Raw genomic sequence first — 57671 nt, 5'->3', positions numbered from 1 at the left:
GCCCGTGGTCACGCCACCAGACGTCGAGAAGGTGGCCGGTGTGGCTTCGCCCCCGCACCTGTGATCGCTTGTGAAATCCAAGATCGATCCATAGCTTGTCGATCCCGTAGTCTTGGCGGCACTTGACGCTGATGCCGGCCAGATCGTGATGCTTCGCCGAGAGGTGCTCCACGAACATGGTGGCGATCCCGCCGCGGCGGTGCTCCGTGCTCACGCACAGATAGGCGAGGCGGACTCGCTGGTAGGCGACTCCGTAGAGCGCGAACCCGATCACTCTGCCGTCTTGTTTGGCCACCAGCAGGTGCCCATCCCCGGCCGCTTGCTCATAGGCCCCACGCATCTGCATTCCGAGTCGAGCCTTGAACTGACAACCGAGCTCGAACGCCTGCGCGACCGCGTCGTTGTCGTCAGGTCGCACCGTCTCTAGCTGGACAGGTCTGGGCGAGGTCGAAGTCGACATGCACGCAGTGTGCCGGTCCGGTCGCTCCGACGACATCATCCGCGTGTCCCAAAGATCGACACGCAACTGGTTTGCGCGACATAGGCACAGCTGGAACAAGGCGGGTCGGGAGGCTTGCGACCGCTCCTCGCGTTGCGCATCCGGTCGCAGGGTTCACCCCGATGCAGCAGGAGGCGTACGAGTGGTGCCTGGGCACCGGTGTCCGTCTCGTTGGCGCCTCCGCGGACGGGGGAGGACACGCGTCCTGGCCGAGGCCATCGGCGCCTTGATGGCCGCGGGTAAGCGTGTGCTGCTGGGATCCGCTACCAATATCGCGGTCGACAATGCGCTGCTCGGTGTCGTGGGTGGCCGTCCTCAGCGGGGAATCTGCTCCGGGTCGGTCCGCCGCACCATCCAGTGCTAAAGCATCCCGAGGCTTGCCTACCGCACCCTGGTGCGGAAGGATCTAGCAGGTCTCAAACGGCGGCGACAGGTCATCGAGGACCAGCTGCTATGGATGCGCAAGGCGGGCGACGAACTTGTCCGCCCGAGAAACCGGGTTGGTGACTTTGACAAGCAGCGCCGCCCATCGCCACCGGCCGATGGGCGGCTTCGCCCTGCCCATCGAGCCGACCATTGTGGTCCAGACTGACGGTGGAGATCCTGCCAGCGTCACCGGTCTACCGGCCGTACATCGCGCCTTCGTCTCCACCGATACCTGGTGTGCAGAATTCGCCGTGTGCGGAGGCTCTTTTACGTACTACGCCTCGCTCCTCATCGGCACCGATAAACCGAGCTGCAAACGAAGTACTGCCCCACGGGGATCCACTGGCCCTGCGCGGCCGAGTACCATGAGCGCGTAGCCTAACACTCCAGGATGGAGTCTCAAATGTCCGGTTCGCTGGCTGACGGCTCGTTCATAGCAATTGTCTATACTGACGATCGATTTGACGGCGAGAAAGGCCTGTTCAGTGCAGCTAAGTCAGCAGCGACCAAGATCGGCACGGTGAACGCCGATCAGCTGGCTACCAATCTTGAAGCAATATGTGGACGGCTGGCCGGCGTGTTTCAGGCGGCGCGGCGCGCGACTGGCGGGTTCGAGCTGGACAGCTTCGAGGTGATGCTAGAGTTTACCGCGAAAGGCGAGGTCCGTCTCATCGGTTCCGCGTCGACTGAGATCAAAGGCGGTGTCAAGGTAGTATTTCGCCCGTCCGGAGTAGAACTGTCGTGAATCGCGCTCTGGTAGTCGGTTGCTCGGATTATGAAGATCCCGACATCGCGCCGTTGCGCTATGCGGATCGCGACGCGGCCCGCGTCGCGGAGGTGCTGCGCGAAACCTGCGGCGTCGATAGCGATTCGTTGGTCGTGTTACACGATGGCCTACCAGACCGGCGGATGCACCCCACCCGAACCAATCTGCTTCGCCATCTGACCCGACTAACTCATTCCGGCGGCGATGGTGTTCTGTTCTTCTACTTCAGCGGGCATGGCTTCCAGGCCCAGGACAACACCCACTACCTGTTGCCAATCGACTGCGTGCGGGACGCTATCGAGGAAACCGCCTTGCGTTTCGACTTGATCGTCCGGTACCTCGGTGCAGCTTCCGCTCCGCACCTCGTGCTGCTACTTGACGCTTGCCGTAACGTAGTGGACGGTGGTAAGGCGCTGCCGGAGTTGAGCAATGTGGACGTCGACGCTTTGTGCCCGCCCGGCGTGGTCACGTTCTGCTCGTGCCAGCCTGGGGCAGTGTCCTACGAAGCCGAGGCCATCAAGTCGGGTGTGTTTACTCAAGCGCTCTGTGAGGCATTCAGCGACCAATGCCGATGCAGGACGGTCTATGAACTGGACACCTACTTGGCTCGCCGGGTTCCTGAGATCGCCACAGGAGAAGGCAAGCCTCGACAGGTGCCGCATTCCCGGGTGGAACCCCTTGGCGTCCAGCAACTGGAGATGGTATCTGAGCAAAAGCGTAACGAGTGGCGTGCAGCCACGCCGATCGGTGCCGAACAACGTCGCCGCCGGGTGCCGCAGACGTTCAACAGCGGCACCGACCCATTGATTGCTATCGACTTCGGAACTAGCTATGCAATCGCATCGTACTGCCGGGAAGACGGGGTGGTCGAGCTGATTCCCGGCACGGATGGCCGCCCGCTCGTGCCGTCGGTACTACATTTCCTGCCGGGACTGGACTACCTCGTGGGTGCAGCGGCGGTGGAAGCCGACCACTATCGGCCGGCCGCCACCATCCGGCATGTCAAGCGGGATCTCGGCGCCACGGTCAGCTATGAGATCGACGGCCGCAGCATCGCGCCAGAGTTGGCCGCGAGCTTGATCATCCGGTCGATCCGGCGCAACGCTGAGGAGGCGCTGGGTACTCCAGTCCGACGGTGCTTGGCTGCGCGTCCAGCAAACTTCACACGGCGGCAGACCGCGGCACTCGAGCGGGCTTTCGCGCTGGCTGACCTCGACGTGCTTCGTATGGTCGGCGAGCCGAATATTGCCTCGGTGCTCAACGCGTCTCACACGAGCGAGACGGCTTACTGGGAGGAGCAGAATTTCCTCGTCGTCGATTTGGGCGGCGGTACGTTCGACGTCGCCCTAGTGGAGGGTGGCGAGGGCGTGGCTGAAATCAAGGCTGCGGCCGGCAGTAACGTCGTCGGTGGGCTTGACTTCGATTTGGCAGTCGTGCGGTACGCCGAAGGGCAGCTGCGCGAGCGGCATGGCTGGACGGGCGAACTACCGTTCTCGCTTCGCAGCGCACTACGGCGGGAGGCGGAACGCGCCAAGCGCGATCTCGGCCGACGCGAGTCCACCTCCCTGCTCTTGCCGGATCTTGATTATGGCGACCGGGGACTCCAAGATGTCAGCATCGAACTGGACCGCGACACCTTTCGGAGGATCACCGACGAGCTGAACGAGGTGGTCCGGGAGACCCTGGTCAAACCCTTCGCAAATCAGCTCTATGGTGTGCCGATCGAAAACTGGCTGCGTGCGGGGGGAAAGGTGGTACTAGCCGGACAGGGTGGCAAGATCTTTACGGTACGAGAGCAGATTGATCAGGCACTTCCCGGCGCTCCGGTGCTTTCTGAGTTTCAGGAAACGGCGGTCATTCATGGTCTGGGTCGCTACACCGGGGTTCTAACCGGACGAGTCAAAGACGTCTTGCTTCTGGACGCCCTAGGATTCGGGGTTGGATTCCGGTGCAAGTCGATCCACCCGGGAACCGGAGCCCGGGATCCTGGCCACTGCCGCCTCTCACATGAATTCACGGATAACACCGAGGTGTACCCGCTGATCGATCCGGCAACTACGATCCCGACCAAGCGTTCTGAGACTATACAGCTCGTCGGTCGTGCCGGCACTCCCCACATTCTCGAGTTAGTTGAGCTGCCAACGGCTGGCGGTGACGTCTTTGGTCGAGCCGAAATACGCGCTACGGGCCGGGAGGTACTCGTGACCGCAGACGTAGACGCCAACCACCTCGTCCTCGTGTCGGTAAGGGACATGATGACGGGCGAGACGGTCGAGTACCAGCTCACTCATTTCGAGCAGAGCCCGTCCTACCGCTCCGCGGAGCGTCGCCAGCGACTGCTTACCGTCGAACATTGGTGAGGATGGATCACCCGACTGCACCCTTGCTCAGCCCGCGCTACGAGTGCAATCCGGAGGTAGCGATGGGCTGCCCGGCACCCGCGCTTTCACATGCACCTCACCCCGACGGGATCGTCCTGGATCAACCAGATCGAACGCTGGTTCGGCTACATCACCGAACAAGAGATCCGCCACGGTGCTCACAAAAGCGTCCAGTCCCTGGAGGCCGACATCCGGCGTGGATCGCGGACTGGAACAGCAACCCACGTCCGTTCATCTGGACCAAGACCGCCGAGGAGATCCTCCAATCACTCGCCCGCTTTTGTAGGCGAATCCCGGCGCAGAATACTGGAAGGCGGTCAACCGTTCCCACGCCCGCATCCGCGCCATGGGCGAACGCGCCGTCGCCACCCTCAAGACCTGGAAGGTCCTGGTCAAGCTGCGCTGCTGCCCACGCCGCGCCACCGCGATCGTGCAGGCCATCCTCGTCCTGCGCAGCGCCGAAGCACACCGACTCACAGACGCTTCTATATGCGTGGTGATCGAGTCCGGGATTCGTAATCCGCTAGGTTCGGTGCTGGCCGTGACGGTGTGACCCCACAGCAATCTGACCATCGACGAATGTGTCGTGTAGTCGACCTGTCCACCGTCGCGGCCGGCGCCGGCCGCCACCCTCGCTGGCCTGATCAGAAGCATGTCCGCAGCTCGCGCTCGCGTGACTCATCACAGATCTGCCGTCGGGTGGACCTTCCCGGGCCGACGCCATCGACCGGCATCGCCCCGCAGGAAGGAACACCCTGTCATGCACATCGACGCTGGCCAGCCCAGTTCGGCTCGGCGGTCATGACGTCGCTGGCCTGCTCAGCAGGGCTGGAGCCCGAGATCCGCAACGCTTGCCGGACACCGGTGGCATCCTCCACCTCAGTGCCGTCGTCGACATCCCCGATGCTAAGAATCGACTCACACTGACCACCTTTCACAAGGCCAAGGGCCGTGAGTTCGATGTCGTCGTCCTGCCCGGCCTTGTCGAGTCCGTGACCCCCTACCGGCGTTGGAACAGGACCCGTAACCGGCTCGACGAGCCCGCGCCCGCCGCCCTACGGGAGGAGCGCCGAACCTTCTACGTCGCCCTTACCAGGGCCCGCCACGACGTGTACCTCATCGCCGGCCCGGGCTTCGTCAACGACTACGGCTACTGGAACCCCACCGGTGTCAGCCGGTTCTCCACTGAGTTGCTCCCTGTAGCCGCCGCCACTGATTGGCAGGCGGAGAGCTAGCCAGTCTTCAAGGATCTTGGGTGTCGGATGACGTAGCGCATGCGTCGTCGTCACGAGTTGTCTGCGCGCCTCGCATCGATCTGCGCGGAGGCCAGCACTCGCAAGGCGAGTTCGTCGAGGGGTAGGGCGCAAACTTCGTCGGCCGTGAGTGTCCAGTTCTGCACGGTGGACGAGGCTCCTGGATCTGAGTCAGCCGATGGCAGCGTTGCCCAGCTGCTCGATGGCGGTTTGTGCCCATGCCTGGGCTCCCTCACCCGCACCGGTGGCCAGGCCGGTGGCGATAGGAGCGAGCAGTCCTTTGAGCGCGGCGACGCCGCGCCGCAGCCGGCTCGGGTCCGGCGTCTCCTGGGTGACCTCAGTGAGGACCTCGTCGGCGGCAGCCTCCGCGTCCTGCAGGTCCTGCTCCGACAGCCCAACCGCCGACAACCCTTGTCGGGTGCTGACCACGGCCTGGGCCAGGGCCTCGAAGCCAGGGGTGATCTGCTCGTTGCGCTTCTGCTGCTGGTTGACGGTGCCGGTGTTGTTCCATGCCAGCTGAGCACCTGCGGCCCCGCCGTGGATCACCGGCCCGTTGTAGGTGATCGTCGTCGGCCCAGTCGGCCGCTCCACCCCGCGCAGGCCCGTCGGTGCATCGGCGACCGTCGTCACCTGAATGGGATGCTTGTCGAACTCGCGCTGCATCTCGCGCATCATCCGGGCGATCCCCTGCTTGTTGATGGTCACCTTCGCCAAGGTCCTCTCCTCTGACCTACCGTCCGGTCCAGCCTACGGAGGGGGTCCGACGCACCCGCACCTTCCCGGCCGCCATCCCTACCTCGAATCCACATCCTCAGACGCCCCTCTGACGTGCTGGCCGTTCAGCCACCGGCGGTGACGTGCTCGCACACCCGGCGGGGCCGGTAGCCGCCCGGCACGTCGGCGCCGATGGTGTCCCAAAACGCCGACGAGTCGTCGATGTGCCCGCCGAGCGTGTGCCAGGCGTAGCCGGGGTTCTCCCTACGCAGCGCCGCGAGGCCGGCGGCGGCCAGGCCGCGGCGGCGGTAGCCCGGCAGGGTGTGCGGCTGCTCGACCCAGCCGATCCGGCACCGATGACATATCTGGTAGTCGACCTCGAACACGAACTCGTCCCGTACGGAAGCGTCATCGGGGTCGTGGGCGCGTAGGTTCGCCGCGCGCATCCGCCAGCCGATCCGCTCGTTCGAGACGGTGTCCTGCCACGGCGTGGCCAACCGGGGCACTATTGGCCAGCCGGACCGGCGCGGCCACCGGCCCCCGGTCAACCGCAGGAGCAGCTCGCGCCACGGCTCACGCCCGGACACCCGGCCGAGCATCGCCGTGCTGGCGACCAAATCCCGGATCTCGGCATCACGCGAGCCGGTGTCGGTCATCGGCGACTCAGTCCTCGCCGGCGTCGGCCTGCGCCTGCCCGGCCTGCTCGACCAGCGCGTTGGTCAGGTCCCGCAGCCCGGCCACGACGTTCCAGTCCGGCCGGACCGCCGGGTCCAGGCCGCGGGCCTTGGCGTCCTCCCAGATCCGGTCGACGTAGTCGTACAGCGCCTGCCGGGCCTGGACCTGCGCTGCCCGGCCAGCGGCGTCAAGCGCGGCCAGGCCTGCCGCGTCGCGTTCGGCAAAGGCGTCGATCAGCTCGATCGCCATGCCCTGGTGGTCCAGTTCGTCGTCCACATCGACCATGCCGGTAACCCTAGGGCATCGGATCATCACACGCGTGTGCACGATTGTGAACCGCGACGGCCGGTAGCCGTCGGTGTCGAGCTGGGCGACTGGCATTAGCGCCGCGATCCGGACTCCCCTACCGTAACCGCGGCGGGTGTTCGAGTTGGCACATCGGTTCGAAGACAGGCACGCGTCAACAGTCCAGCTCGCGTTGGATTCGTCGGGTGTTGTACCCAGCCGTCGATGTAGGCGAAGATCGCGTTCTCGGCCTCGTCGCGGGTCCGCGCTGTGAATGCTTGCTCAGCGCCTATGAAGGTTCGAATCCCTCCACCCGCACCAATCAGCCGTTGAAGGTGTTGTGCTGGACGTTGTGGTCGCCGATCTGCAGACCCCGGACGCTCTCCAGCCGGACGTCGCGTGTGGCCGGGTTCGGTGATCGGCCGGCCCGCCGGTTCAGCAGGGTGTAGAGGACCTCGGCCGAGGCACGGGCCGCGAACCGCTTGTAGCGGTCGTCCTTGGCCGGGTCGGCGTGATCCATGACGCCCTTGACCACCAGCCAGTCCGGTACACCCTGGGTCTCGGCCACGGTGGCGATGGTCGCGGCCTCCATGTCCAGGCCGGTGACGGTGCGTACGCCCATCGCCGACAGCCGCGCCCAGGCCTCGCCATCCTTGGCCACGTAGCTCCCACTGGCCATGGGCGCCACCGCCACCGCGAGCGGCAGCTTCGCGGGCCCGTGCACATCGTCGTAGCGGGCGCGCTCGATGAACGTGCGGCCCTCCTCGGTCAGCACCCACTCCACCCCGGGCCGGACGATGTGCCCCCGGGCCTCGATCGCTTCCGGCCGTTGCGGCCACGTGCCCGGTGGGAAGTAGCGTTCGAACGCCGGGTGCTTCACCGGGTCCTGATCGAGGAGCAGCCGTTCCAGCAGCCAGAGGGCGGCCTCCTCCTCGGTTGCGGGGCCGTAGCTGGGCAGCCCGCTCGGAGGATTCAGCTCCTGCGCGGCGCGGATCCACTTCTGGTCGAGCTGGTACTGCCGGTGGTCGCCGACGAAGCCGTCCCTGGTCTGCTTGCCCTCGTCGTACTCGTACGTCATCTCGGCCACCACCACATCGCCCAGCGCGACCTGGCCCGGATTGCCCGCGCACACGCCGGGCATGGCCAGGCAGCCCGGACGCAGCCGGTCAACCAGCGCGGTGGCCGCGACCCCGGTCGGGCGGCCGCTCATCCGGACCGGCCGGGCGAGCACCACCGACAACCGCCGGCCATCGGAGCATCGGTACTCGCCCCGCAGGTACGGATGCGGGTCGTTCTCATCGCAGAGTGTCCAGTCCTCGATGCCGGCCTTGGCGGCCTCGTGCTCCAGCGGGATCGCCGCGATGATCAGAACGTCGATCGGGTCCATGTCATCTCCATCGTCACCACTCGATTCCGCGTCGCCAGACCTCGGCGTCGTGGTCATGCTTGCGGCTCTCCCGCTCGTACGTTTCGGCCAGTTGCCGGAGGATCCGCTGCGATCGAGGCCATCCCTCCGCCTGACGTTCGTACTCCCGATAACGCTCGACCAGCGTCCGTTCCTGAGCGCCGCCGTCCCGCAGACCACGCCACGTCACCCCGCGCCGCTGGTAGAGGCCGCTCCAGAGGGCACTGTCCATCGCGTCACTGTCGGCGTCCTCCAGCACCTCGCGTACGGCCAGAGGTGGCACCGAGCCGTCCTCGTCCGGCTCGGCGAAAGCGAGGACGGCGCCGATCTTCCCGTCGGCGCGGCGCAGCCGGCCGGAGGCCGACAACCGTCGTCTTGCCTCCTCGACCCAGGCCGCGAGGGCCTTGGCGTCGATGGTCCCGTCCGGGCCGGTGCCCGGGCAGCGGCGCCAGGAGCGCAGGACCTGGGAGATGGCGCGGATCCTGGCGACTTGGTCCGGGTCGTCGACGGTCTCGTCGGAGCCCTCGGCGGGGAAGGCGGTCTCGATGAGCTCGGCGAAGAAGGCCGGGTCCTCGGCGAGGCGGGCATGGATCGTCGGCGTACGGGCGTCGTAGCGCAGGAGCGGGACGAGGTTCAGCTCGATCTCGGTCACCCGATGCGGCCCGAGCGCGTCCCGGTGACGTTCGAGCAGTTCGACGACGATCTGCAGGTCGTATCCGGAAAGCCGGCGGTCCTCCTCCGCCGACCGGACGAATCCCTCGCAGGCGGTGGCCGCCTCGACGGCGACCTCGGGCGTGTCGACCTGTTCGGCGTACATCGCGATCAGATCCAGGGCCGCCGCGAACCGGCCCACGCTGATCAGGCCGGCCGCCGCCTTCGCGACACCGGTGAACTCCGGGCCGAGGCCGTTGACCCCGAACTCGCGCCAGTAGACGGCGGCCGCCTCGGGACCGGGATCGGTGTTCTCCGGATCGCGCCGCGCCAGCAGCAGCCTCGCCCGCGCAGTCGGATCCGAGGTGCGGTCGAGGTAGTCGGCGCCGCGCCGGATCCGCAGCGCGAAGTACTCGAACGCGATGTCCGGCCGGCTCGTCGGGCGGTCCTCGGACAGCCAGGTCAGCAGCACGTCGTCGTGCTCGGTGGACGGCGACTGGGCGAGGGCGGCCCCGATCAGGTCGCCGTTCCCGGTCCGGTCGGCCAGCGCCACCAGCGCGTCGAGACCGCCGGAGGCCAGGATCCGCGCCACCGCCTCGGCCCGCAGCCGGGACAGCTCGGTGAAGTACTCCGCGCTGGACCGTCTCCTCGTGACGCCCTCCGGCTGGGGCCACCGGTCGCCGAAAAGCCAGAACGTCTGGTCGGCCGGTTGGGAGGGCGCGAGCGCGTCGGCGGCCCGCCGGAACGGCGCGAGTTCGTCGGCCGACATCGCCCACGGCGCGTCGCCGACGTCGGTGTGCAGGGCGATCAGTTCGCGGAGCGCCTCGGACAGACGCCGCCGCATCTCCTCGTCGTCGACCGAATCGGACAGGGACATCAGCCGCTCCACGAAGCCGGAGCGCTGGTCGTCGGGCAGGTTGTCGGACAGCGGGATGAGGGCGAGGAAGCGTTCCGGATCGTCGTCGAGGTCGTCCAGGGCCAGGCCGGCGACGTCCCGGAAGGCGGCGTAGGTCTCGGCCGGCGGCGGCGCCCCCGGTATCGGCCAGTCCCGTAGGAGCGGCGTCGGGTGGAGCGTACCGATGGTTCCGTGCCGGGCCGACCGGAGCAGGTCGAGCAGCAACGTCCGGGCGACCTCGGGCTGGTCGCGGAGCATCCGCTTCAGGGCGCGCAGCCGCACCGGCCGGGGTGCGTTGGTCTGGGGCCGTGTGACCTCGAAGATCTCGGCGAGCGAGGCGCCCGGCCGGTCCGGCTGATCGCTGCCCGGATCGGCTGCGGCCATCCGGGCCAGAGCCTCGACCGCACCGCCGAAATGCTCGGTTGACCAGGCGAGGAGCTCCAGGGCCGCCCGGGAGGAAGGGCGGCCGGTCCGCACGGCGTCGAGGAACGCGGTGGGGGATGCCTCGGCCAGATACGTCAGCACGTCCGCGAGGGAGACGTTCGCCTGGCTCATAACCTCGCGCACCACCCGGTGCACGAGGTCGGCCGAACCACCGCGGACCGCGAGGACGACCAGCGACTCCGCGATGCCGCGCCGGATCGCCACCGACCCGCCATGCGTGGTGAGGACGCGGACCGCCAGGCCGGCGAATGCCGCCCGGTCCTCCTCGGTGAAGCTGGGCGCCAGCAGGACGATGGTGTCCTCGGGCGCCTGCACGTACCACCGCTGACCCAGGTGCCCGAGCATCGCCGTGTCCGGGTCCGCGGCCGCCTGAGCGCAGATCTCGGCCATCTCGGCGTTATCCACCCCGGTGAACTCACTGACGATCGCCCGATCGCCGTCGTGATCGCCGTGCCAGCCGCCCAGCAGCGCCAGCCGCCGGAGGCGGACATCGGCAGACCGGGCCCAGGGCGGGATCGCGAGCGAGCGGTGTTTGGCCAGGGCCCGCCACAGCTGGCCCAGCCCACGCCGGGCCAGGACGCCGAGGGACCGGGCCCGGTCCGGCTCGATCGGGACGGACAGGTGCCTCGCGACCTCCTCCTCGTCGAGCGCGAGCACCTCTACGGCCGGGTTCGGCACGAGCTTGCCGTACACCAGGATGGTGTGCGGGCGCCGGAGTGGGATCTCGTTCAGCGGCAGGCTGGTCGGCACGGCCAGGATCCGCGGCTCCTGCGCCGCCAGGTGGGCGCGGAGGGGCGCCTGATCGTCGATCAGCAGCGTGCGATCACCCAGCGGCGTGCCGTTCAGGGCCGCCGAGATGAACGCCTTCAGCTCCAGCGCGCCCAGCTCGCCCCCGACCTCGACGACGGCCGGGCCGGTGTCGAGCGCGGCGCGCAGGGCGGCGGCCTGCTCCTGGCGCCCGGCCAGCACGATCTCCGCGCCGAGGGGAGGGTCGGTGAACGGCAACCATGTGTCGTTCCACCACTCCGTCAGCGACACGCCGGGCGTGGCAAGCCCGTAGTAGTGGTTGTGCTGAGTGTTGCCGTCGCCGACCTGTACGCCGGAGCTGTTGCTGATCATCGGATCCGATTGTCCCAGGCGCGGGTTGGCGTGGCCGCGGCGGAATTCCCCGGGGGTGATGATCGGGGGATGAAGGCCATCATCTACACCTCGGGTGGCCGGCATCCACGCCACGGCCGGCGTATAGCCGCAGCACCCCACCGGAGATCCCCAGAAAGGGATCAGTCGCAGCAGCGGCGCTCTCTGACAGAACGGTGCTGAGCTGGGCTGTCAGGCCCGGCGGTCCGTCCGGTTGGGGGTCCTCATCAAGCAGGACCCCTGCCCGCACGTCGGGCGGGACAGCCAGCACGAGACGGGAAACACCAGCAGACCGGCACCCAGTTGGGTGCCGGTGACAGGCATGACCTACACCCATCGAAAAGACTCCACAGCGGCGCAGGGGCAACGGGGCGGGCAGCGGCCAGCAGCACACGGACGCCTACACCCCTGCCGGGGCGAGCTGGCTCCCACAGGCTGCTCCGCAACGGCAAGCCAATGCACTGGTCAGAACCGGAAGCCGAAGAGGCCGCCGTCGTCGTATCGGTCGGTGAGTCGCTGGGACAGTAGGAACTTGTCGGCATCGAAGCCCCGGCGGCGGGCTTTGTCGAGATCGTCTGAGTTCAGGCTGACGATGTACTGGAGACCTTCGCGGCCTGTGACCTCTGCGGCCAGTGACAGGGCCGCAGCTAGTTGGCGGTCGTCGACGCCGTCGAAGAGGTGGCTGTCGTGGACGAGGATGCCGGGGGCGCGGTTTGCCCGGGTTGCGAGGACGTTGAGGGTGAGGTCGAAGCAGAAGATGACCATGCTGCTGATGCCGGCGCTGTTGTCGCTGTCGATGTGCGGGTCGATGCGCAGGCTCTTGTCGCCGGCCTCGAACTTGAGGTGGGCGGTGCGGCCGGGGCCATAAAGGCGTCGGGCGAACTCGGAGAACATCACTGTTGCCTCATCGATGAAACCCCGCCGGTCCTCGATGTCGCGGTCCATCTCCTGCTGCAGCGTCAGGCGCGCCTGGGTGATTTCTCGTTTTGTCGCTTCGAGGGCCTGGGCGGCCTCGTAGCGGTGGCGCAGGGCGGACAGGAGCGCCTGCTGCTGCGCGAGGACCTGTTGGAGTGTGGTCAACGCTTCTAGTGCGCCACCTTCCTGCAGGGTACGGAACGTGGCAGCAAGTTGGTCGCCTAGCTGTTGACGGTCAGACTCGCTCTGAGCGAGGCGTTGTCGGATAGCTGCGGCTTCCTCGTCGAGGTAGCGGCGCCGGTTCCGCACGACGGACTCGTGGAAGGCTTGGACCTCGTCGAACCGTCGCCGCACCTGGTCATTGAGTAACACGCCGAGCTCGGCATACACCGGCTCCAGGTAGCTGACGTCGGGGTCGATCGTCTCCTGCAGCGCGTGTTCCAGGTCTTGGAGATTGCGCCGATCCACGACGTCGCGAGCGCGTAGCTGTCGTATCTGCTGGTCAAGCCTGTCTGCCTGCTCGCGGAGATGCTCGTACTGCGGAACGACGCGGAACTCGGAGACCTGGCGTTCCAGGTCGCGGACCCGCCGCTCAGCTAGAGCGATTTCGCTGCGCAGGTCGGCGACCTTGCCGATGATTCGGCCCAGCAGCGGGTCCTGGGCGGCCTTCTGCATCTGGGTCCGTGCGGTGTCTCGCGCTTTGAGCAGCCGGTAGCGGTCGGCGAGATGCCAGTCGAGGCCGAAGAGGTAGGCGAGGTTAGTGGTCGCGTCGGCGTCGGACTGCCGTCCGTGACTACGCACCGCCGTGTTGTAGCCGTTGGAGCTGGCCCGACGGATGAGGAAGGACACCAGGCTTCGGCCGCTGATCCCGGCGTGCTCGTCGGGCAGGCTGAAGAGGTCGCGTTCGATGAGGCGCTGCCACTCCGCGAGGCGGAGGTGACCGGTGTTCAGTTCGAGTTGGCCGCGGTCGGTGGCTGGCGGCAGCGGGTCGAGGTGTACCCAGCCGGGGCGCGATCCAGTGCGTTTGACCTGCAGCGGTGTGGTGAGCTGCGGCCAGTCGAGCGACAGGGTGAACTCGATGCCGCGTAGCTCCGGACGTGCGGCGAGGGTGGAACTGTCTGCCCGTTCCCCGAGGAGGAAGTGCAGTAGTTCGATCATGCTGGACTTGCCGGCACCGTTGCGGCTGTCGGTATCCCGCGAGCCGGGGGTGATGTCGGCGACGAGGATGTTGAGCCCAGGATGGAAGGTCAGCGTCCGGAACCGAGGGTCATCGGCTCCGAGCTGACGCAACATCCGCCTGCCTCCTCGTGAGCAGTTCCCGCTCCAGCTCCAGCGTTCCCAGTGCGAACAGGACATCCAGGGATAGGACGAACCACCAGAACGGTACGGGCGCGTGGTGCCCGTTGGCGGTCCGCCACTCCCGCAGCCTCGTCCACGTCTGGCTGATCGTCATCGGTTGGTCGAGGATCCGCAAGATCTGCGCCCCGACGACCAACAGCGCCCGCTGCGGTGCGATGCCCTTCGTCGGCGCGATCATCAGGCCGTTCCCTGTAGGGCCGGCGTCCGCCAGTTGGTGGGCGGCTCTTCGAAGATGTCGCAGGTCTCGAAGAAGTACGCCAGGACCACCACCACGGCCCGCTCGTGATCGCGTCGGCCGCGTGCGTTGCCGGCGACGTACTCCTGCAGCTTCCACAACACGTCCCCCGGGTCGTCGTAGTCGGCCTTGACCTGCTGGTAGTAGGCGTTGAAGCCCTGCGCGACCTCGTCGCGCTCGGTGACGTCCTGGCGCTGCTGGTAGTACTCGTCCACCAACGGGGTGTACCGCATGGCCGAGATGATCTCGTCACGGTCCTCGACGGCAAGGCGGTTGTAGGCGAGCTTTTCAGGCGGAACCTCACGGGCGGGTGCCTGGGACGTCGCCTGACGCCGCTGCGCGACCAGGTGCCTGAGGAGGGGATCCAGGTCCTCCAGCCCGATCCGGTACACACGCTCCGACACCGGAATCTCACAGCCAAGCAGTTCCTGAACCTCGTCGCGCTCCAGCCGGCACAGCTCCCGGTGCAGGTGCTGCGGGCCCCGCTGCTCGAACCGCAGGCTCGGGTGCGCGGTGCGTGCCTCGCTCAAGAGGATGGACAGCTCCGGGTGGACGCCGCGCAGGTCGTTGTGCACGAACACAAAGGTGTCGAAGTGGTCTCCCCGCTTCGCGATCGCCTTTTTGAGATCATCGGAGAACTTTGTCCGGACGGCCTTCACGTCCGGCACTTCGGGCGCGTAGCACGCGTAGAGCTTGCCGTCATGCAGGCTCAACCCGTCCGCTCCGATGTCGCCGAGGTTGCCGTGGGTCCTGACGTCGATGAAGTCGGCATAGCGGGCGCACATCAGGTTCTGGAAGAACCGTTCGAACGCATTGCCGAAGCGTTCTTCGAGGAGCCGGCGGAGCATGGCTCGGACGAAACTCTGCTCCTCGAAGCTGAGCACCAGCCCTCCGTTACCTATGTGGATGTACTGCCGTACCCAAGGTAACCAGTCAGCAGCGGACGAGAAAGGTACCAATGACCGAGGGAGCACCGGCCGACCGTTCCCCCCGCCCCTGCGTGTGGCCGAAGCGCCAGGTCCTCGAAACTGACGACGTCGAAGAAAGACTTGTCCACAGCGCTGGCCGTCCACGGCCCCACCGATACTGCTCGTCGTAGTCAGTGATAACTCAACCTGCGGTCGCGGCAGCGGTGTGCATGTGCCAGGGTCCGGACGGATCGGCGAGCGTGTCGAGGATGACTTGGCACCAGGTGTGTGCCGCGCCGACCACAAGGTAGCCGTGCCGGGGACAAAGCCCGGTACGGCGGGCGGCGTGGCCGTGCCCCAGCCCTCGTTGCGTAGGTTGCCGAGGCCAAGCGATACCGGACAGCCCACCGAGGATGCGCTTGACGGCCTGGCTCCCGTCTGGGCCCGGTGCAGCGGTCTGTGGGTGCAGTCCCAGCTCGCGTTGTGCTCTGTCGATGAGCTGTGGCAGCTTGGCCGTCTTGTCCTCGAACGGCACGCCAGTTCTTCCAGCACCGTCTTCGCCGTTGCCTCGATCAACTCTTTCGCGGAGCCGTTGGCCCGCGCCGGGTCGGTCGGAAGTGCCCTGTTGATCCGTTCGAACGAGTCCAGGATCATCGCCGGGTCCCGCAGGGCGGTCAGCGACCGCGGGAGCGGAGGTAGGCCCGATCGCCGGCACCGTCGGGTGGAGCCCTGGATTCGCTGATCGAGGGCTCGCCGTCATTCACCGGCGGGCGAGAATTAAGTCCGCCAGAAGCGGCAAAACACGCCAGGTCGACGTCTGGACGGCGGGACCGACCTTTACTACGCCGGCATCCCGACCGGTCGCCACCGGGTGAACAGCCGCTCGCCCGGCTCGTGGTGGATCACCACTGGCACGCTGATCCGGTCCAGGTCGATGCCCTCGCCGACGGGCAGCACGGTGAAGCCCTGCCGCGTGTAGTAGTCCTCGAGGCCGGATGCGGCCGGGAACTGACCGTAGGTCAGCAGCCAGCCCAGCTGAAAGTAGACCCGCACCGCGCGGCGCAGCAGAGTCTCACCGAGGCCCTGGCCGCGGGCGTGTTCAGCGACGGCCAACCCTTGGATCTTCGCGGTCTTCGTGGCGGCGACCAGGGCGAGGGGCAGCGGTACGCCGGCGGTGTGGGCCTCGGACAGGACGTTGCCCGGCGGGACTGCCTGCAGCACGCCCTGCAACCGCCCGTCGCTTCCTTCGGCGACCAACACCAGCACCAGCCCGGACATGGCCTCGTCGGGTCGGCCGGCGGCTGCGGCCTCGGCGATTGGGCGCAGCATCTCCGAGGTGCCCTGGCGCAGGCCGATCAGCAGCGTCGAGGCGACCGTGCCGGCGTCGATGCCCTGCTCGACGGCCGGGTCGAGGCCCATGCCGTCGACCAACACGAGCAGTTCCGCCACGCCGGCCGAATCACCGGGCGCTGCTAACCGGATGCGGGTCCCGCCCGGTCCGGACCAACCACGCAGCAGCCGGTCGGCGGTCACCGGCGGCACCCGCGCTGCCTTCTTTCTCGTCATCCGGCCTCGGCCTCCTCAGCCAGCGCAACGGTGCTCTTCTGGTCGACTGGAGCGCTGCGGTCTGCGGCTTCGCCCACGAGGCGTGCCCATGAGGCGGGTGGGTCGTCAGGCAGCGACGGCAGCCGCTCGTCACCGGTGAGCAGAGCGCCCAGCGAGGGGTAGCGGTCCGGCAGGGCGTCGAGGTCTCGCAGTTTCCCCGCAGCGGTGATGAGGTCCAGAGTTGTGTGGGCGAGGCCGAGAGCGCCGTAGTCCAGGGCCGCACGGAACTCGGTAATCCAGGGGTCGAACGTCGCGGTGTGTTGCGGCTGGGCCAGGTACGCGATGACGAACGGACCTCGGACCACCCCGACAGCGCCCTGCAGTAGCTGCTCGCGGCCGCCGTCGAGGTGGATGACCAGCGGGGCGCTGCCCTTTTGGTGGTCTTGGGGGGCCACGCGCAGCAGTTCGGGGTGCTGGACCACCGTCGGGTCGACCAGGCGATTGAACGTCGCCGCCCACAGCACGCTGTGGCCGTTGGTCGTCCAGTCCGGTCGGACGACGGCGGGACCTCGTACCCCCAGGTTGGCGTGGCGGATCTCGCCCCGGGTTACCTCCGCGTACGCGGCCATCATCTCGACGTCGAACCCGAGGTGGCCGAGGCCGGCGGCGATCTGGTAGCAGACCGGCAGGCAGCTGTTGGGTCTGCCGCCGCTCATCTCCTGATGTACGACCGCGAGCGCGGCGAACAGCGGCACCACCTCGACCGGGCACTTGACCAGGGCAGCTGCCATTCCGGTGCTCTCGAAGCGAGGCAGGCGCGGGTCGTCTGGGTCTGGCTTTTCTCGGCGAGGCAGGGCAGTCAGCCGCGACGGTGGGATGGGACGCCGGACGGGCTCGCGCCGCTGACGTCTGGTGCTTCGACCGACCACGTGGCACTTCCTCCCCAGGCGGCACCTACGACCTGTCACCGTACCGTCGCAATGCGATGATGGCGAGGAGCTCTCGCCGGCCGCTCCAGCATGTGCCGACCGTCCCAACATCGGATCGCTGCTGGAGTTTCTCGCCGGTCGCGAGGTCAGCGACTAATCCACCGGTGTAGCCCGCGCCGGCAGCGTCGCGCTGGAACATGCGCAAGCGGCTCAACGAGCCAGTGGTGAAGCCCTCCGGAAGCTGGGTGGCCGGTTGCGGCGGGTTCTGTTTTCGGGCAGGGTCGCGGTGTGACTGCACGGCTACTGGTTGATGGCAGTGGGGCCGTCGGCAACCGTATGCCTTTAAGTAGCGGGAGTTTTGTCGGATTCGGTTGGCAGTTGCGATGAGCTCGCCCGTTGGGCGGGACGCTGGTGAAGAGTTGCGGCGTCTCGGTAACTGCCTGCGGGCCCTGAGGGGTCTGGAGCCGGTTGGCCACGGTGCGCCCGGGTGCGGAGGTCTACGCCGGCAACAGCAGACATGTTCGGGAGACCAGGTGTGCGGTGATGTTCGTGGGTCCGTCCGGTGGACGGTCATGGCGGTGTTCGTGGTCGCGGTGTTGGCGGCTGCGGCGTGTTCCGGGTCCTCGGCGGGTAATGGGGAGGCGACCGGTTCGACGTCGTTGGTGTTGAGTAAGGACGGCATCGGGTTGGCGAAGTTTGGTGACTCGATCGAGTCGGTCTCTGGCCGGGTCCGTGCCAGGTGGGGTCCGCCCGAGCTGCGGGAGGCGGGGTGCGACAGCCATGTGGTGTCGAAGTTCCTGAACTGGGACGGGGTGTTTCTGGTCTTCAGCGCGGACGGGTTGAGGGGTTATTTGATCGGGCCGAGGCCGGCCGACCCGATCACTCCGGTGGGGAAAGATGTGCAGGGGGCGGCGACCGTCGAGGGTCTGCGGTTGGGTGACAGTGTTGGGAAGGCACGGCAGGCCTACGGGGCGCGGTTCATGTTGGAGGAAAACAGTCTCGGGCCGGAGTTCTACATTGCGGAGGAACGGGATGGCTGGCCTGTGCTGATGGGCTTCACGACGGGGCTGACCGATGCCGATACGATCACGCAGGTCGGGGCCGGGGACATCTGCGCGGTAAGGTGAGCCAGCTACTCGCCGCGGCCTGATGGGTAGTCATGTTCCGACCCGGCCGGTGGGTTGGTCCGCCTCCTCGACGTGATGAGGTGAGCGGCGGTGAGCACAATTTCGATCAGTAGGCCGCCGGCGAACCCGAGGCCCGCGCCGAGGGCGAGCAGGAGTGGATCCCGGCCGCGTTGCCGTTCGACGTCGACCATGTCGATGGAGACCGCCGGTACGGGGAGAACGCTGTCCCAGGTTCCGCGGATCTGGGTGGTGTTCACCGCGTACCGGGTGGTGGTGCCCTCCGTTTCGCCTGGACGGCTCACGCCTCCAGTCGCGAGGCGTTCGACGGTGTAGGAGCCGGAGTTGACTAGCACGAGGCCCTCGGCCGTTTCGGTCGAGCCGTCCGACCCATTGATGTCGATCCGTTTGGTTCGCAGGAACTGGTATTGGCCTGAACGGGTCAGGCTGCCGTTGCTGAGGGTCAGGGTGATCGACGACGGCGGCGAGTTCATCTGCGGGACGAGTTCGAGGTAGCCGTCCTCGCTGGTGACCGTGCGCCAGCCGCTGGCCTGGATCGATTCCCCGTTGGCGGCCTGCGCCTTAGCCTCCAGAATCTCCGCTTTGTCTCCGTCGTTCGAGCGGAGGGCCACGCTGGATTCGCCGCCCCATCCGGAGACCGCGAACTGGATGGTCGTGAACAGATCGTTGATCTCGAACTTCATCGAATCGATCGTGGCCCCCAGGGTCAGCTCGTAGGCAGGGCTGTCGGCGTTGTCCCGAAGCGGTGGGGCCTGGTAGCTGATCCGGTTGTATCCGAACGCGCTCGCAGTACCCGCCAGCACGAGCAAGACCACCAGGGCCACCATCTGCCGCTTCGCGACGGGCCGGTCCTGGTCGTCGACGTCGCGCAGCTTGCGGACCGCGGCCGGGCCGGGCAGCCGACCAGCCGGCTGCCCGGGCGACCCGGGTGCTCCGGGGTCGGAGGATGTTCCGCCCGTACCATCGCCGGCGTTCTCGCTCGCACCCGCCGGGGCGGCGTTCGGCAAGACGCTCTGGACCATGCCGTACCCGCGGCGACTGACGACATAGCCGACGAGCGCTCCCGCAGCCAAACCCAGTCTGAAGCCGCGAGAAGCGTTGCTCCGCACCACTCGCGCTGCCTCCCGATACCTGCGGCACCCTTAAACCGCTAACAGCCCATATTGCGGTCGGACGATCCCCGCCGACGCAGGCAGTGCGGCCCGAGCAGACCCGGTGGCCGATGCGGCGAGCGGTCGACCTCCGGAAGGTACCCAGAGTATCGGCCACGGGCTCGCACCCGCTCGGCACGGGCCTCGCCTGTGTTTCGAGACCAGTGTCGATTGCGAGGCAGGTCACCACTGGTGACCAGATTCGGTGGTACCGCAGGTGCGGCAGCTCGTGAACGATGACGCAGTCCTGAACGTCCTCGGCCTCACTGGCGAGATCCTCAGCTAAGGTCACGACACCATCGGGCGCGTACGAGCCTTAATGGTGCGTATCCACTTGAGCTGGTCAGCGGAGCTGGCCATCGACAACGAAATCCTGCCCCCGCCCGTCCGTCTGACCGAGATGCTCGCGCTGCTTCGAAAATGCCAGTTCCGACACGCAGGCGGCCCGAACTCCCACCGCCAAACCCACCATGAAGGCGAGGTCGCTGCTCAAGAGGCAGGTAGCGCCTCACAGTTTCGCCGCCCTCTGACCGGCTTCGGCGGGTGCTCCTACTCCGGGGGTCGGGGTCCGTACTTTTGCTCCAGCGCGGCCTTGTCAGCGCCGGTGGGATTGATGGTGCGGTCGATGCCTCGTTGCTTGGCCTCGACCTCGTTGGCTCCGATACGGATCACGCCCAGCGGGTGCAGCGTGCTGAGCCAGAGCAGACGGACCGCTTCCTCGATCACCGGCTCCATGTCGCTACCCGCCTTGACGGTGATCGTCACGCCCGCCACCGCGGAGGCGCTGATGTTGTTCTGATAGGTGACCTTGACCTCGACCACCTCTGGCCGTTGCGCCAATGTTTCCTGAATCTGCGCGGCCACGGCGTTGGAGTCCTCGCGCTCCTCGGGGGAGTCGTTGACGTTGCAGCCGGAGCTTGTAGCCACCACGGTCAGCACGGCCACGATGGCCACGATGATCCGCCTCACCGGTCGCGGTGCTGCCTGCCGCACTCGTACTCTCCTCGTCACCCGACGCTTCACAGGACCCTGTGCATGTCGTAGACCTTGGATTCCACACTTTCGCCGTTCAGGAACGCCCCCGCGCTGTCCCGGTATGCCTGGACAGAGGGGTCCGTGCTGCGGTCGAGGGCCTCGGCGGCCGGCAGGTACGCCGACCCGGTGCCGTGGTTCATTCCTACCGAGCCGTATTGGCCCTCGAACGTGACCGTTGTCCGGTTGGGCCGGTCGGCGTTGTCGGTAGCGTCGAGGTGCGGAACTATGTCGTTCGCGTTCTCTAGTGCTGTGACCACAAACGTTGGCCGGGGCGGCGTGTGTGTCGTCTGGCATGGTTAGCTCGATGGGTTGATGCGGAGGTGTGGATGATTCAGCGGACGATGGCCGAGCGGCTGCTGCTGGTTAGCCGTGTGGGTCGGTGGTTCCACCTGCGAGAGCCCGTTTTCGTTGAGGTTGGGCAGTCCTATTGGATTGACCCCGTGGGTGAGCGGTTATGTGTGGATCGAGGCGACGGTCGGGTTACCTGGCATGCTGGCTGGACGTGCCGGTAGGGGCCGAGCAGGGCCTGTTTCAGGCTGCCCGGTAGGCGGTCTGGCCCCAGCGTCGTTGGCGTTCGCTGCGGACGCGTGCGCGTTCGCGGCGTTGAGCGGCGAGGACGTCCGGGTGGCGGGCGTTCGCGTTGCGCCACCGCAGGTAGGCATGTAGGTGCCGGCCGAGAGCGACGTGGTTGGGGTGGTCGGAGCCGGCGATGACGAAGGTGCGTAACGGCCCGAAGTGGGCCTCGATGGGATTGGCCCAGGAGGCGTAGGTCGGGGTGAAGCACAGTTCGACCTTGTTCCGGGCCGCCCAGGCCCTGATCACTGGGCCTTTGTGCGCGGACAGGTTGTCCAGGATGATGTAAATCGGTGCCCCGTCCGGTCGTGCGGCGCGGATCGACTTGAGCGCGGTCAGGGTGTTCGTCGCGGACTTGCGGTGGCGGATGACACCCCAGAGGGTGTCGTCGCCGACGGAGTAGCAGCCGTGAAACTGCCGGACTCCGTGCAGCTTGTGGTAGTTCGCCGGCAGTCGGTGCGGCCGGCCTTTCGGGTGCCATCCGCTTCCGGTCTGCGGACGGACCGCGAGTGGTCCGAACTCATCGAACGCGAACACCCGGTCCGGGAACTGGGTGGTGACGTGCTCGATACGGGTCAGCTTTGTCTCTCGTTGCGGGTCGTTGGACTCCTTCCACGTCTTTGTCCGCTGGAACGTAATCTCGTGTTTGCGCAGGTACTGCCGCAGACGTTCACGGCCCACCATGACGATGCGGTCCGGGTTGCCGGCGAGGTACTCGGCGAGTTTGCGGATGCTCCACCTGGTGAACGGTTGCCCGAGCTTCATCGGGCGGGTGTTGGCCGTCGCGACGATGAAGGTCTCATCGTCAGGACTGATCTGGCGGGGACGGCCACCCGCCCACTGAGGGTCCAGGCTGGGCATCCCCTGCTCGTTGAACCGGTGGATCACCTGCCGCACGGAGTCCTCGTCGGCCTGCACGAGGCGGGCGATCGCCGGCACGGTGTTCCCTCCGGCCGAGGCGAGCACAACCATCGCCCGCCGCAGCCGGACAACCGAGCCGGTACCGCGACGCACCAGGCGTTGCAGCTTCTGGCCTTCTTGATCACTTAATCGGCGTACTCGAACGGGTTCTGCCACCCACACAGCCTCGACCCCATCGAGCCTCACCCCATGGACCAGGGTTCGGCGTGTCACCGGACCCGGCCAACGTTCGTGGTCACAGCACTAGCGACAGGACCTGCACACCTGGCGGTATCTCGGTGTTCCCGATCGGGGAACCGGCGGTGACGACATGGGTGACGTTGTATGGGAAGCCGCCGGTCGCGGTGTCGTGGGCGGCCTGGGCGGCTACCATCCCGCCCTGGCTGTGCCCGACCAGCATGACCGGGTCGGTGGCTTTCGCCCCGGCCATGTCCAGCGCCGTGGCGATCGCGTCCTGCCGGGAAGTCGTGTCTCCGCCGAGGACGCGCACGTTCGTGCCCATGTCGTTGAGGAACGGGCTCCCCGCATCCCACGGCATGTTCATCGCTTTGGTCCCGGGGATGTCCACGACATACGCCTTACTGCCGTCCGGGTTCGTGATCACACGGACGTCGATCTGGTCCGGCTGGCCCGTATTCGACTCCCGGTTGCGGTAGTCCAGACCGTTGATCAGGTCACCGAAGCCCTCCGGCGGGAAGCGCATCGAGTCGTGTGAGGTATCAGTGTTGTCTCCCGGGCCCCTGAGGTCGGGTTTCGTGACCTCGAAGGTGCCGTCGTCGTAGAACTCACCGATCAAGTTCGCCGCGCCCGGGACGTCTCCGACCATTGGTGTGCCGGGCAGGCTGCTGATCAGCCCTGGCCCCATGCCGACGAGGGTGTCGATGAGGCCGGGATGGTCGGTGATCAGTTGCTGCCAGTCGACGTCGTCGCCGAACAGGGCACCGGCGGCTCCGAGGGTAGATACGAGCGGCAGTGTCATCAGCGGGTTCGCGAGCGCGCCGTGTAGGCCGATGCCGAGTCCGAAGCCCAGGCTCCAGCGCAGGGAGTCGATCGTCCGGGCCTGCGCCTCGTCGACCGCCTGGTAGGAGGCGACGACGGTCCGCAGCGCGATCGCCCGGTGGCCGAAGTCGAGGGACAGGGCGGTCAGCCCGTCCGGGCCGTCCAACGCGCGGAGCAGGCCGGCCTCGATCTTCGCGAAGCCGTCGGGGTTCAGGACCGCCGAGGCCAGCAGGTCCGGGTCGACCAGCATCCCGTGCCCCTGCGCGCTGATCGCCGCGAGATCACCGGCCAGGTCGTCGCTGTGCTGGGCGAGCACGCCGATGTCGGCGTAGCGGGCGTTCGTCCCGCCGGCGCCGCCGCTGACCTGAAGCTGCGGGTCACTCACCTGTGTCCTCCAGTATCCGCGCCAGATACGGGGCCAACCACACCCCGATGTCCTCCCGACGGGCCGGCTCCAGCACCACCGTCCGCTGTCCCGAGGCGTCCGGGTCCGGTCGCAGGCCGACCCAGCCGTCGTCGGTGGCCAGCCACACCACCTGGCCCAACCCCACCCCGTCACCGACCCGGCCGGTCACCACCGCCCGCAGCACCCCGGTGGTAGAGCTGTTCACCCGCTCGGCCAGCCGCGTCTGGGCTACGGTCAGGCCGAGTGCCGACACCACATGCTGCCGCCCCGCCGACCCGGCCAACTCCCCCGCCGGGCCGTACTCGGCCAACGCCGCCAGCGGCAACCGCCCCGCCAGACCCCGATCGGTACCGCTACCGCCGAGGGCCTGGTCGAGCAGCGCCGACTGCGGGCCGGCGAGTTCGGCTGCCGCCGGCACCGCACGGACCAGCTCCGCACCTAGGGTCACCGACTCGAACATCGACAACTCCACACCACCCTCACCCAGGGCGATCAGGCTGCTGCCCGCGTTGCCGGCGACCGCGAGCACCGCTCGTGTCCCCCGGTCCCCGACGGACACCTCCAGCTGCACGATCGCCCGGGCGGCGGCGAGGGTAGCCAGGTTCGCCGCCACCGGTACGACCGGCCGGTACCCGGTCGGGTTGTCGGGGTCGGCCGTCACCACGCCCCGGTCGGCCAGCCCGGAGGCGGTTGCCGGCAGCGGTTCCGGTGGTGGGTCGGCGGGTTCGAACCCGGGTGGTGGGCGCAGCCCGGTGGCGTGTGCGAGCAAGGCCCATTCCGGGGCGGACAGCAGCAGCCGGTGTGCCGGCAGCACGGCGGGTGCGGCGTCCATCAGAGTCCCTTGCCGCGCATGAACTCGCCGACCTCGAGCCACTTCCGGTCTCCGGAGGCGGGCAGGTTCCCGGGCTGGAACGGCCAGGCGGCCCACGGCGCCTCGACGGCGGCCTTCAGCAGCGGTCCGCCCGCCAGCGGCGCATACTCCCGCAGCCGCTGGGCTGCGGTTTCGAACCAGCCGGTGACCTGGTCCTCGATCCGGGCGATCAGCGCGAGCAGTTCCCGGATCTCCTGGGCGTGGGCGACCATCGTGTCGGCGACCCGGTCCAGGTCGTCCGCGACCCGATCCGCCCGGGCCCGATCCTGCGTGATCCGGTTCCGGTAGGACTGCGCCGACACCGAAACCCACTGTGCCGTCTGGCCGCGCCGCTCGTGATCAGCGGCCTGCTCCCGAACCTCACCAGCCCGGGTCCGTAGCCGGCTGGCGAGCCGGTCCAGCTCGTCCGGATCCCCGTACATCCCCAACACCCGCTGCCCCCTCAGCCATCGCCGCCATCCCCAGGCGAGCTCGGTGTACGCACAGAGCCCACAAGCCATCGCTGTCCGTCCAAGCGGAAGTCACAGGGTGCCCCATTGTGTTCACTGCCCGCAACCCCGAACCCAAGGGTGACGCATCGACGCCAGCGACACTCGGGGCCCTGGCGGCTAGCGAGATAGGAATAGCGGATAGCGGTTGACGACGGTGCGAGGAGACTGCGCGCTGCGGTGTCACGGGGTCGACGCCTGGTATTAACCAACTGGGATGTGCCGCAGCCAGCCGCGTCTGTCTATATCTGGTGTAGGCACCGATGTCTGCTGATCTGGATGGAGTCGCGATGAGTCGTACCCTCCGCTGGGCCGCTGGCCTGCTCGCCACCGGCACCCTGGCCGTGCTCGGCCTGGCCAGCCCGGCCCAGGCCGCGACCGTCTCCCAACCACTACGCACAATGATCGCGAACCTGCCCGTCGCGACCGAGATCCGGACCGGCTACAACCGCGACCTGTTCCCCCACTGGACCGACGCCGACAGCGACGGTTGCAACAGCCGCTACGAAGTCCTCATCGCCGAAGCCGTCACCCGCCCGACCATCGGCTCCGGCTGCACCCTCTCCGGCGGCCGGTGGTACTCGTACTACGACGGCGCCCACTGGACCGCACCGGCAGACGTCGACATCGACCACGTCGTCGCCCTCGCCGAGGCATGGGACTCCGGCGCCCGCACCTGGACCACCACCCGCCGCCAGTCCTACGCCAACGACCTCACCGACACCCGATCCCTGGCCGCCGTCACCGACAACGTCAACCAGAGCAAAGGCGACCAAGACCCGACCAGCTGGATGCCGCCCCTGGAACGCTGCCGCTACATCGCCGAATGGACCGCAGTCAAAACCCGATGGCGGCTCACCGTCGACACCGCCGAGAAGAACGCCCTGACCAGCTACGCCAACTCGTGCTCCAACGTCACCGTCACCGTCACCCACGCCTTCTGACGACACCCTCGCAGGCAACCCACCGGCGGACAGGCCGTCAGGGATAGGCCGCTCCGAGCACGTCCACGACAACACCCGGGCATCACCACCGAGGTTCTCTCTCCCCCCTGACTGGCGCCGACCAATCGCAGGCCCGGCGCCTGCGGGCGCCTGACCACATGACAGCGAGGCATCGGTAACCCGAGCACACGGAGCGGGGGCGGTAGGGTTCCGGCCAGCGGCGGGCCGCAGTCATCTCCGCAAACGCCGGTCCGCCGCCTCTTCACGCCATGTCCGCGTACATAGGTAGGTCCGCGGTTACGTACAAAGATCCACGTGACGACGGTGCCCAGGATGGACGGCCGAGTTCATCTTCGTCACCCAGGCGGAATACTCTGTCCTGCTACGCTCGGTTACCCCCTGCAGGCGCATGCGCGCCCGGACGGCGGCATGAGCGGATGTTCGGACCTTGCTCGGCATGATCGACAGGACTCCACGCCATGGAGGTTATTGGGCTCGCCCGGCCGTGCCACCCTCTACGTGTGAAGGCCAACTTGGAAAGAATTCCAGGCGACCACGACTGGGTTGCCCGGGCGATCCTGGCACGGGCACCGCAGCGCGTCGATCAGAGCTTCCTCGACTCCCTTGATCCCTCCGCCTCGCTCGCCCTTGGACGCCTCGGCGTCCGCCTCTCCACTATTGCGTTAAGGGAAAACTCTATCGATGTGGTACGCCGTTCCTTGCTGGCGACGGGACTCGCCCGATGCCTACAACACGATGACGACCGAGACGTGATGGTGGGTCTGGCGTTGCCGTGGACAGTGACGCAGCAGTTAGGAGCATCTCCGGAGACGGTGTTCGCGATAGTCGCGGATGGCCTTCCGGATGGCCCGACCTCCACGCTGTTGAAGGATTTTGGTGCCCGGAAGGATATTACATTGGCCGCCTTTGGTTGGGAGGCGGTGACCACCGCCGACGGACCGGACTTTCGTCCACTGTACTGATCGCATGCCGCATCCCGGGCGCACTACCATCGGCATGATCGAGCGCACTCAACTCGGCATGACCGGACGTTGCGGCACCGGGTAACCGGTCACGGTCCGTAGGGCACGGTCCCCGGCAGATTCGGATGTAGGCGGAGGTGCAAGCGGGCCACGGAGTTTCGAGCTCGGGGCACGTGATCGCGTCCGAACGGAGCAAGTGCGTAGGTCGTTTCCCGTGCAACACCGGCAGCGACATATGAATGACCGTCGCGACAGCCGTAGCCATCAGTTCCCACCGAGGTCCCCGGTCAGATGCCGCCACGATGCGTTGACGCGATGGAGAAGACCTGCCCGCTGGAGCAACGATGCGCCGCCAGCGACAGTGCCGAGGCCGGTGCCCACAACGGCAACAGTCAAGACGAGGCTGGCGTTGCGCGGAACTTCTGTGTGTCGCGACAGGGCCAGCAACCCTCCGACCACAGTAACCACACCTAATGCGATGGCGCCAACCCCTTCTGCGAGGTCGGTCCGTTTCAGGATCGCCACCGCTGCCCCGATCCCTGCCACGCCGGCCATAATGGCTGCCCAACCGTCGAGATGATGGCCATGCAGCAGCGCCCACACGCCGCCGCCGACGCTCACCAGGCCCACGGTGCTCCAGGTGATACCGGCATACTCGCGCAACGGTATCGCCACCGTCGTGATGGTCGGTACGTGCTGGTCAAGGTCGGAATCGTCCAGCACTAGGACGACCCCATTGGTGATCACAATCAACGCGAACAGCACGTCGGCGCCATGCAGCAGGCCAGCAATAGCCCCTCCAAGGCCGATCACACCGATGCCGACGATTTGAGTGCCCCTCATGGTTCCGCGGCCTCGAAGGATGCGCAGCCCCGCCAACATCAGCAATAGCCCGAAGAAGCTGATGTAGCAACTGAACGCAATGCTTCCCCACGTTGGCTGTAGCGTGGCCAGCGCTCCGGCCACGACTGCGGTACCGAGCCCGAGCGACGCCGCTGCGGTCAGTATCTGTACCGCAACGTCCACGGCAGAGGCCAGCAGAATCGCGCCAGCCATGAACCCGACGGAGGTCAGGATCGCGACGCCTGCCCACGCACCCGAAAGGATTAGCGTTAGCAGCACGCTGGTGGCTGCCAAGCACAGCAAGATCGGAATGCTGTAGAGGACCACCGGGGCCCGCGGCGGCAGCCCGCGCAGCCAGTTGGTCACCATCACCACCGCAGTCCCGGCGGCTGTAATGGCCAGCACACGGGGACCGAGGTCGCTGGCCTGGTTGATGCCCACACCGACCGTTACGCCGAGCAGCGCAGACGCGGCCTGTCCCCGCCAGCCGAGTCGGCCTCGGTGGTGGACCTCGGCAGTCTTGTCACCCATGAGAGACCCTCGCGCCACGGGGGGACTCGGATTCCACGCCGGGCGTCGCTGTGTGCCGATGCGGTCAACGAAATGCACGCCCATCGGCAGAAGCAGAAGCCGAGAAAGCCTCTGTGGATGGATGATCGTCACAGCGTTACTGCCCGGAGTCGTCGGCCAGTCTCGTGGACGTCATACAGCCGGTCAGCGGAAGGCCGGCTGACCCCGCTGCGGCTTTGTGCCTCAGCCGTACCTGTCTCTGCGCCGGAGCCACACCGACACGCCACGCCGGGAGGACCCGCGCACCGGGGCTCGGCAACGCGGGCGGCCGACGCCGCACGACGTCCCCTGATGCCGATCTTCCTCGACCGGGTCGCCGTCGCCGCTTCAGCGTCGGTGACATGAAACGAGACACCAACTCGCTGGCCTTGTGGGGTCGCCGAACGCGCGGCCCCGAATGGGGCCCTTATGTCTCGCATCGACAGGGACCGTCCGTGGCGTTGCCGCACCGACAAACCTCCTACCGCAATGGCGGTGGCGCTGCTCGCCACCGCGCTGGTACATCAACGGCCGGTGGTCGGCCTGGATCGTCTCGCCGCGCGAACTCGCTGGCCAGATCGCCCGCGTCAGCATCGTGCGGTCTGGCTCCCGAGGTCGATCCGTCGATGTTTCGGCACCGTCAAGGCCTGTTGTGGGAGTGGAACTGAACGGCTCTACCCTCGATTAGGTGGACGTTGATGATCCGCACGTGATCCCGACCGGCGAGGTGCCGCGGCACGCCACCGTCGGTTGCCGATGCGGAGCGACGACGGAGGCCGTGCAGCGACGCGACGGCACCACGGCCTGGCTGACGATCCATCGGCGCTGGGACGGCCGGGACCTGCTGCGTCCCGATCTGTAGCAGTCGGGCCGCGTCCGCGCCGATTGACGATGCCTTGCCGGAGGCGCGTGGGCAGCTTTGACAGTGTCGTGGAGTAGGGCACGAGGGCGCGGTCGTTCCGCGACCGCGCAGCGGAGTTGGAAGTTCGGCGTCGAGGCGACGGGCCCCATTTCGAAGGTCAACAGCAGTGCGGGACCGGGTTCGTCGCGGGCGTCCCACTATCTGTGGTCCCGGCCGAGCCCGCAGTGGCTCTGGACAGGGTCCGTGCCAATAGCCGGCAGTGGGGCGCCTCCGGCGGGCGCGGGGTATCCCCACCACGACCGCAAGGCGGAATCCCGGGAGCCGGCAGGTCTGGGGTGGGGGTCGCTTCGGGTGCCGGGGTCCGTGGTCATGGGTGTCGTCCTCGGCACTCCCCGACCTGGCTGTCATCAGCGAAGGGCTTTACCACCCTCCCTGCCTCGCCATGGTGGGGGTCGAGGCCTCCGGGTCGCCTGTCTGGCGTCGTTGGTGTCGCCTGTGAGCCGGGTGTGTCCCTGTGGTCTGTCAGGCGTTCGGCTGTGGCCCGGCTCCGAACTCGTCCTTGTGGTCGTCGGGGTAGGTCGGTCAGTCGATGTTGGGGAGCTTGTTGGCGGCGCGCCCGGTCGAAGGCGGGCTCGGATGGTGATGGCAATGAGGAACATCCCCCGTGATTTCGTCTTTGTCGGCGTCTGCGCGGTGCGCGAGGTGGAGGGTCGTCTTCGTAGCTGTCTTCTGGTCGGAGGGCACGGTGCTCGACGTGCGAGTCACGCTGGCCGGTCTGGCCGGTGGTCTTGGCACGGAGGTTGGTGGGAGGCAGGGCGTCACGGTCGGGTAGGCGAGGCGGGAGAGCAGAAGTCGGGCTCGTTCGCGGTCGTCGTACGGACTGCGCGGCCGGGGTCAGCGGGCGTGGGTGGGTCCCTCGGCCCGGGTGCGGTTTGGGCGCGGGCTCAGAGGAGGTGCACGGTTTCGAAGTTGCCGTCTTGGCGCTGGAAGCTGAGTTGCCCGCCGCCGCGTTCGATGAGGCCGAGTATGACGTTGTACACGACGAGGGCCCGGTTGATGGTGTCGGTTTTTGTGTCTTTGGTTCTCGCACAGGCGCTGTCGAGGGCGTCGGCGCCGCGTGGGGTGAGGTTGAAGGTCATCCGGACCAGGCCGCGTCCGGCGTCGGCGGCGGGGTCTGGGTTCGGTGGGTCGGCGGGTTGGTCGCGGCTGGCGGGGATCGCGGGTGGTGGGGTCAGTCCGGTGGCGGCGTCGGTGCGGTCGTCTGTCATGGGCGGGGCCTTTCGCGTCGCGTCCGGGATGTGGTCCCACGGGCCAGTGCGGTTTCTGGTCGCGGGTGCACGGTTCCCGGTTTGATCACGATGTTCCCTTCCGGCACGTGGTGGCCGTATGTAATCTCGGCGACGCGGGGCGGCGTCGCGGGAGCGATGATTGTGGCTGTATGGGTGGTCGCGGCATTCGTTGTGATGGCCCGCAGGAGGTTAATCCGTGTCTGTCGGCTGACACTGTCAGCAACATGACTTTTCGTCGGGCGCGGACTGAATCGACGGACAGTTTGTGCGATTGCCTCGGCGGAGATTTGACACAGCCCGGCGTTTAATACTCATGGGCCGGGTCGACATTAGATTCATGCGGGTCTACTCGGAGTCTCATTCGCGTTCACTCGCCATCTACCACTCATTTCATGTCTTTATCGGCGATATCGAGATATCCCGTCAGGCTACGTCAGCACTCGACCGATTTGCCTGCTTCACCCAGAAACTCGCCGACGGACCCGCCTGATGCAGCCTCGCTGACCGGCGGCTGTATGGTCCGTGATGCGGCAGACACACACAGCGATCTTGCCGAGGCGGTCGTGAGGGACTAGCCCTCGGGGCCTCGTAGAAGGGTAATGGCGTGATCGATCGTCCCCTCCCACCGGAACCGTCGGATCATGTTGATCTGACTGATGCGTCGAATCCGGATAGCCAGCCCACCGCCAGGGGACACGCCGGCGACATCCAAGGTAGGCCTCACGATGAGGATGAAGACGAAGGTGAAGGTTTCGAATGTCAAATGTCGTTCAGGATGTTGTGGAGATGGCGTGGCGCGCAGGATCTTCTGCCGACGGAATTGCTGACCCGGATGGTTCCACGAACCGGCGTGATAGTACCGCCGGCGATCATCTTCGGCTTGTTCCTGGGTTCCGGCGCAACGCTGGCCGCCACCGCGACGGCCACCGGCGCGGTCGCCGCGATCTGTATCGCAACCGGTCTTTCCGGTAAGGGACGCAGGTCCGCCCCCGCCCCGGAGGGGGCCGGTACCGTCGCGACACCCGTGGGCACCGCCCGCACCGCCGGACCGCCGGTCACCGCCTCGCCCCCCATTGCTCGCGGTACCGACGGCGAGAAGCCGCCCCCACCTGTACGGGAGGCCGACGGCCGGACCGGACCGCAGTCCGGCGACCAGCCGCCCCGGCCTGCCGATCACCTCGGCGGAACCGGCGTCCACAGCCAGGACGAGACGTGATGAAAGGGTGTTTTTTACCAGAGACTCAGGAGAGGGTTTATTCCATCGTAAGTGGACGTCTCGAGAGAGGGCTCCGGACGCATGGTGTGAACAGCAACCACCCCATGAGAGGGAAAGCCATGAAGAACCAGGGTGTGATCGCCAGGCGGTGCGGTTGTCTGGATCCGGCGACGAGGCGGCCGCTGGGCACCTCCTGTCCCCGGCTGAGTCGGCGGGACCACGGCAGTTGGTACTTCCACTGTTCGGTCCGCAATGTGTTGGGCAGGATGGAGCGGGTGCGGCGGGGCGGCTTCGAGTCTGCCGCCGCGGCGCAGCGGGCGCGGGACGAGTTGCTGGCGCTGTCGCAGGAGGAGCAGGCCGGCCGGTCGTGGACGGTGGCCCGGTGGCTGCGGTACTGGCTGTCGGTCAGGACCAGGATCCGGCCGACGACGAGGATGCACTACACCCGGGACGTGGAGCGGTTCCTGATTCCGCATCTGGGCGCGCTCGTCCTGGGTGACCTGAGCATCCGGCAGCTCAACGCGGCGTTCACCCAGATCGCGCTGACTCGCAACCGGCTCGGTCAGCCGCAGACGCCGTGCACCCTGCAGCATGTGCGAAGCACACTGCGGGCGGCGTTGGGCGTCGCGGTTCGGGACGGGCTGATCAGGGACAACCCGGCGCGGGGGGTGGAGTTGCCGAACCCCGACCGGGTGCCGGCCCGGGTGTGGACCGACGGCCGCGTCGCCGAATGGCAGTCGTCCGGGGCGCGCCCGGTGGTGACGGTGTGGACGCCCGAGCAGCTGGCAGAGTTCCTGCACTCCGTCCGCAACGACGGCCTGTACGCGCTGTGGTGGCTGATCGCCCTGCGCGGGCTGCGGCGCGGCGAGGCCGCCGGGCTGCGGTGGGCGGAGATCGACCTGCGGGGACGGGAGTTGTCGGTGGTACGGCAGCGGACCACCGCCGGCTACGAGGTGTACGAGGGGCCGCCGAAGTCCGCGGCCAGCCGCCGGATCATCGCCCTGGACAAGCACACCGTGGCGGTGTTGCGTCAGCACGCCCATCGGCAGCGGACCCACCGGGAGACGCGGACCGGGGCCGGCAAGGTCTGCCACGACAGCGGCTACGTGTTCACCGGCCCGGACGGGATGCCGCTGCATCCCGGCTATCTCACCCAGCGTCTGCGGCTGCTCGTCGACCGGGCCGGGCTGCCACCCATCCGGCTGCACGACCTGCGACACGGCGCCGCGACCCTGGCCCGCGCCGCCGGTGCCGACCTGAAGATGGTCCAGGACCAGCTCGGGCACGCGAGTATTCGGTTCACCGCCGACGTCTACACGGCGGTGCTGCCCGATGCCCAGCGGAAGACGGCCGAGGCGACCGCACGGCTGGTGATGGACGCCGCCAACACCCTCAGCCAGCGGCGCCAGCGACGCGGCCCGGGCGCCAAGACCCGCACCGAAACGCCGCCGCGAAACGGACGCGGCGGTCCGGTCAGGGACAACGCGGAGCGTCGGCCACCGTCGCGCGGCAAGTCGTCGGACCGGCCGGACAATCTCGGTCCGGGCCGGGGCGGCCCGTCGCGCCGTCAGCGCCGGGACCAGGGCGAGACGGCGTGACCCGGTAGATGACACACCATCCCGTGAGCTGGGCTGGCCATCCACCCGCCACCACACCGTCACATACGGCTAGATCGACAACACAGGTCGTGACGGATGGTTCAAGTGGAGGCCGCTGGCCGGTAGCATGGGAGGTGACGCGACCCCGTCCGACGAAAGAGCCCCTGGGCTCTGGCGAGAGCCTAGTTGGGCGGGGGTTCGTGTCTGGTGGGACGACGCCGTCAGTAGTGGTAGTGGTCCCCCTTGGCCCACAGGTCGTACTCGTAGCGGATCTTCGACTCGATCAGCTTGTAGTAGGTGTCGTCGCCCCGCTCCCACCGTCGGGTGACCGCCCAGAGGCAGTAGTCGGCGGCTTGGAGTGCGACGTCGCTGGAGCACGGCCAGAACGCGAGGCTGCGCTTGACCCGGAAGTTGATGCACTGGGTCATGACGTCCTCGATGCCCTGCCGGAACGCCTTGCGGGTCTGCCTCGTGCCGAGTTCGGCCGCCACGATGAGCGCCTCGTCATCGGGCGAGAAGACCCGGGGGGCGACCCATTTCAGGTGGTAGAACCACGCGTACTGGAAGAACCTCGCCGCGCTCGCCCGGATGTGCGGCTGGGCCTTCGCCTTCTCCAGCAGGGTGACGTCGACCTGGAAGTCGAGGTCCGACAACGCGGTGTAGACGGTCCGGCGGATTTCGTAGGAGTCGTTGGTGGCGTGGAAGTACGAGTCGAGGCCGTGGTTACGGAAGGCCAGGTCGTCGCGGAGCGCGCCGAGGGTGGCGCGCAGTGTCCGCAGGTGCGGCTCGTCGATGACGAGGGTGGCCACGGCGAAGTACGTCGAGACGTTCGGCTTGCGGCTGAAGGTGAGGTCGCCGCTCTCATCGGAGAACAGGTAACGACGGGTCACGGGCGGGCTCCGGTACGACGGCGTGGGCAGGGGTCGATTGTAGTGCGCAACAAGTCACCCTCCCCTCACCACCCGTAGCCTGATCGGGCTGGCGAGCACGGCAGGAGAGCCGTTGCCGGTCCGAGACTGCCCGCTCGTCCCGGTGGAAGGCATGTCCGTGCGGCACGCCTGTGGATAACCCGCCCTGCTGTGGAGAACGGGCCGCACCTGCCGCTGATGTGGTAGGCGACCGGCCGTTCCCGCAGGTAACGCCGCGTGGACGGGGTCGGAGCGGTGGTTCCGACACCGGAGGCGTTCCTGTGCGCAGCCCGCGTCCGCCGACGAGATGGCACCTCGCCGGGGACACGGCCGCAGCATCATGTGCCGTCCCGGGCGTCCAAGGAGGAGCACATCGGCGGGCCGCAACACCAAACCGACGTCGTTCCGTAAGCAATCGAGATCAGAACGTGAGACTTACCTCTAGCGACGACTCGGGCGCGGAAAGTAGAGTCCCGACACTGTGGACGAAAGATACGAAGCCAGGCGACACCCGCTCGTCCGCCGCCCGGCGGCGGAACTCTAGACGGTCCCGCCGCCGAACGCCGGACTCAAGGGGCCACCCGTGACAGCGGGCGACCCCACCCCGCTCGCCTGAACCCATTCGGGCCGAGCCGGGAAACCTTCCACATCAACTTCAACACCGTGCGTAGTTGATCGGTCGCTCTGGTCGACGTGTATGACCAGTACAACGGGTCAACCCCGCCAACCGCCACACCACAGGCCGGAGTTTGACAAATCTCACGGCGAACCCCCTGCCCGGCCTGCTCGAACAATCCGACGATCCTCAACACCCCGCAGTGATCAATTGAAAAATAATTGACCTATTTGGACCACGCAAGGTGGCCGTTCGCGTGACATCGGATGCCTACGCTTCACGTAGCGCTCGGTTGACCGGTGGCTGATGACAGTCGGCCCCGGACTCTTGCCGGACCGGGCGCAGCCTGAACCCGAACGGCGCCCCGTGCCCGCCCTGCGGCCGGGGCGCCCCATGCTGAAAGGGCGCGAGCAACCCGTGAAGACTCTCGTTCGTCTGCCACACCTCGAACCGCCGGCACGACCGCCGCACACCGGCGTCGCGGTGACCCTCATCGGCGGAACCTACGGGCTCACCCTGGCGATGCTGCTCCTCGGGATCGCGCCCGAGGTGTGCGTGGCGACCACCGGCGCCATCACCGCCCTCGCCGTACACGCCACACGGTCCCTCCTCCCCCTCGACACCGGTCACACCGCGCCCGGTGCGGCGGCCCAGCCGCCCCGTCCCTGATCGGAGCGCGCGCAATGGGGCGCCACATGAAACCGATCTCCGACCGCAAACCCGCCAAACAGCTCGCGCTCAAACTGCGCGAGCTGAAGGGGGACATCCCCTACGCCCGGCTCGCCAAATCCGTCCACGTCAAGCCGAACACCCTGTCCACCATGGCCGACGGCACCTTCCGCGGCTGGCCCAGCGTCGAGCAGTTCCTCCAGGCCGTCGAGAACTGCGGCGGAACCGTCACCGACGATGACCGAAGCCAGTGCCGCGCCTACCACAAGATCGCCGAAACACTCCACCGCGACAGGAGCACCACCCCCAGCCCGGCACCCGCCGGCGACAACCCGCCGTCGCCGCTGCCACCGCTGACCGAGACCGTCGTCCTGGCCCCGCGCGGCGGTGAGGACGACGACACCGAGGTCATCACCTTCACCCGTGAGGAACCCACACCCGCGTGCCCGGTCAGCCTCACCCAGGCCCGCACCGTGCACGACCTCGTCGCCTCCCTGGTCGACCTCGTCGTCGACAAGCGGCTCGACATCGGGAACTGGCGGCCACAGCGGCGGCGGCCGTGGAACACCGGCCGCACCGGCAGCCCCGAGTGGGAGGTCCTCACCGGCCGCCGGCCACCCACCCTGCCCCTCGTCCTGTCCATCGTGCGCGAGTGCGGCGGCGGGCCCGCGGACACCTCCCGCTGGGAGCAGCAGTGGAACCGGATCGTCGCACCCCACGGACGGTTCGTCGGCACCGCCGCCCCACCCCAGCGATCCCGGGGCTCGGAACCGGAGATCGCCCTCACCACCACCCAGCCCGTCGACGACGACGACCTGCAACGCATCCGCGACCGGCTCGCCGCCACCGCCGACGGACAGGCCGCCCACCCCAGCCGGCCACCACTATGGCGCAGGCTCGGCAGCAGCATCCGGGTCAGGCGACGGCTGACCCGACGAACACCGGGCGCCACGACCGACCATGACCTCGACCAGTGACCGCAGGCGCCGCCAGCGGACCCAGCCGTAGGCGGCGCCCGTCAGGCCGCAGGCCGCTAACCACCACCCCAGGATGGCGACCGGTACGGCGCCGCCCGCACGGCGCCCGCTTGTGGGCCAGAAGACCCCGTACTCGACCACCTCGACGACATCCGACCAGCCCACGAGGAGGCACCGCCCATGCCTGACGAGACCATGTTCACGGTCAACGGCGTCCACGCCGTACCGGCACAGCGGATCTCGCTGGCCGAGGCCGGCCTACTGGAACGCCAACACCTGCAGCAATGGGTCATCGACCATCCCGAACTCATCGACAGCGACATGAAGGTCGTCACCTTCGAATACGGCCGCTGGATGGCAGCCGGCGGCACACCGGCCGCCGACCGGCTCGACGTCCTTGGCCTGGACCGGACCGGACGGCTCGTCGTCGTCGAACTCAAACGGGACCGCGCCCCGGACACCGTCACGATGCAGGCGATCAACTACGCCGCCATGGCCCGCCTATTCAGCCTCGACACCCTCGCCGAGGTCCACGCCGCGCACCTCGGCGCCGAGACAACCACCGACGAGGCGCTGGCACAACTGAAGGAATGGGCCGAAGGCGTGTCAGACGAGACGCTACGCACGCCACGGATCATCCTCATGGCCGGCGACTTCGGCCCCACCATCACCAACACCGCCCTCTACCTGTACGAGTCCGGCATCGACATCCGACTCGTCCGCTACCAGCTCTACCGCACCAACACAGGAGAAACCGTCCTGTCCGTGGCGCAGCTGCTCCCGGTCCCCGACGCCGAGGAGTACATGGTCCGGCCACGCTCGAGCAACGGCACCCGGGTCGCCACACAGACCGCCAAGGCCCGCCGGGCCTCCGCCGTGCAGCGGCTCATCGCCCACAAGACCATCCCCGACGGCACCGAACTGGCCATCGTCGTACCCGAGCAGGTCGGGCAGGACCGCGACACCATCCGCACCTGGCTGGCAGCACACCCCGACCGTGTCCGCGTGCACTGGTACAACGACATCTCTGGGCCCGCCGAATGGGCGCACGACGGCACACGATGGCAGCTAGGCCGGCTCATCAGGCACGTCATCGAGACCGCGACCGGGCAGCCGCCCAAGGCCCAGGTCTGGGCCCAGAGCTGGCTCCGTGACAAGGACGGACGCACGCTTCACCACCTCGCCGAACCGCTGCCATAGATCCGCAGGACGATTCGCCCCCACCCCAGCTCATCCCCTGCGCCAGACGCGGGCGCGACCAGAGTCAGGGACGCTGCTGTACCGTCACCTGCGGCGGCGAGGCCAAACCCACCGCCGCAAACACGGCCTCGCCGCCGGTACCCACCGACGTCCCCGGAGCAGCCGCCGCCCGCCTACCCGCGTGGCAATGCGCCAGCAACCCTTCAAGGTTCGGCTGGGTGAAGAACGCCGAGGATGGCGCAACGGCGCGGCTGCAGACCGATTGGCCGACGAGGTGCCGCCTCTACCCGTCGTCCCCGGCGGCCACGACCTGACCGACCCCAGGTTGCCCGCTGCGGGCGAGCACGATAAGCCGCAACCGACGGATCCCCTGATCGAACTCCTCTGTGTCCGCCGAGTCGCTGTTCCCCGGTAAGGCTGCGAATGCGTCTGCCGCCTCATCGAGCGCCTCCAACACGGCCGCCGCTCCATCAACGACAGCGCTCTTCGCCAGACGAACCCGGTCGTCGGAACTCCATCGGCGGGCCGCCTGCTGCTCGGCAGCGTCGACGAACATGAGGTACTCGACGTCTTCCGGCGCGATGCCGAGATCGACCGACCAACCGGTCACCAGCTGGAGATACCAGGTGTAGTCGCGCACGCGCCAGGCAAGGCGGATCCGACAGCCCGCATACTGACGCAGCCACTCGCACACCAGGCTGTCGAGCACCAGTGCCGGCGACGACTGTGGGCTTGGACAGAAGAACAGGTACTTGGTCGCAAACGAGACGCCGAGGTGACGCAGACGATTGGCGCTGAACCAGGCGAAAGCCTCCGACCCACCCTCACCGGCGACCCGCTGCGCCGCTTCACACAGCACGCGTGGAGCCTGCGGGTTCTCCCGCAAGATCCGTTCGGTCCGAAATGCGCCGTATCCGACCGGCCCGTGCCCCCACACCATCGCCGCCAGAAACGCGCGCAGACTCTCGGCTTCCCCATCCGCAGCGAGCCGCCCGTACCTGGCGACCGCCGGACGGTCCAAGCGATCAGGCAACGCGACGATGAAGTCGTGGAACTCCGGCAACCGCTTCTGCCAAGCGCGCCGGCTCCATGCTGTCGCCACCTGCGGAGGCCGACCACCCGCGTCCCACTGCGAGAACCGGATCTGGAGTCTTTTCGGCACACGCCTGGCAACGTCTGGGCTCACCCGTGCGATCGTGTCACGTCACCGCATCTTGGTGTCCACACAGGCTGTTGCGTTTCCCGAGCCGCGTATCCACCACCTACGAACGGTGCTGGTCAGTAGCCTAATGAGCATGCAAGGGCTGGTCTTGCCCGGCTCGATCGGAGATCTCGCGTTGTAGCCCGCGCGGTGAGCGCTTCGACAAGACCGATCCGACACGGCGGGTCCTGGCAGGACCGGCCCTTGTGCAGTGGTAGTCACTTGCTTGAGCCGCTCGCGTGGGCCACCTCTGGACAGGCCTGGATCATCGAATCCTTCGACAACGATGGAGGGCCACGCGGGCGTCCACGGTCACTTCAACGCTGGTGGGATGGTGGACCGAGAGTCCTTTCATTAGGTCGCGGCGTGATCGTGGCAGGCCTGCCCAAATCTGAGATATCACCTACGAGGGGTTGATGCCTATGACTGTTTACTGCGGAATTGACTGGGCCGAGGAGCACCACGACGTCGCGATCGTCAACGACAGCGGCGGGTTGGTCGCACGGCTGAGAATCGGTGATGACGCGGCCGGGTACCGGCAGCTGATCGACCTGCTCGCCGACGCCGGTGACAACCCGCAACAGCCGATCCCCGTGGCGATCGAGACCTCCCGGGGTTTGCTGGTGGCTTGCCTGCGGGCCACCGGTCGGCAGATCTACGCGATCAACCCGGTCGCAGTCGCTCGTTACCGAGACCGATATACCGTCTCACGCACCAAGTCCGACCATGTCGACGCGATGGTCCTAGCCAACATTCTGCGCACTGACATGGCCGTGCACCGGCCGCTGCCCAACGACTCGGAACTGGTCCAGGCGATCGCAGTTCTCGCCCGTGCGCAACAAGACGCCGTATGGGATCGAACCCAAGCCCACAACAAACTGCGCTCACTGCTGCGCGAGTACTACCCGACGTTCCTGCTGGCCTTCCGCGACGCCCGCGGCGGGATCACCCGTCCCGAAGCCCGCGCCGTACTCGCCACAGCGCCCACCCCCACCCAGGCAGCGACACTGAACCCTGACGACCTCGCCGACGCCCTACGACGAGCCGGCCGGCAACGAGGCGTCGCAGCCGAAGCTGACCGACTGCACCAGGCCCTGGCCACCGCAACCCTGCACCAGCCACCCCTGGTCGAGCAGGCCATGGGACGACAAGCCTTGGCCCTACTGCGCGCCTTGGACACCGCCTGCCTCAACGCCGAAGACCTGGCCACAGCCGCAGAACAGTCTTTTGATCAACACCCGGACGCCGAGATCATCGCCAGCTTCGCAGGCCTCGGTCGACTCGTCGGCGCCCGGGTACTCGCCGAGATCGGAGATGACCGATCCCGCTTCGCTGATACACGAGCACTGAAATCGTATGCCGGTTCCGCCCCGATCACCCGCGCCTCCGGCAAGAGCCTGATCGTCATGCACCGACGAGTGAAAAATCAGCGCCTCGCCCACGCCAGCCATCTCTGGGCCTTCTCCGCCCTCACCGCCTCCCCCGGCGCCCACGCTCATTATCAACGCCGACGAACCGCCGGCGACGGCCACACCGCCGCCCTGCGCCACCTGTCCAACCGGCTCCTTGGCTGCCTTCACCACTGCCTGCAAACCCGACAGCTCTACCAGGAGACAACCGCCTTCACTCCACCCCAGCCACAACAGCTACCCACCGCAGCTTGACACCAAAATGCGTGGGATGTCTTGTCCGGCCGTAAACAGTTCGGCACGGTCTTATCGGTGCGGTAGACCTCCCGGCGGTCAACCCTGCTCCCCAGCATCGAGCAGCAAGACCGGAGCCGCGCGCCCGAGGCCACCTTGGCTGAGGGCTCACCGGAGCGGGCGTCTCCGACGAGTTCGTCGAGACAGCCGAACCGGTTGCCTGCTCAAAGGCCCCGCCGCGAGCGCCGCCTCCAGCGGTACCGCGAGTAATGGCAAGCAGCGGTACCCACAGCGATACGACACTCAGCCCCGGAAGGCCCCGCGAGCCGTCGCGGTCGGCGCACGGCCCGACGAATCGCAATCTGAGCGAGTCCAGCTGCGGCGCCGGCGGCAACATGGACAATCCGACGGCCCGAAAGGCCCACCCCCGTACAAGCCGAACAGTCCACGCCGCCCAGCCCAACCTTGCCATTGGGTCAACAATTGGGCACAGGAGCAATCCGGAATCGACAGCGGTCGACCGGCGGGCTTGCATTGTTATTCGCAATCATGAATCAGAGTCTTTTTCATTTATCAATTCGATGGAACGAGGAGTGTCACGTTACGTGCCCAACGAGATGCATCGCGTCGAGCTTTTTGGTGCTCAGGCGGTGATTCGGATGAAGGAGCATCGATCGTCGCCCGAATCGGGTGACGTCCACCACACCCTCCCCGAGGCGGCTATGGGCATCACCTCGCTCGGGCCATGCTCGGAGATGGTGGCACTGTCCCGGGCCGGACCGAAGAGGATCGAGGCGTCGAACGGGTCGACAATTTGTCCAGAAAGCGACACCGCGACACCACACTGGGCAGCAGCTCACTCACGCGGTGACGCGACTGCCACATCAAAGAACCTGCGCTGGGTCCAGCTTCACCAGCGACAGCTCAGACACCGCGGGCGAACGGGACGACCCTGCGTCGGCGAAGCGCACCCAGCGCGGAGAACAAGCTGAGGCTGCCACTGGCGGCAGCTACAGCTAAGCCGATACAGGAGGATCTACTCCGCCCGGACATCCACTCGCCGCGAGTCGCGCCTTGCCTGTCAGGCCTGAGAAGCGCCGCCGAAGGACAGGCGGCGACGTCCGATGTGCGAGCGGAGCAGTTCCGCCGCCGCACGGACGGAGGCTCTCGCCAGACGTCTGATCACGTACGCATAGATCTCGATGGTCGTGATCGGGGTGGAGTGCCCTAGCTTCTCCTGGATCACCTTCAGGTCCGACCCCGAAGCCAGTGCGATGCCCGTGGCACCATGCCGCAGATCGTGCAGGCGCACCGGCGGAAGTCCCAGTTCCTCCACCAAGCGAGCGAAGCGTCGAGTCAGCCAGTCAGGTCGGACCGCCCGCCCGTTCGCGTGCAGGAAGACCCGCGCGTTCGGGGAAGGCTTTGTCAACGCCGCCCCAATCCTGAGCACTGCCGTCCGGCTGAAACGGGACCACCTCGGTCTCGTGTTTCAGTCGTTGGTCTTGGTGGCCGCTGGGACGCGGCCGAGGTCGCGGTCTTTGAGTCGGTAGCTGTCTCCCTTCATTGAGATGACTTCGGCGTGGTGGACGAGGCGGTCGATCATGGCTGCGGCTACGACGTCGTCGCCGAAGACCTCGCCCCAGCGGCCGAAGGGCTTGTTGCTGGTGACGATCAGCGACGCGCGTTCGTAGCGGCTGGAGACAAGTTGGAAGAACAGGTTCGCGGCTTCGGCTTCGAACGGGATGTAGCCGACCTCGTCGACGATCAGCAGCGGGATCCGGCCGAGCTTGACGAGCTCGTCCTGGAGGCGGCCGGCGTGGTGGGCCTCGGCGAGGCGGGACACCCACCCCGCGGCGGTGGCGAACGCGACCCGGTGCCCGGCCTGGCAGGCCCGGATACCCAGTCCGATGGACAGGTGAGTCTTGCCGGTGCCAGGCGGGCCGAGGAACACCACGTTCTCCTTCGACGCCACGAAGTCGAGCGTGCCCAGATGCGCGATCGTCTCCCGTTTCAGCGAGCGTTGGTGGTCGAAATCGAACTCCTCCAGGCTCTTGCGGCCTGGGAACCGTGCGGTGCGGATGCGGCCTTCGCCGCCGTGTGCCTCCCGGGCGGCGACCTCGCGTTGCAGACAGGCGGCGAGGAACTCCTCGAACGTCCACGACTCCGTCCGGGCCCGCTCGGCCAGACGTTCGACCGAGGCGGCCAGGGATGGTGCTTTCAACGCGCGGGCGAGGAATGCGATCTCGGAGGCCACGTTCCGGCTGGTCTTGGCGGCCATCAGACGGTCACCTCGTCCAGGCCGAACAGCCGGTCGTAGTCGGCCAGTGCCCGTTGTTGCACCTGGGCGTCGGCCGTCGCCGGTCGCTGCCCTCGGGCGGCGGCCCGCAGGTCCGCGGCGGCCTGCCGATGCCGCGGGTCGGTGATCGTCTGATGTCGTGCCCAGCAGCGGTCGTGGTGGGCGACCAAACGGCCGTCGCAGAACACCTCTACCCGCTCGCAGTCGGCGGTGACCTCGACACGACGTCCCACGACGGACGGGTGCACCGAGTAGTCGTTGGCGTCCAACCGGACGTAGTAGTCCCGGGGCAGGCGTGTCGCGGACCGCCAACCCACTGTCGGCGCCACCGGCGGCAACTCCACCATCGCAGCCCGGTCAGCGTCCCACCGGTCGACCGGCCGGCAGCCCAACACTCGATGCCGGCGCTGGTTCGCCCGCACCAGCCAGTTGGTCAGTTGGAGGTTGAAGTCGGCAGGTGAGCCGAACCGGCGCCCGGGCAGGAACGACGTCTCCAGATAGCCGTTGGCGCGTTCGACCAGGCCCTTGGCTTCCGGGTCCGCTGGCCGGCACTGGATCACCTTGATACCGAGGGTGCCACGGAAGCCGTTCATCGCCTCGGTCAACTGCGGCCGACCGGCCCGCCACTGCCCGACCGCGGACTCGTTGTCCCACACCAACACCTTCGGCGTCCGTCCCCACCCGGAGATCAGGGTCCAGTGCCCGACCAGCAGATCCGGCGACTGCCGCGATGGGATCATCACCGCCGACAGCCACCGTGAATACCCCGACACCATCACCAACACCGGCGGCCGATCAGCCTGCCCGAACCCCAACGGCACGTCCGCCGGCGGGAACCACAGATCACACTGCGCCAACTCACCCGGCAGGTAGTCCGTCCGCTGGCACGGGTCCGGCCGGCGGAACAACGGCCGCAACCGCTGCACCCGGTCGCAGAACACCGTCTTGCCCCGGGTCCACCCGACCCGCTCCATCAACACGGTCGAGGGCATCTCCGGGAACTCTGCCAACAACGCCCGGATCTGTGGCTCGACCGCGTCCACGATCGAGCCCTTCGCCGCCCGCCGATACCGCGGCGGCTCGTCACTAGCCAAGGCCTTCTTCACGGTGTTGCGAGACATCCTCAACCGCCGTGCGATGGCCTGGATCGCCATACCCTCCGACCGCCGCAGCCGCCGGATCTCCGCCCAGTCCTCCACGCTCAGCACCTCCCGATGCTTCAGGAGGTGGTCCAGGTTCAGCCGGAACCACATGGTCAGTTTTCAGGCGGAACCGACAGGCTTCCCGAACCGCCGTCGCTGCTCGTTCCACAATATCCGCAGGACCGCGACGGTGAACTCGTCGAGTTCGAGCACGCGCACTCCCGCCGCCGACTTCGGCGGGCCCGTGATCTCCACGCCACGCAGGACGATGACCTGTTCGCGAATCGTCAGTCGCCCTGCCGCCAGGTCGATGTCCTCCCAGCGCAGCCCTGCAACCTCACCCCTACGAAGGCCATGCAGTGCAACCAGCCACCACAGTGCGAACATCGGATCGTTGCGCACCGACTCAAGAAACCTGCCCACATGCGGCAGGTCCCAGACGGCTACTCGTGGCTTCATCCCGGTCTTCCGCCAGACTTCCTCGTAGGCGTCGTCCCACAACACGGCTCGAGGCCGTGCACCATTGGGAAGCCGCAGCCCTCGCGCCGGGTTCGAGTCGATGATGCCCCGCCGCCGTGCCTCGGACAGCGCGCTACGCAGTACTGCACGGATACGGTCCAGGGTGCCCGGAGAGAGCACGCGTCCTTCCGGCGTGCGCTGGCGAGCGATGGCGTTCATCGCCCGCTGAAGGTCCCGAGTGCGCACCTTGGGCATCCGAAGCTTGCTTACCTTAGGAAGCAGGTGGTTCTTCACGACGCTGCTGTAGTTCATCAGGGTTGTAGGCCGTAGCTGACCGTCCAACTCTGATAGCCAGTACTCCAGCCAGCGTCCCAGGGTCCACGACTCCGATACCGCCTGCGCGTCGGGTAGCTGGAGGAACTCCCAGGAGGCTCGTTCCGCCTCCCAACTGCTGCGGAAGCCGCCCTTGCGGATACGTACTCGTCGATCATCCAGGTTCGTCACCTGAACGGCGAAGTACCAGCCACCATGATCCAACTCCACACGGAGTGGGCAGCGGGCCCCAAGCTGCCGTTTCGTCTCCTCGCACCGGCACCCGCAGCGCCTGTACACCTGGCCGGTCCTGCTCTTGGGCATCAGATCCACCACCGCACCGGCACAAGGTAGGCGGTGAGCATCCAGAAGACAGGTCCACCGAACGGACGATGATGACTCAGCCGATCAGTGCATCTGCCCCGACCCGACGTAGGAGCGCGCGAATCCGCTGCGCTTTGACCAAAAGGCCAGGTCAGCGGCTTGACGGAGGCTTCCAAGGTGGGTCACAAGCGTGACCCACACATGACCCACGGAGATCAACCATACTGAGATGGTGTTGAATATTTCCTGGTCAAGCTAGCGCGCCCGAAGGGATTCGAACCCCTAACCTTCTGATCCGTAGTCAGATGCTCTATCCGTTGAGCTACGGGCGCAGGTGCCGGGCCAGTCTACACACCAACCCTCGGCGCGGAGACTCCGGGATTCGAACCCGGGAGGGGCTTTAAGACCCCAACCGCATTAGCAGTGCGGCGCCATAGACCAGACTAGGCGAAGTCTCCCCGTGGTCTCAGCCGACCACGTTGGTCGAGGATACAGGGCGGCGACCCAGCGGGGCAAAACGACTTCCCGGGTACCCCCTGGGGCCCCGCACCGGCCAGCCGACGCCCTGGGGCCAGAAGCTTGCCGGTTCCCGTTCGGTGCCGGTCCACCGCCGAGACTAGGCTCACCTGACATGGAGGAGCAGTCGCCCACCGAGCCGACACGCCGCCGCCCGGAGCCGAAGCCGACCCGCCGCTCCGGCCCGATCAACGCCGCCTTCGCCTCCGCTCCTGATGCCGAGGCAGAGACGACCGACCCGCCTCCGGCGCCACCCCGTCCCCGGGCCCGAACGACTCCACCGACGGTGCTCTTCCAGCCGCCCGCCGAACCCGAATCGCCGCCTCCGGTCCGTCCGACGTCCGGGCCCGCGAAGTCGTCCGGGACGGTCGAGCAGCCCGATCCCGTGACGCCGGCACCGGCACCCGGGCGAACCGGCCGGGCCACTCCCACGATGGCCAGCCCGCCCCGTCAGGAGACGCCCGGGAACCCGCCGGCCGCTCCGGATCCCGCCTCCGGCAGCGTGGACGCGGCCGGCGACGTCGCCCCACCTGCCGAGGATGCCAGCCCCACCGGCGCAGAGGCGGCGGGCCGTAGCGGTGCCGCGTCGGCCAAGGCGCCCGACAAGAAGGCTGTGCCGGCGAAGAAGGCCACCGCCGGGAAAGCCAGTCCGGCGCAGAAGACCACACCCAGGAAGACGGCCGCCAAGAAGACCACGGCCAAGAAGACCACGGCCAAGGAGGCCACGGCCAAGAAGACCACGGCCAAGGAGGCCACGGCCAAGAAGACCACGGCCAAGGAGACCACGGCCAAGGAGACCACGGCCAGGAAGACCGCGGCCAAGAAGACCGCTGGGGTAACGGCGACCGGGGCGGCCACGGCCGAGTCCTCCGAGGCAACCGCGCCGGTACCCCCCGCCGCCGCACCACAGGCCAGCACACCGCCCGCCGCAGCCGGTACCCACGGTCCGGGCGAACTCGATGAGGCCAGGGTCACAACCTCGGAGTACTCCGCCACCTCCGACGCGGAAGCGTCGACGATCCGGCAACTTATCGATCATCCGGGGTACGCGCCGGAACTGCTCGCCCTGGCGGCGGTACGGAGTCTGGGGCCGGAGGCTCGATCCTGGGCGGCATGGGTGCGGGCGGCGTACCCGAATGCCACTCACCAGGGCCTGGTCCGGCTGGCCACCCGGCGGTACGTCCGGCTCGCCGCCGCAGGTGGGGCACTGTCGACGACGACCGGGCTGCTCGCCCCGTTCACCGAGTTGGCCACCGTCATCTGGGCTCAGGCCGGCCTGGTGCTGCACCTGGCGGCCGCGCACGACCTCGATCCGACCCGGCCGGACCGGGCCGCCGACCTGCTGGTGCTGCTCCGGGTCCACCCGGACGTGCCGAGCGCCCGGGTCGCGCTCGCCGCCGCCGAGGCCGCGATCGCCGTCCACCCTGACGACCACCCGACCATGGCGCCGGTGGAGGCGGACGGCGAGACGAGCCCGGAAGGGGGCAGGCTCGCCGAGGCAGGCTGGCGGCTCGGTGCGCCGATGGTCGCCCGGAGCGTGAACTGGCTGGTGCTGCGGCTGGCCGTACGGCGGCTGCCCGGGGCAATGGCGCTGGCCGCCGCGATGCTTAGTTCGGCCGACACCGAACGGCTCGCCGCCCGGTCCGTCGGGTACTACCGCTCGGCGGCGTACCGCCCGCTCGGCGGCGACCGTGCGGTGGCGGGCGTCGAGCCGCCCGGCTACAGCCAGTCGAACCAGTCGCGGGGCAGCAGCGCGTAGCCGACGAAGGCGACCACGTCCAGCAGGGTGTGCGCCACCACCAGCGGCAGCACCCGCTTGGTGCGCAGGAAGAACAGCGCGAAGATCACGCCCATGACAGCGTTGCCGACGAAGGCACCGAAGCCCTGGTAGAGGTGGTACGAGCCGCGCAGCAGGGCACTGGCGGCGATCACGGCGCCGATCCGCCAACCCAGTTGGCGTAGCCGGGTCATCAGGTAGCCGACCACGACCACCTCCTCGAGGATCGCGTTCTGCGCGGCCGAGAGGACGAGCACCGGGACCGTCCACCAGAGGGCCGGCAGGCTGGCCGGCACCACCGTGGCGTTGACGCCCAGCTGTGCGGCGATCCAGAAGAGGCCGAGCCCGGGCAGCCCGATCGCGGCGGCCAGCGCCGCCCCCCAGGCCAGGTCGCGGCCGGGCCGCCGGACGTCCAGGCCGAGCGCCCCCCGGGCGCCGTCCGGACTCCGGTCGGGCAGCACGCCCCGGTCGCCGCTCGGACCCTGGTCGGGCAGCACGCCCCGGTCGCCGCCCGGAGCCTGGTCGGGCAGCGTGTCCCGGGCGAGCAGCCCGTCGCGGTCCAGCGGCCGGTCCGAGAGCCGGTCCAGGATCCGGTCGCGGTTCAACAGGTGTACGGCGAGCAGCACCGGCACGAGGGCGAAGAAGATCCCGAGAAGCTGGTACGTGAGGTCCAGCCAGGGCCGGGGCGACTGGGAGACGTTCAACGCGGCGGTCTGCTGGGAGAGCGGCCGGTCGGCGGTGAGCCGGGCGGTGATCGTCACCACGGAGTAGATCGCCGACTGGCCCAGCGACAGGCCCAGGACCAGCAACACCTCGGGGCCCAGGATCCGGCGGGGAAGCGGGCGGGCGAGATCAACCGTCACCCGGACAACTGTGCCCGATCCAGCGTCCGCCCGGGGATCGTCGGCGCCGGTCTTCGGCCCCGGCCTTCCGCACCGGTCTTGGGCCCGGTCGGCCGCGCCCGCCTTCCGCGCCGGCCTTCGCCCGGTCGGCCGCGCCCTCCGCGACGCCGGACAACGGCAGCGCCAGCCAACTCTCGACCTTCGATCGCACACGCTGTGCGACCGAAACTGACTCACCGTATTCATTCTTATTCGTGCAGCGACCCCGACCGGGAAGGTGTCATGGACAATCTCGCGCAGCTGTTGAAGGAGAGCTGGACCCTCGTCGAAGATCGACGGGACAGGGTCGCGGGATACTTCTACGCCCGGATGTTCCTGTCCGACCCTGATCTGCGCACCCTGTTCCCGGTGCAGATGGCCGGCCAGCGGGACCGCCTGCTGGAGGCGATCGTGACCGCCGTCCAGACCATCGGAGACCCGGAGCGACTCGACGAGTACCTGCGCTCGCTCGGCCGCGACCACCGCAAGTACCACGTCCGGCCGGCGCACTACGAGGTCATGGGGAGCGCACTGCTGGCCGCACTGCGGGAGATCGCCGGCGAGCGGTGGACGGTCGAGCACGACCAGGCGTGGCGGGACGCGTACCGGGTGATCGCCGAGCGCATGCAGGCCGGGGCGGCCGACGACCCGAACCCGCCGTTCTGGCACGCGGAGGTGATCGGGCACGAGCGCCGGGGCAGCGACATCGCCGTACTGACCTGCCGTCCGCTCCAGCATCCGCTGCCGTACCGCGCCGGCCAGTACGTCAGCGTCGAGGTGCCGCGTTACCAGCCGCGCCTGTGGCGGACGTACTCGATCGCCAACGCCCCGCGCGCGGACGGCACCATCGAGTTCCACGTCCGGGCGGTCGGCGCCGGCTGGGTCTCCAGCGCCCTGGTCCGCCGGACCAGGGTCGGCGACCTGCTGCGGGTGGCCGCCCCGATGGGCGCGATGACGCTGGACCGGGACTCCTCCCGGGACGTGCTCTGTGTGGCCGGCGGGGTGGGGCTGGCACCGGTCAAGGCACTCGCCGAGGAACTGGCCGGATACAACCGCACCCGGTGGATGCACGTCTTCGTCGGCGCGGCCGGCCGGGAGGACCTGTACGGGCTGACCGAACTCTACGATCTCGCCGCCCGGCATCCCTGGCTCTCGGTGACTCCGGCGTGCAGCGCGGATCCGGGCTTCGCCGGTGAACGGGGCGAGATCACCGACATCTTCGCCCGGTACGGCCCGTGGACCGCGCACGACTGCTACGTCTCCGGATCCGCCCGCCTGGTCCGCTCCGCCCTGCGCACCCTCGCCGCCGACGACGTGCCCCCGGAGAACATCCGGTACGACGCCTTCGGCGACATCTAGACACCCTCCCTCTCCCCCCAAAGCCGGGTCCCCGTGCCCTTTCTCCCGTAGGGCACGGGGACCCGGTCCCCGTCGTACGCACCGGGGAACGGGCTGGCAGGGTCAGTACCGCCAGGGGTTGCCGGTGTCGCGGTACTCCTCGATCGGCACCAGCGGGACCTCCGGGTCCATCCGGTCGACGTAGAGCCGGCCCTCCAGGTGGTCGACCTCGTGCGCCACCAGCCGGGCCATGGCCAGCTCGAACGACGTGATCAGACGGGTGCCGTCCCAGCGGGCGTGCTCGACGTCCAGCCGGAGCGGCCGGGCGACCAGGCCGCGGAGGTCGAACAGCGACAGGCAGCCCTCGTACTGTTCGTCGGTCTCCAGCGCGGCGTCCACCACCCGGGGGTTGAGGAGTACGACCGGCTCGGCGTCGCGGTCCGGTGGGCGTACCACGGCGGCGGCCCAGGGCAGCCCGATCTGCGGTGCCGCGAGCCCGACGCCCTTGCTGAACGGGTGCAGTTCGTCGAGGCGTTCCAGGGCGGCCCGGAGCCGGGCCACCACGTCCCGGGCGTTGGTGTCGTCCCGGGGCAGGTCGAAGTGCCGGGCGGGCTGGCGGAGCAGGTCGGCGCCGAGCTGCACGATGCCGGCGGCCCGCATCCGGTCACTGGCCCGCCCCTCCGACTCCGTCGACGCGGCGGCGGGCGGGGCCGGCTGGGCGCGGTAGCGCCACTCGAGCCGGTACCGGGCATTCAGCGGCGGATCGTCGGTCGACCACTCGAAGCGGGACCGGCCGCCCTCGTCGTGCCGGACCAGCGGGGTACGCAGCGGGCCCTCCTCGGCCGACAGCGACGTCTCCACCCCCCACACCTGCGGGTCGAGGTCGAGCGGCAGGTCGAGCCGGAGCGCGAGCCGGCGGGTGGGCAGCCGTACGGCGCGCTGGAACCACTGCCCCCACTTGTCCCGGTTGACCCGGTACGAGTACTCGGTGGTGACCCGCTCGCCGGGATAGAGCGGGAAGCGGCCGTCGGCGTTCTCGAAGAGCAGCCACACCTCCTTGAACGCGTCCCGGTCGTGCTTCTTGCGCCACTCCATCGGCTCGCGGCTGCCCTGGTCGTCGCAGAACGCCTGGAGGTCCAGCTCGGCGAAGGTCAGCGGGTTCTCCCGGTGGTGCCGGTTGGACCGGGCCGGGTCGTTCGGAAACCGGTCCACGGCGATGCGCACCAGATAGCGGGTGACCGGCTCCGTTCCGGCGTTGTAGAGCGCCCGCCGGATCACGCAGCGGTACGCGCCCTCGTGGTAGGCGAGCGTGGCGGTCTCCTGCTCCACGATCAGCCCGGTGCCGGGCGGCATCCACTGCTCGGGTACGGGCGGGTCGCGGTGTGCGACGGCACCGGCGCGGGCCTGCCGCAGCTCGTCGTACTCCTGGAAGCGTTGCCAGATCGCTCCGGCGGCACCGAGCACGGCCTCCGCCCGGCGGGCGAAGTCCTCGGTGGGCCGGTGCCGGCGGCCCTCGACATGGCTGACGTAGGAGGGGTCGAACCCCATCCGGGCCGCGAGCTGTTTCTTGGTCATGCCCCGCTCGACCCGCCGACGGGAAAGCTCGGCCGCGAACGAGTCGGCAGCCCGCTCGATAGGCGTGGTCATCAGGTTCCTCTGGCCGGGAATCTCAGTCTGCTGGCCGAGCCGGCCAGTCTGACAGAACTGGCGCGTTAACGACAGTGGCTTGACATTCCGGTCTCCGTCGATGATCCTCCGCAGCCTCCACGCCCTCCGCCATCCGCCCCGCCGACGTGTCAGAGGAAACATTGCGGGAATATAGCCCCGGAGTACCCAGGTCTGGTTAGGCTTGCCTTAGTGGGCTAGGGTGACGATCAGTCGTCAGACGTGGGGGGTTGATCCAGGTGGCATCGAGGCAGACCGGTCCGGTCGCGGCCGTCGCGCCGGGCGCCTGCTCGCCCGCCGCCACGCCACAGAACGGCCACCGGGCGTGACTCTCCTGGTCGGCGACCGCGCCGCCGCGCCCCTGGCCCCGGTCACCGCGACCCTGCGGGCCGCCTTCGGCACCGACGAGCTGCCCGGGCTCGCCACCGGTCTGGTGGTCTCCGACGAGACCGGCTGGGCCCCGGCCACCGAACTGGTGGACGGCACCCGGCTGCCCGAACTGCTGGCCGTCACCCGGCAGCGCTGGGGGGCCAGCTCGCACGCCGCCGCCGCCCTGGCCTGGAAGTCTTACACCTACTGGCTGCTGCTGCCCGTGGTGCTCGGCTGGGCCTCCGCGCGCCGGGTGCCGCTGCTGCACCCGACCGACGTGCTGGTCCGGTTCGAGGAGAACCGGCCGCTGCTCGCGCTCGGCATCCGCCGCTCCACCGAGATCGCGGTGCTCCCCTCCGACCCGCTGGCCCTCTCCTGCCTGAGCGAGGTGCGGGTGGTGCCGGGCGAGGCCGAACTGCTCGCCGTGCTGCGCGCCTCCGTACTCGACGCGCACCTGACCCCGATGCTCGACTCGCTGCACCAGCAGGTCCGGCTCGGCGCCCGTACGCTGCTCGGGTCCGTCGCCTCCGGTGTGGCACACGCGGTGCTGCGGGCCGCCGACGCGCTGCCCGGGGAGTCGGTCGAGACGATCGGCGCACTGCTGGACACCCTCGGCGTGGCGGACCTGGTGGAGCTGGTGCCGGGTCCGACCGGCGAGCTGACCGTGCAGCGTAAGACCTGCTGCCTGGCCTTCACCCTGCCGCAGCCGAAGGTCTGCGCCGGTTGCTGCATCCGTACCCCCTGATCCGCACCGGGAGGCGGAGCCGCCGGCCGATTCGCGGTGTCACCGGGAGGCCGACGGAGCGTCGCGGCACGGGTGAAGATCGACACTGGACCGTTATCGCCGCGACACGCCGGGCCAACCTCGACGGACTATGTTCGGGTGGTCTGTAACGAAACACCCCCGAACTGGTCACAACCGATGCCTGAAGTCGTGAGTTCGGCTCGCACGAGTGCCCCGATTTCCCTACGGTCGTCGTAGATGGTTCACTCTGTCGGTCCAGTGCAGGTCGAGTCAGAGCGTGAGGGATCTACGCATGGCAGAAATTACTGGAGATCAACGTATTCAGGAAGAGGTGCTCGAGGGCCTCGCCACCGCCGTCAACCACCGACGCTGGTTCGTCGAGCTGGCCCTGCCCTACCTGGGCAACAACCCGATCGAGATCGGCAGCGGCCTGGGTGACTACGCGATCGAGTGGGCGCCGTACCTGGAGCGGTTCACCGCCACCGAGGCCGACCCGGACCGCCTGGTGGCGCTCAAGGAGCGCCTGGCCAGCGAGCCGACCATCGAGGTGCGGCAGATGCTGCTGCCCAACACCGAGCAGGGCGACTACAGCGCCGCCGTCTCCTACAACGTCCTGGAGCACATCGAGGACCACGTCGGCGCACTGCGCAGCATGCGCAGCCTGGTCCGGCCCGGCGGGGCGATCGTGCTGATCGTGCCGGCCTTCCAGTTCGCGATGAGCCCGGCCGACATCGCCACCGGTCACGTCCGGCGCTACACCAAGAAGACCATGCGGGCCGCACTGGAAGAGGCGGGCCTGGAGGTCGAGACGCTGCACTACGCCAACGCGCTCGGCCTGATCGGCTACTACATGGCGACGAGCGTCTTCCGGCTGATGCCCAAGGAAGGCCCGATGGTCAAGGTGTACGACACCCTCGTGCTGCCGGTGACCAAGGCCGCCGAGCGGGTGGTCCGGCCGCCGTTCGGCCAGTCCGTCTTCGCGGTCGCCCGGGTGCCCGCCTGAGACCACCGCGGGCCACGGGCCGGCATCGGCGCCTACTGCGCACCGGATGCCGGCCCGGCGCCAGAATCAGCCTTTGACCTGGTACGTCGGCCTGATGACGGCCCGAGCCAGGGTGTGGAAGGTCAGGTTGAACCCGACGTACGCCGGGCTCGCCTCCGGGGTCAGATCGAGCTTGTCGACGTCGAGGGCGTGCACGGCGAAGACGTACCGGTGCGGGCGGTCCCCGGCCGGCGGCGCGCAGCCGCCGTACGCCTGCTCGCCGTAGTCGTTGCGCACGCTGAACGCGCCCGCCGCGCCGGCCGACGACGACTGCCCGGCACCCTGCGGCAGCTCAGTCACGTCGGCGGGGACGTTCACCAGCACCCAGTGCCAGAACCCGCTGCCGGTGGGCGCGTCGGGGTCGTAGCAGGTGACCGCGAAACTCTTCGTCTCGGCCGGGAAGCCGGTCCAGGCGAGCTGCGGCGACAGATTCTGCCCGCCGACGCTCTGGTGGGCGAACTCGACGGCCATCGGCTCGCCGTTGCGCACGTCGTTACTGGTCAGCGTGAATGCCGGAACGGTCGGCAGCATCTCGTACGGGTCGGGTGGCACTGGTCGTTCGAGAGTCATCGCGAAGTCCTTTCCGCACGGCGGGTGGGCTCGGGCCGGAGAACCGGCGCCGTGCCCTTTCTACCCGTTCGACGGGTAACCACCCGCGCGGACCTCGCCACCCGAGCCGTCCGCCCCGTCCTTCCGGGGCGCCGGCCTCTTCCTCCGCGCCCGCAACCACGCCCGCCCACAGCGGCTCGGGGCGGTCCGGCTACGGCTCGACGTCGGGCGGCAGCGTGGCGACGGCGACCCGCAGGTCGGCGGCGGTGACACCGGGCGGCGGTACGGCCGCGCGGCGGTGGATCTCGACCACCAGCGGACGGCGGGGCTCCTCGACCCTGGCCAGATAGCCGCGGGCCGCCGCAAGTGCCTCGCAGTGCAGGACCCCGCAGCTGCGGCAGATCCCCTCGGCGTCCGGGGCGTGGTCGGCGACGATCCGCCGGGCCACCAGGATCAGTCGATTCCGGACCTGCACCGGGGTGAGCAGCTCCATCGCACCCTCGCTCCACTCCGTACGCCCGAAAGGGCGTGACCGTCGCCAAGGCGGCCCCGTACCCGCCCGTCGATCGCATCGATGATCTGTACGCAGGATCACCATGCGATTACTACGCGTAGAGAGTAGGCGAACGCATCGCATGGCCGTCAACCGAGTGTGGGACATCTCCCATGTCCTGACCAGGCCCTGAGTTGGTACACCTGCCGAGGGTCGCCGTAGCACATCCACAACATGATCAGGCGGTTATCCACAAGCACCGTGGTTGTCCACAGGTGCGCCGGCCACCGTCCCGATCGCCGACCGTTCGGGAGAGGCTGTCGGCGTGTCAACGACGCGGCACGCGCGGGAGAGTGGAGGAGCGGACTCTTGTCGAGAGACGATGAGCACGACCAGTTCGAGCGGATACGCCTCGTGGAGCAGGTCGAGCGGGATCGCATGCTGGTCGCGCAGTACGAGGAACATCAGGCCCTGCACCGGACCAGGGTCGAGAACAACCGGTACGAGCTCGGCAGACTAGACGAACGGCTAGGTGACTGACATGGCAGTCGATCCGTACGTTCAGGCACTGCGCGACCTGTTCGAGGCAGACCACGAGGAACGCATCGCGGAGATCCAGCGGTGGGCTGACGAGGCCGGCGCCCGTGGTGACCTGACGCGACAACGCCGACACCTCGACCACGTGGCACGACTCCGTGCGATGGCGTACCCGTGGCAGCAGAAGAAGCCGGCCGCCTAATGAGAGCTACCGGTGGCGCAAGCGAGGTCGCTCGCTGTAGGCGACTGAACGGGGGTAGCGTCCGAAGTGGCGGCCAGCCCGGCGTAGCCACCAGCAGGCTGCCGCCCAGTCCACTAGCTGGGATGGTCTGCCATGCCTCGTCGTACCGTACCAGCCGATCCGTCGATTGGTGATCGCATCCGCGCCCGCCGCGAACTGCGCGGGTGGAGCATTCGCTATGCCGCCAGCCGGGCCGGCATCTCGCACACCTCGTGGTCACGCATCGAACGGGGCCAGCAGCGCACCGACCGGTACATGGTCGTGGACCTGGCCGCCGCGCTGGAGTGCTCGGTGGTCGAGCTGACCGGACAGCCGTACGTGCCCGCCGACCGGCAGCTTGACGCCGCACGGATCGACGCCGAGCGGGTCTGGACGGAGATGATGCGTCACCCGCTGGCGGAGCGTCCGGTCCCCGGCAAGGCAGCACACGGCGCCATCCGGCAGGAAACCGCCCTGGTGCGGGATCTCTACAGCCGGTGCGATTACTCCGGAGCAATGCATCGGCTCATCAGCTTGATCCCTGCCCTGCACGCCGACGGACGGCGGCCGGAGACGGCCGAGATGATGGTGCCGGTGTACGGCGTTGCGATGGGCTGCCTGCTCAACGTCGGCTTTCCCGCGCACGCCTGGTTCGCCGCCCAGCAGTGCAGCGAAGCGGCGCAGCAGTTGGAAGACCCGGCAGGATTGGCAGTCGCGACAGCGAACCAGGCTCGCGTCCTGGCCTACACGGGCGCGTACGGGCCGGCGCGTGTGATGTGCGACCGGGCTGCCGACGACATTCAGCGGCGGCTGGAAGCGCCTTCCGCCCTGGATCTGCTGGGCTTCCTGCACCTGGCGCGAGCGCACCACTCGGCCGGCCTACGGGACATCGGTACCGCCGAGGAGCACCTGACCGAGGCGTCCCGGATCGCGGCCCGGACCGGCGAGACGGACGCCTGGGACATGGCGTGGGGTCCTCGGAACGTGGCGTTGTGGCAGATGGCGCTCCAACTCGACACGGGGCGGGCCGGCGAGGCGATCGAGACCGCCCGGACCATCCGGGTGACGGACCTGCCGGCGGTGCGACAGGTCTACTTCTACATGGACATGGCGCGGGCGATGGCCGACGTCGGCCGGGACCACGACGCGGTGCGGATGCTGCTGACGGGGGAACGGGTCGGCCCGCAGCACACCCGGTCGTCGACATCGGCCCGAGAAACCGCCCGATCGCTGTTGCGTCGGGGGCTGCTCGGATCAGAGCTTCGGGGACTGTGCGAGCGGATGGGCGTCCTCAACTGAAGTAGTGGTGCGTAAGCATCCACCACTATGCGTGCCAGTCCTTAGCGTCCGATCTCGGGACGCACGGTTCCTGCCGACCCCCGGCCGGTATGCGAACAGGCCCCGCGTCCTCGCCGGTCGGTCTGGTCCTTCTCCGTAGGCAGGCCCGGCCGGCGCCAGCCATTCGCCCAGTTGAGCGGCGCTCGGTGATCAAAAATCCCGGGCGCCGTGGCGTATCCGGAGGTGACGCGATGATGGATCTCGTAACTCAATGGCAGTCGGACCGCCGAACTGAGGCACAGCACCGGGGCGGCGGTCGGTGCACCGAGTGTGCGCCCCGGGGCGGCTGCGTCCGGCTGCTCGCCGCCGTACGCCGCCGGGTGGACCGGGCCAGCACCGACAGCCCGACGGGCCTGGGACGACTGCTGTGATCCGGATGGTGCGGCGCTGGCTGACCGTGCAGTGGCTGGTGCCCGTCGAGTGCGCGCTCGCCCGCCTGGTCCTCGGCGGGCACGCGCTGCGGGGGTGCGCGGAGTGCGGCCCGGACGGCTGTGACCTCTGGTCGTGGGCAATCGAGGTTCACCGGCGGGAGCACGCCGTCCGGGTGCTGCTCGGCGGGACGCTGCCTGCGGCGGTCACCGCCGCAGACGTACGCGCGGCACTGGAGCGGGTCCGGTGAGCATGGTGCCGGAGTCCGCACCCGGCCTGGCCGTCGACTGGGCCTGGGACACCATCACCGCGCACGCCGAGGGCCGCGACTGCAACGGCTGCCGGGGGGACTGGTGTCCGACCGCCGAGTGGGCGCTGTGGGTCGTCATCACCGACCGGCTCGTCGGGCCGGACCCGGAACGACGCCGGCTCGTCACCGTGGTGGCCCGGCAGGTGATGACGGCGCACTGGCCACGGACGATCGACGGCTGCCGGCCGTGCGGCCTTCCGAACTGCGGTCGGGGGGTGCTGGCCGGGACATGGCTGGAAGTCGTCGGGGAGCCGGCCGTGGCGGACAGTAGGTTGATCTTGTGCCCGTCGACAACGCCGTCGCTGGAGGAACTGCGGCGGATAACCGGCATAGGCGGCCCGCCTACGGCACCCGAGGCGTGATCAGGCGTCTGTTTGCAGGGCCCCGTTTGTCTACAGGCACCGTCGAGCGGCCTCCCACCCGGCCGGCCAGTCGGCACTCGCCACAAATCGGCGAGGCTACACTGACCGGCGCCGGCCA

Annotated in this window: 55 protein-coding genes, 2 tRNA genes and 1 pseudogene (1 of these 58 only partly in view); 24 read left to right on the top strand and 34 right to left on the bottom strand. The window is 68.2% G+C overall.

Annotated elements, in window-relative coordinates; all coding sequences use genetic code 11:
• On the bottom strand, positions 1-460 hold the start of the coding sequence (locus tag ACN28A_RS14855) for a GNAT family N-acetyltransferase (RefSeq protein WP_421395813.1). 1592 nt of this gene lie to the left of the window's left edge; only the first 460 of its 2052 coding nucleotides appear in the window; it begins with the start codon at positions 458-460; its stop codon lies off the left edge, out of view.
• A gap of 868 nt (positions 461-1328) precedes the next feature.
• On the opposite strand from ACN28A_RS14855, the gene ACN28A_RS14850 reads away from it, so the two are divergent.
• The 4 genes and pseudogenes from ACN28A_RS14850 to ACN28A_RS14835 all read left to right on the top strand — a co-directional run bounded on the left by ACN28A_RS14850 (position 1329) and on the right by ACN28A_RS14835 (position 5307).
• On the top strand, positions 1329-1670 hold the full coding sequence (locus ACN28A_RS14850; protein ID WP_421395811.1) for a Pepco domain-containing protein: 342 nt from the start codon (positions 1329-1331) through the stop codon (positions 1668-1670).
• The gene (locus tag ACN28A_RS14845) at positions 1667-4051 is read left to right on the top strand and encodes an Hsp70 family protein (protein ID WP_421395809.1); all 2385 of its coding nucleotides are present in this window, start codon (positions 1667-1669) and stop codon (positions 4049-4051) included. Before ACN28A_RS14850 ends, ACN28A_RS14845 begins: the two co-directional genes overlap by 4 nt.
• Positions 4052-4382: 331 nt before the next feature.
• Positions 4383-4544 (top strand): annotated as a pseudogene (locus tag ACN28A_RS14840) (IS5/IS1182 family transposase); the annotation flags it as partial.
• 379 nt (positions 4545-4923) lie between these two features.
• Positions 4924-5307 carry a 3'-5' exonuclease gene (locus ACN28A_RS14835; protein WP_421395807.1) on the top strand — a complete coding sequence of 128 codons (384 nt, stop codon included), beginning with the start codon at positions 4924-4926 and terminating at the stop codon, positions 5305-5307.
• Between the two features lie 189 nt (positions 5308-5496).
• On the opposite strand, the gene ACN28A_RS14830 is transcribed toward ACN28A_RS14835, so the two are convergent.
• From ACN28A_RS14830 to ACN28A_RS14780, 11 genes are all read right to left on the bottom strand, one after another.
• Positions 5497-6030, bottom strand: coding sequence for a hypothetical protein (locus ACN28A_RS14830; RefSeq protein WP_421404392.1), 534 nt, complete (start codon positions 6028-6030; stop codon positions 5497-5499).
• Positions 6031-6164: 134 nt separating this feature from the next.
• Positions 6165-6695 carry a hypothetical protein gene (locus tag ACN28A_RS14825; RefSeq protein ID WP_421395805.1) on the bottom strand — a complete coding sequence of 177 codons (531 nt, stop codon included), beginning with the start codon at positions 6693-6695 and terminating at the stop codon, positions 6165-6167.
• A 7-nt stretch (positions 6696-6702) separates the two neighbouring features.
• Positions 6703-6999, bottom strand: a complete 297-nt coding sequence (locus tag ACN28A_RS14820; protein ID WP_421395804.1) for a hypothetical protein — start codon at positions 6997-6999, stop codon at positions 6703-6705.
• Between the two features lie 322 nt (positions 7000-7321).
• Positions 7322-8386, bottom strand: coding sequence for a hypothetical protein (locus ACN28A_RS14815; protein WP_421395802.1), 1065 nt, complete (start codon positions 8384-8386; stop codon positions 7322-7324).
• Between the two features lie 13 nt (positions 8387-8399).
• Positions 8400-11513, bottom strand: a complete 3114-nt coding sequence (locus ACN28A_RS14810; RefSeq protein ID WP_421395801.1) for a hypothetical protein — start codon at positions 11511-11513, stop codon at positions 8400-8402.
• A 483-nt stretch (positions 11514-11996) separates the two neighbouring features.
• A complete protein-coding gene (locus ACN28A_RS14805) occupies positions 11997-13739 on the bottom strand; it encodes an ABC-three component system protein (RefSeq protein ID WP_421395799.1) in 1743 nt (580 codons plus the stop codon).
• Entirely contained in the window at positions 13714-13983 is a 270-nt protein-coding gene (locus ACN28A_RS14800; RefSeq protein ID WP_421395798.1) for an ABC-three component system middle component 6, read from the bottom strand. The genes ACN28A_RS14805 and ACN28A_RS14800 overlap by 26 nt, the downstream gene beginning before the upstream one ends.
• A complete protein-coding gene (locus tag ACN28A_RS14795; RefSeq protein WP_421395796.1) occupies positions 13983-14924 on the bottom strand; it encodes an ABC-three component system protein in 942 nt (313 codons plus the stop codon). The genes ACN28A_RS14800 and ACN28A_RS14795 overlap by 1 nt, the downstream gene beginning before the upstream one ends.
• A 226-nt stretch (positions 14925-15150) precedes the next feature.
• Entirely contained in the window at positions 15151-15708 is a 558-nt protein-coding gene (locus tag ACN28A_RS14790; RefSeq protein ID WP_421395794.1) for an abortive infection family protein, read from the bottom strand.
• A gap of 80 nt (positions 15709-15788) precedes the next feature.
• On the bottom strand, positions 15789-16514 hold the full coding sequence (locus ACN28A_RS14785; protein WP_421395792.1) for a GNAT family N-acetyltransferase: 726 nt from the start codon (positions 16512-16514) through the stop codon (positions 15789-15791).
• Entirely contained in the window at positions 16511-17284 is a 774-nt protein-coding gene (locus ACN28A_RS14780; protein ID WP_421395791.1) for a hypothetical protein, read from the bottom strand. Before ACN28A_RS14780 ends, ACN28A_RS14785 begins: the two co-directional genes overlap by 4 nt.
• Positions 17285-17994: 710 nt before the next feature.
• Between ACN28A_RS14780 and ACN28A_RS14775 the strand changes: the two genes are divergently transcribed.
• Positions 17995-18549: a hypothetical protein gene (locus tag ACN28A_RS14775; protein WP_421395789.1), complete on the top strand. Its 555-nt coding sequence runs from the start codon at positions 17995-17997 to the stop codon at positions 18547-18549.
• A gap of 5 nt (positions 18550-18554) precedes the next feature.
• Here ACN28A_RS14775 and ACN28A_RS14770 read toward each other — a convergent pair whose 3' ends face one another.
• The 8 genes from ACN28A_RS14770 to ACN28A_RS14735 form a co-directional block, all read right to left on the bottom strand.
• Positions 18555-19679, bottom strand: coding sequence for a hypothetical protein (locus ACN28A_RS14770; protein WP_421395788.1), 1125 nt, complete (start codon positions 19677-19679; stop codon positions 18555-18557).
• 382 nt (positions 19680-20061) lie between these two features.
• Positions 20062-20211 carry a hypothetical protein gene (locus tag ACN28A_RS14765; RefSeq protein ID WP_421395786.1) on the bottom strand — a complete coding sequence of 50 codons (150 nt, stop codon included), beginning with the start codon at positions 20209-20211 and terminating at the stop codon, positions 20062-20064.
• 56 nt (positions 20212-20267) lie between these two features.
• Complete coding sequence (locus tag ACN28A_RS14760; protein ID WP_421395785.1) at positions 20268-20711, bottom strand: hypothetical protein; 444 nt, start codon at positions 20709-20711, stop codon at positions 20268-20270.
• Positions 20712-20737: 26 nt separating this feature from the next.
• Complete coding sequence (locus ACN28A_RS14755; RefSeq protein WP_421395783.1) at positions 20738-20893, bottom strand: hypothetical protein; 156 nt, start codon at positions 20891-20893, stop codon at positions 20738-20740.
• A gap of 391 nt (positions 20894-21284) precedes the next feature.
• Positions 21285-22403, bottom strand: coding sequence for an IS630 family transposase (locus ACN28A_RS14750; RefSeq protein WP_421404390.1), 1119 nt, complete (start codon positions 22401-22403; stop codon positions 21285-21287).
• Positions 22404-22482: 79 nt separating this feature from the next.
• On the bottom strand, positions 22483-23631 hold the full coding sequence (locus tag ACN28A_RS14745; protein ID WP_421395781.1) for a hypothetical protein: 1149 nt from the start codon (positions 23629-23631) through the stop codon (positions 22483-22485).
• Positions 23624-24484, bottom strand: coding sequence for a hypothetical protein (locus tag ACN28A_RS14740; RefSeq protein ID WP_421395779.1), 861 nt, complete (start codon positions 24482-24484; stop codon positions 23624-23626). The genes ACN28A_RS14745 and ACN28A_RS14740 overlap by 8 nt, the downstream gene beginning before the upstream one ends.
• The gene (locus ACN28A_RS14735) at positions 24484-24945 is read right to left on the bottom strand and encodes a WXG100 family type VII secretion target (protein ID WP_421395777.1); all 462 of its coding nucleotides are present in this window, start codon (positions 24943-24945) and stop codon (positions 24484-24486) included. The genes ACN28A_RS14740 and ACN28A_RS14735 overlap by 1 nt, the downstream gene beginning before the upstream one ends.
• A gap of 356 nt (positions 24946-25301) precedes the next feature.
• Between ACN28A_RS14735 and ACN28A_RS14730 the strand changes: the two genes are divergently transcribed.
• Both ACN28A_RS14730 and ACN28A_RS14725 read left to right on the top strand, forming a co-directional pair.
• Positions 25302-25955: an HNH endonuclease family protein gene (locus tag ACN28A_RS14730; protein WP_421395776.1), complete on the top strand. Its 654-nt coding sequence runs from the start codon at positions 25302-25304 to the stop codon at positions 25953-25955.
• A 521-nt stretch (positions 25956-26476) separates the two neighbouring features.
• Positions 26477-26938 (top strand): hypothetical protein, encoded by a 462-nt coding sequence (locus ACN28A_RS14725; RefSeq protein WP_421395774.1) that lies wholly within the window; start codon positions 26477-26479, stop codon positions 26936-26938.
• 264 nt (positions 26939-27202) lie between these two features.
• Here ACN28A_RS14725 and ACN28A_RS14720 read toward each other — a convergent pair whose 3' ends face one another.
• Entirely contained in the window at positions 27203-28312 is a 1110-nt protein-coding gene (locus ACN28A_RS14720) for a hypothetical protein (RefSeq protein WP_421395773.1), read from the bottom strand.
• Positions 28313-29018: 706 nt separating this feature from the next.
• On the opposite strand from ACN28A_RS14720, the gene ACN28A_RS14715 reads away from it, so the two are divergent.
• Positions 29019-29192 carry a hypothetical protein gene (locus ACN28A_RS14715; RefSeq protein ID WP_421395771.1) on the top strand — a complete coding sequence of 58 codons (174 nt, stop codon included), beginning with the start codon at positions 29019-29021 and terminating at the stop codon, positions 29190-29192.
• A 944-nt stretch (positions 29193-30136) separates the two neighbouring features.
• Here ACN28A_RS14715 and ACN28A_RS14710 read toward each other — a convergent pair.
• Complete coding sequence (locus ACN28A_RS14710; RefSeq protein WP_421395769.1) at positions 30137-30460, bottom strand: hypothetical protein; 324 nt, start codon at positions 30458-30460, stop codon at positions 30137-30139.
• Between the two features lie 625 nt (positions 30461-31085).
• Here ACN28A_RS14710 and ACN28A_RS14705 point away from each other — a divergent pair.
• Together ACN28A_RS14705 and ACN28A_RS14700 are read left to right on the top strand one after the other, a co-directional pair.
• The gene (locus tag ACN28A_RS14705; protein ID WP_421395768.1) at positions 31086-31697 is read left to right on the top strand and encodes a hypothetical protein; all 612 of its coding nucleotides are present in this window, start codon (positions 31086-31088) and stop codon (positions 31695-31697) included.
• 266 nt (positions 31698-31963) lie between these two features.
• Complete coding sequence (locus tag ACN28A_RS14700; RefSeq protein WP_421395767.1) at positions 31964-33295, top strand: tyrosine-type recombinase/integrase; 1332 nt, start codon at positions 31964-31966, stop codon at positions 33293-33295.
• A gap of 221 nt (positions 33296-33516) precedes the next feature.
• Here the strand turns inward: ACN28A_RS14700 and ACN28A_RS14695 are convergent, their stop codons facing one another.
• Complete coding sequence (locus ACN28A_RS14695) at positions 33517-34185, bottom strand: DUF3800 domain-containing protein (protein WP_421395765.1); 669 nt, start codon at positions 34183-34185, stop codon at positions 33517-33519.
• 1051 nt (positions 34186-35236) lie between these two features.
• Between ACN28A_RS14695 and ACN28A_RS14690 the strand changes: the two genes are divergently transcribed.
• The 3 genes from ACN28A_RS14690 to ACN28A_RS14680 all read left to right on the top strand — a co-directional run bounded on the left by ACN28A_RS14690 (position 35237) and on the right by ACN28A_RS14680 (position 37665).
• Complete coding sequence (locus ACN28A_RS14690; protein ID WP_421395764.1) at positions 35237-35488, top strand: hypothetical protein; 252 nt, start codon at positions 35237-35239, stop codon at positions 35486-35488.
• A 26-nt stretch (positions 35489-35514) separates the two neighbouring features.
• Complete coding sequence (locus ACN28A_RS14685) at positions 35515-36465, top strand: hypothetical protein (RefSeq protein ID WP_421395763.1); 951 nt, start codon at positions 35515-35517, stop codon at positions 36463-36465.
• A 180-nt stretch (positions 36466-36645) separates the two neighbouring features.
• A complete protein-coding gene (locus ACN28A_RS14680; RefSeq protein WP_421395761.1) occupies positions 36646-37665 on the top strand; it encodes an endonuclease NucS domain-containing protein in 1020 nt (339 codons plus the stop codon).
• A 283-nt stretch (positions 37666-37948) separates the two neighbouring features.
• Here the strand turns inward: ACN28A_RS14680 and ACN28A_RS14675 are convergent, their stop codons facing one another.
• Positions 37949-38767: a hypothetical protein gene (locus ACN28A_RS14675; RefSeq protein WP_421395760.1), complete on the bottom strand. Its 819-nt coding sequence runs from the start codon at positions 38765-38767 to the stop codon at positions 37949-37951.
• A 521-nt stretch (positions 38768-39288) separates the two neighbouring features.
• On the opposite strand from ACN28A_RS14675, the gene ACN28A_RS14670 reads away from it, so the two are divergent.
• Complete coding sequence (locus tag ACN28A_RS14670; RefSeq protein WP_421395759.1) at positions 39289-40530, top strand: IS110 family transposase; 1242 nt, start codon at positions 39289-39291, stop codon at positions 40528-40530.
• Positions 40531-41590: 1060 nt separating this feature from the next.
• On the opposite strand, the gene ACN28A_RS14665 is transcribed toward ACN28A_RS14670, so the two are convergent.
• The 6 genes from ACN28A_RS14665 to ACN28A_RS14640 all read right to left on the bottom strand — a co-directional run bounded on the left by ACN28A_RS14665 (position 41591) and on the right by ACN28A_RS14640 (position 45500).
• Positions 41591-41959 carry a tyrosine-type recombinase/integrase gene (locus ACN28A_RS14665; RefSeq protein ID WP_421395757.1) on the bottom strand — a complete coding sequence of 123 codons (369 nt, stop codon included), beginning with the start codon at positions 41957-41959 and terminating at the stop codon, positions 41591-41593.
• A 39-nt stretch (positions 41960-41998) separates the two neighbouring features.
• The gene (gene istB / locus ACN28A_RS14660; protein ID WP_421395756.1) at positions 41999-42787 is read right to left on the bottom strand and encodes an IS21-like element helper ATPase IstB; all 789 of its coding nucleotides are present in this window, start codon (positions 42785-42787) and stop codon (positions 41999-42001) included.
• Positions 42787-44013 (bottom strand): IS21 family transposase, encoded by a 1227-nt coding sequence (istA, locus tag ACN28A_RS14655; RefSeq protein WP_421404388.1) that lies wholly within the window; start codon positions 44011-44013, stop codon positions 42787-42789. The genes istB and istA overlap by 1 nt, the downstream gene beginning before the upstream one ends.
• 54 nt (positions 44014-44067) lie before the next feature.
• Positions 44068-44949, bottom strand: a complete 882-nt coding sequence (locus ACN28A_RS14650) for a site-specific integrase (RefSeq protein WP_421395754.1) — start codon at positions 44947-44949, stop codon at positions 44068-44070.
• Positions 44950-45301: 352 nt separating this feature from the next.
• Positions 45302-45374, bottom strand: a tRNA-Arg gene (locus ACN28A_RS14645).
• Positions 45375-45409: 35 nt separating this feature from the next.
• Positions 45410-45500: transfer RNA gene (locus ACN28A_RS14640), tRNA-Ser, on the bottom strand.
• 173 nt (positions 45501-45673) lie between these two features.
• Between ACN28A_RS14640 and ACN28A_RS14635 the strand changes: the two genes are divergently transcribed.
• Positions 45674-47317, top strand: coding sequence for a hypothetical protein (locus ACN28A_RS14635; RefSeq protein ID WP_421395752.1), 1644 nt, complete (start codon positions 45674-45676; stop codon positions 47315-47317).
• On the opposite strand, the gene ACN28A_RS14630 is transcribed toward ACN28A_RS14635, so the two are convergent.
• Positions 47278-48198 carry a CPBP family intramembrane glutamic endopeptidase gene (locus tag ACN28A_RS14630; RefSeq protein WP_421395751.1) on the bottom strand — a complete coding sequence of 307 codons (921 nt, stop codon included), beginning with the start codon at positions 48196-48198 and terminating at the stop codon, positions 47278-47280. The genes ACN28A_RS14635 and ACN28A_RS14630 overlap by 40 nt on opposite strands.
• A gap of 261 nt (positions 48199-48459) precedes the next feature.
• Here ACN28A_RS14630 and ACN28A_RS14625 point away from each other — a divergent pair, with 261 nt between their 5' ends.
• Entirely contained in the window at positions 48460-49575 is a 1116-nt protein-coding gene (locus ACN28A_RS14625; RefSeq protein WP_421395749.1) for a globin domain-containing protein, read from the top strand.
• A gap of 102 nt (positions 49576-49677) precedes the next feature.
• Here the strand turns inward: ACN28A_RS14625 and ACN28A_RS14620 are convergent, their stop codons facing one another.
• On the bottom strand, positions 49678-51201 hold the full coding sequence (locus ACN28A_RS14620) for a peptide deformylase (RefSeq protein WP_421395748.1): 1524 nt from the start codon (positions 51199-51201) through the stop codon (positions 49678-49680).
• A gap of 352 nt (positions 51202-51553) precedes the next feature.
• Here ACN28A_RS14620 and ACN28A_RS14615 point away from each other — a divergent pair, with 352 nt between their 5' ends.
• Complete coding sequence (locus ACN28A_RS14615) at positions 51554-52333, top strand: IucA/IucC family C-terminal-domain containing protein (protein WP_421404386.1); 780 nt, start codon at positions 51554-51556, stop codon at positions 52331-52333.
• A 292-nt stretch (positions 52334-52625) separates the two neighbouring features.
• Positions 52626-53336, top strand: coding sequence for a class I SAM-dependent methyltransferase (locus ACN28A_RS14610; RefSeq protein WP_421395746.1), 711 nt, complete (start codon positions 52626-52628; stop codon positions 53334-53336).
• 66 nt (positions 53337-53402) lie between these two features.
• On the opposite strand, the gene ACN28A_RS14605 is transcribed toward ACN28A_RS14610, so the two are convergent.
• Entirely contained in the window at positions 53403-53945 is a 543-nt protein-coding gene (locus ACN28A_RS14605) for a YbhB/YbcL family Raf kinase inhibitor-like protein (RefSeq protein ID WP_421395744.1), read from the bottom strand.
• A gap of 190 nt (positions 53946-54135) precedes the next feature.
• The gene (locus ACN28A_RS14600; protein WP_421395742.1) at positions 54136-54417 is read right to left on the bottom strand and encodes a hypothetical protein; all 282 of its coding nucleotides are present in this window, start codon (positions 54415-54417) and stop codon (positions 54136-54138) included.
• A 369-nt stretch (positions 54418-54786) separates the two neighbouring features.
• On the opposite strand from ACN28A_RS14600, the gene ACN28A_RS14595 reads away from it, so the two are divergent.
• From ACN28A_RS14595 to ACN28A_RS14570, 6 genes are all read left to right on the top strand, one after another.
• Complete coding sequence (locus tag ACN28A_RS14595) at positions 54787-54957, top strand: hypothetical protein (RefSeq protein ID WP_421395740.1); 171 nt, start codon at positions 54787-54789, stop codon at positions 54955-54957.
• Position 54958: 1 nt separating this feature from the next.
• Positions 54959-55156 (top strand): hypothetical protein, encoded by a 198-nt coding sequence (locus tag ACN28A_RS14590; RefSeq protein WP_421395738.1) that lies wholly within the window; start codon positions 54959-54961, stop codon positions 55154-55156.
• A gap of 165 nt (positions 55157-55321) precedes the next feature.
• Positions 55322-56473: a helix-turn-helix domain-containing protein gene (locus ACN28A_RS14585; RefSeq protein ID WP_421404384.1), complete on the top strand. Its 1152-nt coding sequence runs from the start codon at positions 55322-55324 to the stop codon at positions 56471-56473.
• Positions 56474-56703: 230 nt separating this feature from the next.
• On the top strand, positions 56704-56883 hold the full coding sequence (locus ACN28A_RS14580; RefSeq protein WP_421395736.1) for a hypothetical protein: 180 nt from the start codon (positions 56704-56706) through the stop codon (positions 56881-56883).
• Positions 56880-57131 (top strand): hypothetical protein, encoded by a 252-nt coding sequence (locus ACN28A_RS14575; RefSeq protein ID WP_421395734.1) that lies wholly within the window; start codon positions 56880-56882, stop codon positions 57129-57131. Before ACN28A_RS14580 ends, ACN28A_RS14575 begins: the two co-directional genes overlap by 4 nt.
• Positions 57128-57553 (top strand): hypothetical protein, encoded by a 426-nt coding sequence (locus ACN28A_RS14570; RefSeq protein ID WP_421395732.1) that lies wholly within the window; start codon positions 57128-57130, stop codon positions 57551-57553. The genes ACN28A_RS14575 and ACN28A_RS14570 overlap by 4 nt, the downstream gene beginning before the upstream one ends.
• The last annotated feature ends 118 nt before the right edge of the window (positions 57554-57671 follow it).

Source organism: Plantactinospora sp. WMMB782 (assembly GCF_049179135.1).
Classification (GTDB): domain Bacteria; phylum Actinomycetota; class Actinomycetes; order Mycobacteriales; family Micromonosporaceae; genus Plantactinospora.
This window is presented reverse-complemented; position numbering and strand designations above follow the sequence as displayed.

Coding starts and splice junctions, on each gene's coding strand:
- ACN28A_RS14700 (WP_421395767.1), top strand. CDS start 31,964: ATGGAGCGGGTGCGGCGGGGCGGCTTCGAGTCTGCCGCCGCGGCGCAG.
- ACN28A_RS14740 (WP_421395779.1), bottom strand. CDS start 24,484: ATGGACGCCGCACCCGCCGTGCTGCCGGCACACCGGCTGCTGCTGTCC.
- ACN28A_RS14780 (WP_421395791.1), bottom strand. CDS start 17,284: ATGGCAGCTGCCCTGGTCAAGTGCCCGGTCGAGGTGGTGCCGCTGTTC.
- ACN28A_RS14590 (WP_421395738.1), top strand. CDS start 54,959: ATGGCAGTCGATCCGTACGTTCAGGCACTGCGCGACCTGTTCGAGGCA.
- ACN28A_RS14685 (WP_421395763.1), top strand. CDS start 35,515: ATGAAACCGATCTCCGACCGCAAACCCGCCAAACAGCTCGCGCTCAAA.
- ACN28A_RS14610 (WP_421395746.1), top strand. CDS start 52,626: ATGGCAGAAATTACTGGAGATCAACGTATTCAGGAAGAGGTGCTCGAG.
- ACN28A_RS14680 (WP_421395761.1), top strand. CDS start 36,646: ATGCCTGACGAGACCATGTTCACGGTCAACGGCGTCCACGCCGTACCG.
- ACN28A_RS14825 (WP_421395805.1), bottom strand. CDS start 6,695: ATGACCGACACCGGCTCGCGTGATGCCGAGATCCGGGATTTGGTCGCC.
- ACN28A_RS14800 (WP_421395798.1), bottom strand. CDS start 13,983: ATGATCGCGCCGACGAAGGGCATCGCACCGCAGCGGGCGCTGTTGGTC.
- istB (WP_421395756.1), bottom strand. CDS start 42,787: ATGGCCGCCAAGACCAGCCGGAACGTGGCCTCCGAGATCGCATTCCTC.
- ACN28A_RS14850 (WP_421395811.1), top strand. CDS start 1,329: ATGTCCGGTTCGCTGGCTGACGGCTCGTTCATAGCAATTGTCTATACT.
- ACN28A_RS14775 (WP_421395789.1), top strand. CDS start 17,995: ATGGCGGTGTTCGTGGTCGCGGTGTTGGCGGCTGCGGCGTGTTCCGGG.
- ACN28A_RS14670 (WP_421395759.1), top strand. CDS start 39,289: ATGACTGTTTACTGCGGAATTGACTGGGCCGAGGAGCACCACGACGTC.
- ACN28A_RS14810 (WP_421395801.1), bottom strand. CDS start 11,513: ATGATCAGCAACAGCTCCGGCGTACAGGTCGGCGACGGCAACACTCAG.
- ACN28A_RS14580 (WP_421395736.1), top strand. CDS start 56,704: ATGATGGATCTCGTAACTCAATGGCAGTCGGACCGCCGAACTGAGGCA.
- ACN28A_RS14720 (WP_421395773.1), bottom strand. CDS start 28,312: ATGGGTGACAAGACTGCCGAGGTCCACCACCGAGGCCGACTCGGCTGG.
- ACN28A_RS14605 (WP_421395744.1), bottom strand. CDS start 53,945: ATGACTCTCGAACGACCAGTGCCACCCGACCCGTACGAGATGCTGCCG.
- ACN28A_RS14710 (WP_421395769.1), bottom strand. CDS start 30,460: ATGACAGACGACCGCACCGACGCCGCCACCGGACTGACCCCACCACCC.
- ACN28A_RS14625 (WP_421395749.1), top strand. CDS start 48,460: ATGGACAATCTCGCGCAGCTGTTGAAGGAGAGCTGGACCCTCGTCGAA.
- ACN28A_RS14755 (WP_421395783.1), bottom strand. CDS start 20,893: ATGAACCACGGCACCGGGTCGGCGTACCTGCCGGCCGCCGAGGCCCTC.
- ACN28A_RS14600 (WP_421395742.1), bottom strand. CDS start 54,417: ATGGAGCTGCTCACCCCGGTGCAGGTCCGGAATCGACTGATCCTGGTG.
- ACN28A_RS14805 (WP_421395799.1), bottom strand. CDS start 13,739: ATGTTGCGTCAGCTCGGAGCCGATGACCCTCGGTTCCGGACGCTGACC.
- ACN28A_RS14785 (WP_421395792.1), bottom strand. CDS start 16,514: ATGACGAGAAAGAAGGCAGCGCGGGTGCCGCCGGTGACCGCCGACCGG.
- ACN28A_RS14635 (WP_421395752.1), top strand. CDS start 45,674: ATGGAGGAGCAGTCGCCCACCGAGCCGACACGCCGCCGCCCGGAGCCG.
- ACN28A_RS14735 (WP_421395777.1), bottom strand. CDS start 24,945: ATGTACGGGGATCCGGACGAGCTGGACCGGCTCGCCAGCCGGCTACGG.
- ACN28A_RS14730 (WP_421395776.1), top strand. CDS start 25,302: ATGAGTCGTACCCTCCGCTGGGCCGCTGGCCTGCTCGCCACCGGCACC.
- ACN28A_RS14620 (WP_421395748.1), bottom strand. CDS start 51,201: ATGACCACGCCTATCGAGCGGGCTGCCGACTCGTTCGCGGCCGAGCTT.
- ACN28A_RS14820 (WP_421395804.1), bottom strand. CDS start 6,999: ATGGTCGATGTGGACGACGAACTGGACCACCAGGGCATGGCGATCGAG.
- ACN28A_RS14815 (WP_421395802.1), bottom strand. CDS start 8,386: ATGGACCCGATCGACGTTCTGATCATCGCGGCGATCCCGCTGGAGCAC.
- ACN28A_RS14790 (WP_421395794.1), bottom strand. CDS start 15,708: ATGACGGCGAGCCCTCGATCAGCGAATCCAGGGCTCCACCCGACGGTG.